The organism is Streptococcus sp. HMSC078H03 (genome assembly GCF_001808655.1).
Lineage (GTDB): Bacteria > Bacillota > Bacilli > Lactobacillales > Streptococcaceae > Streptococcus > Streptococcus salivarius_G.
In genome coordinates this window covers 88053-145723 of sequence record NZ_KV794114.1, presented here as the reverse complement: position 1 = coordinate 145723, position 57671 = coordinate 88053, and the positions used below count along the sequence as shown (strand labels likewise).

Annotated in this window: 52 protein-coding genes and 1 riboswitch (2 of these 53 cut by a window edge); of the genes, 11 read left to right on the top strand and 41 right to left on the bottom strand. The window is 39.7% G+C overall.

The genetic code is table 11. The features are described 5' to 3' along the window. The 4 genes from HMPREF2607_RS08140 to HMPREF2607_RS08125 form a co-directional block, all read right to left on the bottom strand. Nucleotides 1–485, bottom strand: partial view of an ABC transporter permease gene (locus HMPREF2607_RS08140; protein WP_070476646.1) — the start only. It extends 1516 nt beyond the left edge of the window; 485 of the gene's 2001 nt are visible here — the first part of the coding sequence; it begins with the start codon at nucleotides 483–485; the stop codon falls past the left edge of the window. A gap of 1 nt (nucleotide 486) precedes the next feature. Then, a complete protein-coding gene (locus tag HMPREF2607_RS08135) occupies nucleotides 487–1245 on the bottom strand; it encodes an ABC transporter ATP-binding protein (RefSeq protein WP_070476644.1) in 759 nt (252 codons plus the stop codon). A 144-nt stretch (nucleotides 1246–1389) separates the two neighbouring features. Then, nucleotides 1390–2364 (bottom strand): sensor histidine kinase, encoded by a 975-nt coding sequence (locus HMPREF2607_RS08130; protein ID WP_070476643.1) that lies wholly within the window; start codon nucleotides 2362–2364, stop codon nucleotides 1390–1392. Continuing rightward, nucleotides 2354–3034: a response regulator transcription factor gene (locus HMPREF2607_RS08125; protein ID WP_004182305.1), complete on the bottom strand. Its 681-nt coding sequence runs from the start codon at nucleotides 3032–3034 to the stop codon at nucleotides 2354–2356. The genes HMPREF2607_RS08130 and HMPREF2607_RS08125 overlap by 11 nt, the downstream gene beginning before the upstream one ends. A gap of 205 nt (nucleotides 3035–3239) precedes the next feature. Then, a riboswitch (purine riboswitch) is annotated at nucleotides 3240–3335 on the top strand. Between the two features lie 147 nt (nucleotides 3336–3482). On the opposite strand from HMPREF2607_RS08125, the gene HMPREF2607_RS08120 reads away from it, so the two are divergent. Together HMPREF2607_RS08120 and HMPREF2607_RS08115 are read left to right on the top strand one after the other, a co-directional pair. Further along, on the top strand, nucleotides 3483–4064 hold the full coding sequence (locus HMPREF2607_RS08120) for a xanthine phosphoribosyltransferase (protein ID WP_070476641.1): 582 nt from the start codon (nucleotides 3483–3485) through the stop codon (nucleotides 4062–4064). Beyond that, nucleotides 4064–5332, top strand: coding sequence for a nucleobase:cation symporter-2 family protein (locus tag HMPREF2607_RS08115; RefSeq protein WP_014632968.1), 1269 nt, complete (start codon nucleotides 4064–4066; stop codon nucleotides 5330–5332). The genes HMPREF2607_RS08120 and HMPREF2607_RS08115 overlap by 1 nt, the downstream gene beginning before the upstream one ends. 51 nt (nucleotides 5333–5383) lie before the next feature. On the opposite strand, the gene HMPREF2607_RS08110 is transcribed toward HMPREF2607_RS08115, so the two are convergent. After that, the gene (locus HMPREF2607_RS08110) at nucleotides 5384–5800 is read right to left on the bottom strand and encodes a pyridoxamine 5'-phosphate oxidase family protein (RefSeq protein ID WP_070476640.1); all 417 of its coding nucleotides are present in this window, start codon (nucleotides 5798–5800) and stop codon (nucleotides 5384–5386) included. A gap of 171 nt (nucleotides 5801–5971) precedes the next feature. Between HMPREF2607_RS08110 and HMPREF2607_RS08105 the strand changes: the two genes are divergently transcribed. Continuing rightward, a complete protein-coding gene (locus HMPREF2607_RS08105) occupies nucleotides 5972–7321 on the top strand; it encodes an MATE family efflux transporter (protein WP_048790062.1) in 1350 nt (449 codons plus the stop codon). 881 nt (nucleotides 7322–8202) lie between these two features. Here the strand turns inward: HMPREF2607_RS08105 and msrB are convergent. The 3 genes from msrB to manA form a co-directional block, all read right to left on the bottom strand. After that, nucleotides 8203–9153 carry a peptide-methionine (R)-S-oxide reductase MsrB gene (gene msrB / locus HMPREF2607_RS08095; protein ID WP_070476638.1) on the bottom strand — a complete coding sequence of 317 codons (951 nt, stop codon included), beginning with the start codon at nucleotides 9151–9153 and terminating at the stop codon, nucleotides 8203–8205. 132 nt (nucleotides 9154–9285) lie between these two features. Continuing rightward, nucleotides 9286–10614, bottom strand: coding sequence for a branched-chain amino acid transport system II carrier protein (gene brnQ, locus HMPREF2607_RS08090; RefSeq protein ID WP_070476636.1), 1329 nt, complete (start codon nucleotides 10612–10614; stop codon nucleotides 9286–9288). 215 nt (nucleotides 10615–10829) lie between these two features. Next, nucleotides 10830–11771: a mannose-6-phosphate isomerase, class I gene (gene manA, locus HMPREF2607_RS08085; RefSeq protein ID WP_070476634.1), complete on the bottom strand. Its 942-nt coding sequence runs from the start codon at nucleotides 11769–11771 to the stop codon at nucleotides 10830–10832. A 375-nt stretch (nucleotides 11772–12146) separates the two neighbouring features. Between manA and HMPREF2607_RS08080 the strand changes: the two genes are divergently transcribed. From HMPREF2607_RS08080 to HMPREF2607_RS08070, 3 genes are all read left to right on the top strand, one after another. Beyond that, the gene (locus HMPREF2607_RS08080) at nucleotides 12147–12599 is read left to right on the top strand and encodes a DUF3290 family protein (protein WP_021145095.1); all 453 of its coding nucleotides are present in this window, start codon (nucleotides 12147–12149) and stop codon (nucleotides 12597–12599) included. Next, on the top strand, nucleotides 12596–13228 hold the full coding sequence (locus tag HMPREF2607_RS08075; RefSeq protein ID WP_021145094.1) for a DUF421 domain-containing protein: 633 nt from the start codon (nucleotides 12596–12598) through the stop codon (nucleotides 13226–13228). Before HMPREF2607_RS08080 ends, HMPREF2607_RS08075 begins: the two co-directional genes overlap by 4 nt. Before the next feature lie 66 nt (nucleotides 13229–13294). Further along, nucleotides 13295–13492 (top strand): CsbD family protein, encoded by a 198-nt coding sequence (locus tag HMPREF2607_RS08070; protein WP_014634703.1) that lies wholly within the window; start codon nucleotides 13295–13297, stop codon nucleotides 13490–13492. Nucleotides 13493–13563: 71 nt separating this feature from the next. Here the strand turns inward: HMPREF2607_RS08070 and HMPREF2607_RS08065 are convergent, their stop codons facing one another. The 3 genes from HMPREF2607_RS08065 to HMPREF2607_RS08055 all read right to left on the bottom strand — a co-directional run bounded on the left by HMPREF2607_RS08065 (nucleotide 13564) and on the right by HMPREF2607_RS08055 (nucleotide 18134). Then, entirely contained in the window at nucleotides 13564–16110 is a 2547-nt protein-coding gene (locus HMPREF2607_RS08065; protein WP_014634704.1) for a carbohydrate-binding domain-containing protein, read from the bottom strand. Between the two features lie 121 nt (nucleotides 16111–16231). After that, nucleotides 16232–16642 carry an ASCH domain-containing protein gene (locus tag HMPREF2607_RS08060; RefSeq protein ID WP_227862319.1) on the bottom strand — a complete coding sequence of 137 codons (411 nt, stop codon included), beginning with the start codon at nucleotides 16640–16642 and terminating at the stop codon, nucleotides 16232–16234. A gap of 106 nt (nucleotides 16643–16748) precedes the next feature. Next, nucleotides 16749–18134, bottom strand: coding sequence for an amino acid permease (locus HMPREF2607_RS08055; RefSeq protein WP_014634706.1), 1386 nt, complete (start codon nucleotides 18132–18134; stop codon nucleotides 16749–16751). Between the two features lie 325 nt (nucleotides 18135–18459). On the opposite strand from HMPREF2607_RS08055, the gene HMPREF2607_RS08050 reads away from it, so the two are divergent. Together HMPREF2607_RS08050 and HMPREF2607_RS08045 are read left to right on the top strand one after the other, a co-directional pair. Continuing rightward, nucleotides 18460–21603 carry a KxYKxGKxW signal peptide domain-containing protein gene (locus tag HMPREF2607_RS08050; protein WP_070476633.1) on the top strand — a complete coding sequence of 1048 codons (3144 nt, stop codon included), beginning with the start codon at nucleotides 18460–18462 and terminating at the stop codon, nucleotides 21601–21603. Nucleotides 21604–21741: 138 nt separating this feature from the next. Further along, nucleotides 21742–22224, top strand: a complete 483-nt coding sequence (locus HMPREF2607_RS08045; protein ID WP_014634708.1) for a glutathione peroxidase — start codon at nucleotides 21742–21744, stop codon at nucleotides 22222–22224. A gap of 107 nt (nucleotides 22225–22331) precedes the next feature. Here the strand turns inward: HMPREF2607_RS08045 and HMPREF2607_RS08040 are convergent, their stop codons facing one another. The 13 genes from HMPREF2607_RS08040 to HMPREF2607_RS07980 all read right to left on the bottom strand — a co-directional run bounded on the left by HMPREF2607_RS08040 (nucleotide 22332) and on the right by HMPREF2607_RS07980 (nucleotide 32898). Further along, entirely contained in the window at nucleotides 22332–22592 is a 261-nt protein-coding gene (locus HMPREF2607_RS08040) for a SemiSWEET family transporter (RefSeq protein ID WP_002885327.1), read from the bottom strand. Between the two features lie 294 nt (nucleotides 22593–22886). Further along, nucleotides 22887–24032: an FtsX-like permease family protein gene (locus tag HMPREF2607_RS08035; protein WP_070476629.1), complete on the bottom strand. Its 1146-nt coding sequence runs from the start codon at nucleotides 24030–24032 to the stop codon at nucleotides 22887–22889. 3 nt (nucleotides 24033–24035) lie between these two features. Beyond that, nucleotides 24036–24716, bottom strand: a complete 681-nt coding sequence (locus tag HMPREF2607_RS08030) for an ABC transporter ATP-binding protein (protein ID WP_013990369.1) — start codon at nucleotides 24714–24716, stop codon at nucleotides 24036–24038. Then, nucleotides 24713–25288: a TetR/AcrR family transcriptional regulator gene (locus HMPREF2607_RS08025; protein WP_014634710.1), complete on the bottom strand. Its 576-nt coding sequence runs from the start codon at nucleotides 25286–25288 to the stop codon at nucleotides 24713–24715. Before HMPREF2607_RS08025 ends, HMPREF2607_RS08030 begins: the two co-directional genes overlap by 4 nt. 148 nt (nucleotides 25289–25436) lie before the next feature. Continuing rightward, a complete protein-coding gene (locus HMPREF2607_RS08020; protein WP_014634711.1) occupies nucleotides 25437–26360 on the bottom strand; it encodes an aldo/keto reductase in 924 nt (307 codons plus the stop codon). Between the two features lie 264 nt (nucleotides 26361–26624). Beyond that, nucleotides 26625–27428: a DUF3169 family protein gene (locus HMPREF2607_RS08015; RefSeq protein WP_014634712.1), complete on the bottom strand. Its 804-nt coding sequence runs from the start codon at nucleotides 27426–27428 to the stop codon at nucleotides 26625–26627. Continuing rightward, nucleotides 27425–27634, bottom strand: a complete 210-nt coding sequence (locus tag HMPREF2607_RS08010) for a helix-turn-helix transcriptional regulator (RefSeq protein ID WP_021143931.1) — start codon at nucleotides 27632–27634, stop codon at nucleotides 27425–27427. The genes HMPREF2607_RS08015 and HMPREF2607_RS08010 overlap by 4 nt, the downstream gene beginning before the upstream one ends. 13 nt (nucleotides 27635–27647) lie before the next feature. Next, a complete protein-coding gene (locus tag HMPREF2607_RS08005; RefSeq protein ID WP_037601049.1) occupies nucleotides 27648–27950 on the bottom strand; it encodes a hypothetical protein in 303 nt (100 codons plus the stop codon). 491 nt (nucleotides 27951–28441) lie between these two features. Continuing rightward, entirely contained in the window at nucleotides 28442–29044 is a 603-nt protein-coding gene (locus HMPREF2607_RS08000) for a nitroreductase family protein (protein ID WP_070476627.1), read from the bottom strand. A gap of 130 nt (nucleotides 29045–29174) precedes the next feature. Next, nucleotides 29175–29987 carry a VOC family protein gene (locus tag HMPREF2607_RS07995; RefSeq protein WP_070476626.1) on the bottom strand — a complete coding sequence of 271 codons (813 nt, stop codon included), beginning with the start codon at nucleotides 29985–29987 and terminating at the stop codon, nucleotides 29175–29177. A 135-nt stretch (nucleotides 29988–30122) separates the two neighbouring features. Then, nucleotides 30123–30572 carry an Rrf2 family transcriptional regulator gene (locus HMPREF2607_RS07990; RefSeq protein WP_014632939.1) on the bottom strand — a complete coding sequence of 150 codons (450 nt, stop codon included), beginning with the start codon at nucleotides 30570–30572 and terminating at the stop codon, nucleotides 30123–30125. Nucleotides 30573–30755: 183 nt separating this feature from the next. Next, entirely contained in the window at nucleotides 30756–31619 is an 864-nt protein-coding gene (locus tag HMPREF2607_RS07985; RefSeq protein ID WP_059749205.1) for an alpha/beta hydrolase, read from the bottom strand. Beyond that, nucleotides 31606–32898 carry a PTS transporter subunit EIIC gene (locus HMPREF2607_RS07980; protein WP_042762396.1) on the bottom strand — a complete coding sequence of 431 codons (1293 nt, stop codon included), beginning with the start codon at nucleotides 32896–32898 and terminating at the stop codon, nucleotides 31606–31608. Before HMPREF2607_RS07980 ends, HMPREF2607_RS07985 begins: the two co-directional genes overlap by 14 nt. 248 nt (nucleotides 32899–33146) lie before the next feature. Between HMPREF2607_RS07980 and HMPREF2607_RS07975 the strand changes: the two genes are divergently transcribed. Both HMPREF2607_RS07975 and HMPREF2607_RS07970 read left to right on the top strand, forming a co-directional pair. Further along, a complete protein-coding gene (locus HMPREF2607_RS07975; protein WP_059749207.1) occupies nucleotides 33147–34067 on the top strand; it encodes an ABC transporter ATP-binding protein in 921 nt (306 codons plus the stop codon). A gap of 4 nt (nucleotides 34068–34071) precedes the next feature. Then, nucleotides 34072–34827 (top strand): ABC transporter permease, encoded by a 756-nt coding sequence (locus HMPREF2607_RS07970; RefSeq protein WP_060971973.1) that lies wholly within the window; start codon nucleotides 34072–34074, stop codon nucleotides 34825–34827. A gap of 46 nt (nucleotides 34828–34873) precedes the next feature. Here the strand turns inward: HMPREF2607_RS07970 and HMPREF2607_RS07965 are convergent, their stop codons facing one another. The 13 genes from HMPREF2607_RS07965 to HMPREF2607_RS07905 form a co-directional block, all read right to left on the bottom strand. Then, on the bottom strand, nucleotides 34874–35446 hold the full coding sequence (locus tag HMPREF2607_RS07965) for a DUF4352 domain-containing protein (RefSeq protein WP_021143921.1): 573 nt from the start codon (nucleotides 35444–35446) through the stop codon (nucleotides 34874–34876). Between the two features lie 146 nt (nucleotides 35447–35592). After that, nucleotides 35593–36468, bottom strand: a complete 876-nt coding sequence (locus HMPREF2607_RS07960; RefSeq protein WP_070476624.1) for a sensor histidine kinase — start codon at nucleotides 36466–36468, stop codon at nucleotides 35593–35595. Beyond that, nucleotides 36468–37151 carry a response regulator transcription factor gene (locus HMPREF2607_RS07955; RefSeq protein WP_070476622.1) on the bottom strand — a complete coding sequence of 228 codons (684 nt, stop codon included), beginning with the start codon at nucleotides 37149–37151 and terminating at the stop codon, nucleotides 36468–36470. Before HMPREF2607_RS07955 ends, HMPREF2607_RS07960 begins: the two co-directional genes overlap by 1 nt. Nucleotides 37152–37316: 165 nt before the next feature. Then, complete coding sequence (locus tag HMPREF2607_RS07950; RefSeq protein ID WP_070476620.1) at nucleotides 37317–37949, bottom strand: nitroreductase family protein; 633 nt, start codon at nucleotides 37947–37949, stop codon at nucleotides 37317–37319. Between the two features lie 90 nt (nucleotides 37950–38039). Next, nucleotides 38040–38726, bottom strand: coding sequence for a DUF1275 family protein (locus HMPREF2607_RS07945; RefSeq protein WP_070476618.1), 687 nt, complete (start codon nucleotides 38724–38726; stop codon nucleotides 38040–38042). Between the two features lie 104 nt (nucleotides 38727–38830). Beyond that, nucleotides 38831–39673: an aldo/keto reductase gene (locus HMPREF2607_RS07940; RefSeq protein ID WP_070476616.1), complete on the bottom strand. Its 843-nt coding sequence runs from the start codon at nucleotides 39671–39673 to the stop codon at nucleotides 38831–38833. Nucleotides 39674–39766: 93 nt separating this feature from the next. Further along, nucleotides 39767–40987 carry a tetratricopeptide repeat protein gene (locus tag HMPREF2607_RS07935; RefSeq protein WP_230310587.1) on the bottom strand — a complete coding sequence of 407 codons (1221 nt, stop codon included), beginning with the start codon at nucleotides 40985–40987 and terminating at the stop codon, nucleotides 39767–39769. A 437-nt stretch (nucleotides 40988–41424) separates the two neighbouring features. After that, nucleotides 41425–44442 (bottom strand): beta-galactosidase, LacZ type, encoded by a 3018-nt coding sequence (locus HMPREF2607_RS07930; protein WP_060934052.1) that lies wholly within the window; start codon nucleotides 44440–44442, stop codon nucleotides 41425–41427. Between the two features lie 3 nt (nucleotides 44443–44445). Beyond that, nucleotides 44446–46350, bottom strand: a complete 1905-nt coding sequence (locus HMPREF2607_RS07925) for a sugar MFS transporter (RefSeq protein ID WP_014632923.1) — start codon at nucleotides 46348–46350, stop codon at nucleotides 44446–44448. Between the two features lie 110 nt (nucleotides 46351–46460). After that, nucleotides 46461–47507: a galactose-1-epimerase gene (gene galM / locus HMPREF2607_RS07920; protein ID WP_048790040.1), complete on the bottom strand. Its 1047-nt coding sequence runs from the start codon at nucleotides 47505–47507 to the stop codon at nucleotides 46461–46463. A gap of 69 nt (nucleotides 47508–47576) precedes the next feature. Continuing rightward, a complete protein-coding gene (gene galE, locus HMPREF2607_RS07915) occupies nucleotides 47577–48578 on the bottom strand; it encodes a UDP-glucose 4-epimerase GalE (RefSeq protein ID WP_002888050.1) in 1002 nt (333 codons plus the stop codon). Nucleotides 48579–48607: 29 nt separating this feature from the next. Then, entirely contained in the window at nucleotides 48608–50089 is a 1482-nt protein-coding gene (galT, locus tag HMPREF2607_RS07910) for a UDP-glucose--hexose-1-phosphate uridylyltransferase (protein ID WP_070476613.1), read from the bottom strand. 19 nt (nucleotides 50090–50108) lie between these two features. Further along, entirely contained in the window at nucleotides 50109–51275 is a 1167-nt protein-coding gene (locus HMPREF2607_RS07905) for a galactokinase (RefSeq protein WP_060934054.1), read from the bottom strand. 141 nt (nucleotides 51276–51416) lie between these two features. On the opposite strand from HMPREF2607_RS07905, the gene HMPREF2607_RS07900 reads away from it, so the two are divergent. Further along, nucleotides 51417–52412, top strand: coding sequence for a LacI family DNA-binding transcriptional regulator (locus HMPREF2607_RS07900; RefSeq protein WP_004182253.1), 996 nt, complete (start codon nucleotides 51417–51419; stop codon nucleotides 52410–52412). A gap of 58 nt (nucleotides 52413–52470) precedes the next feature. Here the strand turns inward: HMPREF2607_RS07900 and dexB are convergent, their stop codons facing one another. The 4 genes from dexB to HMPREF2607_RS07880 all read right to left on the bottom strand — a co-directional run. Next, the gene (dexB, locus tag HMPREF2607_RS07895) at nucleotides 52471–54081 is read right to left on the bottom strand and encodes a glucan 1,6-alpha-glucosidase DexB (RefSeq protein WP_070476610.1); all 1611 of its coding nucleotides are present in this window, start codon (nucleotides 54079–54081) and stop codon (nucleotides 52471–52473) included. 232 nt (nucleotides 54082–54313) lie between these two features. Next, nucleotides 54314–55618: a sensor histidine kinase gene (locus HMPREF2607_RS07890; protein WP_070476609.1), complete on the bottom strand. Its 1305-nt coding sequence runs from the start codon at nucleotides 55616–55618 to the stop codon at nucleotides 54314–54316. Further along, entirely contained in the window at nucleotides 55615–56268 is a 654-nt protein-coding gene (locus HMPREF2607_RS07885; RefSeq protein ID WP_037602238.1) for a response regulator transcription factor, read from the bottom strand. The genes HMPREF2607_RS07890 and HMPREF2607_RS07885 overlap by 4 nt, the downstream gene beginning before the upstream one ends. A 71-nt stretch (nucleotides 56269–56339) precedes the next feature. After that, a protein-coding gene (locus HMPREF2607_RS07880; protein WP_070476607.1) for an ABC transporter permease crosses the window boundary here: on the bottom strand, nucleotides 56340–57671 show its 3' portion. It continues 45 nt past the right edge of the window; only the last 1332 of its 1377 coding nucleotides appear in the window; its start codon lies off the right edge, out of view; the stop codon is at nucleotides 56340–56342.

The window sequence follows — 57671 nt, the reverse complement described above, 5'->3', positions numbered from 1 at the left end:
AAGATGACAAGAACAATAGGAATTGTCATTACTTGAAAGGTCGAAACCAAACCAGTACTTTCACCGATAAGCCTTTGAAGAAAAGCATAAATGAGTTTATCGAATAGTGCCCCCACACCAATACCTAGAAGCAGAGTCACAAAACCCAAAATCACCGTTTCTTTTAGAATCATACTAAAGAGATGACGTTTCTCTAAGCCTAGCACACTATAGAGACCAAGCTCCTTTGAACGATTTTTCATGACAAAGCTGTTGGCATAAAGAACAATAATTCCAGAAGATAGGGCGACAATTCCAAGTCCCATACCCAAAACCGCCTTGATAGAATCTGCCCCAGTTAAGTCATCCAGATGTGGATTAAGCGTTAAAGATGTAAAAATATAGGTAATGGCAATAGTCAGAATTGTTGCTAAAGCATATGGATAATAAAGCTTACGATTTTTTATGAGATTGGACAAAGCCAGTCTATTGGTCAGAAGAAACATATTAGTTCACCTCACTTGCCATTACTGTCAGTGTATCGGAAATTTCTTGGAACATTTGATGTTCAGACTTATTACCTTTGAAGATTTGATTATATAGAATACCATCCTTAATGAATAGAACACGCTGTGCACGACTGGCAGCCGCTGTCGAGTGAGTTACCATAAGAATGGTCTGACCACTGTCATTGATAGCATCAAAGACATCCAAGAGAGCTGCTGAAGATTTGGAATCCAGGGCACCTGTTGGCTCATCTGCTAAGAGGATTTCTGGTTTAGTGATGATTGCACGCGCAACCGCCACCCTTTGCTTTTGTCCACCTGAAATTTCATAAGGGTACTTCTCTAGTAGGGAATGAATTCCCAATTGACGACTTATAGCTTCTACTTGTGTCATCATTTGCTTAAGTGGGCGTCGAGAAAGGACCAAAGGTAGTAAGATATTATCTTTAACAGATAGGGTATCCAAAAGGTTGAAATCTTGGAAAACAAACCCTAATTTTTCACGACGAAAACTGGAAGCATCCTTATTTTTGATGGTTGCTGTGTCCATACCACTAAGATAGACACGCCCTGCTGTTGGTTTATCAAGCATGGCAAGGATGTTGAGCAAGGTCGATTTTCCTGAGCCAGATTCACCCATGATTGCAACATACTCACCCTTTTCAACCGTGAAATGGATATCTTTAAGGGCTTCAACCTGATTTCCTTTGAAACGTGTTTTATAGATTTTTTTAACATGTTGAACATCTAGTAACGCCATAATAAGCTCCTTTATTTAATAGATTTGGAAGAGATTTTAGGAACCTCTTACTTAACTTCTGATACCATTTTATAGAAAAAGCAAGGTCTCAACCATAACCCTTGCTTTCATTTGTGGTCATATTTCTTACACTTTTGTAAGTTATTAATCAATAGCCAACTTCTGCTTTTGAAAATGAATGGAGACTGTGGTTCCTTGGCCTACTTGGGAGCTAATACTAATATCATGTCCAAGCTGATCAGCAATTTTCTTAGAAAGATAGAGACCTAACCCAGAGGACTGCTGAGTCAGTCGGCCATTATAACCTGAAAAGCCACGCTCAAAAACCCGTAGAATATCACTATTTTTAATACCAATCCCAGAATCTTTAAGATGAAGCCAGTTATCTTTGAAGTAAATTTCAATACCACCGCTTTTTGTGTACTTCAAACTATTTGACAAGACCTGCTCTATGATAACCAAGAGCCATTTTTCATCTGAAACGACCTTAACATCTAAGTCATGTAGATTAATAGTCAATCCTTTTTGAATAAAGAAAAGACTATGTTTTCTAACAACTTCTTTAACCAAGGGTTCTAATGTAACCTGCCTCAACTGCAAATCATCATGGAAATTCTCTAAACGTAAATACTGCAAAACCAAATTGGTGTAAGAATCAATCTTGAATACCTCTTGCTCCAAGAGAGCCCTCGTTTTACTATCCGTAACATCCTGAAGCAATAATTGACTGGCTGCTATTGGCGTCTTGATTTGGTGCACCCAAAGGGTATAGTAGTCCATCAAATCTGTATAGCGCTTGCGCTCCTCCTCAGTCTGAGAGATCTGACTCTCCCTAGCATTTTCCAAAGTTTGGGCCAGGTAAAACTCTAAAGGACTTGATGGTGTGATTTCCTCATAGAGATAAGCTAAGTTATAAGAGTGATAAGAGCTAACCAAATCCCAAATAACCATGATGATAGTCACAAAGGTCATTATGGTTAAGGCATAATAAAGAATATCTGCTGCCTCTTCAAATAAAAAGGCAAACAAGACCAAGATGATTCCATTAAAGACAAATAAAAGATAGAAAGTCAGACGAGACCTAATATGGTATTTGATAAATTGACACTTACCCATCATGACGCAACCCGTAGCCAACACCTTTCTTGGTTTCAATAAAATCCTTCAAACCCACTGCCTCTAACTTCTTACGTAAACGAGCTACATTAACTGACAGGGTATTGTCATCAATAAAGAAGTCACTATTCCAAAGCTCCTTCATCAGGTCTTCCCGACTAACGATATTACCAGCATGATCAAAGAGAACTTGTAAAATCTGAAACTCATTCTTTGTCAAAGAAACGACCTCTCCCTGATAAACCAAATCCATGGCCTTAAGGTTCAGAATCACACCCATATATTCCAAGAGACTCTGATCCTTACCAAACTCATAAGAACGACGCAAAAGCCCTTGAATTTTTGCTAGGAGAACATTTTGGTCAAAAGGTTTAGTCACAAAATCGTCCCCACCCATATTGATTGCCATAACAATATCCATGGCCTGATCTCTGGAAGACAAAAACATAATAGGCACCTTGGAGACCTTACGAATTTCCTGACACCAATGATAACCGTTAAATAGAGGTAAACCAATATCCATAAGAACCAAGTGGGGCTCTACTTTTACAAAAATAGATAATACTTCCATGAAATCTTCAACAAGAACAACTTCGTAACCCCACTGTTCTAGCATTTTTTTGACTTGTTGACGGATAACCTCGTCGTCCTCCACTAATAAAATCTTATGCATAACTCTACCTCTTTCATTTCCCACTATTATAACAGAAATGCTATAAGAAACGACCATTCTCAGCAAATCTTACAATAATGTTAGATTGAATTTTCCAATTTTTAAAATAGTGCGTTTTCATAGGAAAAATCCTTTGAGTCTTCAAAGAAAATATAGTATTATTATAGAGTTGATATTGGTTTATCATCAACCAACGACAGCTTCATCGAATAATGAGAACATTACTTATTTATGTCACGAATCGGCGTGACGTTTCTACAAGGTGCCGTAACACCTAACAATGAGTAAGTCATAAAGTCATAATAAGATTTTACCGTCTTTTTATGATTTTAAAGGCTTGCTTTGCAAGCCTTTTTCTGTTATTCGATGGTTTTGATCTTTGTCAGAGTCTTAATAGAATCTGGGAAAATCAAAATACACTTTAGTTATATTTTTTATAGGAGGTAATATGAAATTACTGGAAGACCGCATTCTCAAAGATGGGAATGTCCTTGGGGAGAACATCCTCAAAGTTGACTCTTTCCTCACTCACCAAGTGGACTTTGACCTCATGCGTGAGATTGGAAAGGTCTTTGCTGAAAAGTTCAAGGATGCAGGCATCACCAAGGTGGTGACTATCGAGGCATCTGGTATTGCTCCAGCCCTCTATGCTGCTGAGGCCTTGGATGTCCCTATGATTTTTGCGAAGAAGGCTAAAAATATCACCATGAATGAAGGGATCCTCACTGCTGAGGTCTACTCCTTCACTAAGCAGGTGACTAGTACTGTCTCTATCGCAAGCAAGTTCCTCACTCCTGAAGATAAGGTCCTCATCGTTGATGACTTCCTAGCTAACGGCCAAGCTGCCAAAGGTTTGATTCAAATCATCGAAGAAGCTGGTGCACACGTCGAAGCGGTTGGTATCGTTATTGAGAAATCTTTCCAAGATGGTCGTACCCTTCTGGAAGAAGCTGGCTATCCAGTCGTTTCACTTGCTCGTTTGGATCGTTTTGAAAATGGTCAGGTCGTATTTAAGGAGGCAGACATCTAATGCAAAACAAAGAGAAACACTCGCAGGCAGCGGTCCTAGGACTGCAACACCTACTTGCCATGTACTCGGGATCAATCCTGGTGCCAATCATGATTGCTGGAGCCTTGGGGTATTCAGCTCATGAATTAACCTACTTGATTTCAACAGACATTTTCATGTGTGGTGTAGCAACCTTCCTCCAACTTCAACTTAATAAATACTTCGGTATCGGTCTTCCAGTTGTTCTTGGGGTTGCCTTCCAGTCAGTGGCACCACTTATTATGATTGGTGAGAAACACGGTAGTGGTGCTATGTTTGGTGCCCTTATCGTTTCTGGGATTTATGTTATCCTCGTTTCTGGCGTCTTTTCAAAAGTGGCCAATCTCTTCCCTTCTATCGTTACAGGATCAGTCATTACAACTATTGGTTTGACCCTCATCCCTGTCGCTATCGGAAATATGGGGAACAATGTTGATAAACCAACTGGTCAAAGCCTCTTCCTTGCTGCTATCACCGTTCTTATCATCCTTGTAGTTAATATTTTCACTAAAGGATTTATCAAATCTATCTCAATCTTGATTGGTTTGATTGTTGGTACTGCTATCGCAGCAAGCATGGGCTTGGTTGACTTCTCACCAGTAGCTGCGGCACCTATTGTCCACGTGCCAACGCCATTCTACTTCGGGGTACCTAAGTTTGAGTTGTCATCAATCATTATGATGTGTATTATCGCTACTGTGTCTATGGTTGAATCAACTGGGGTTTACTTGGCCCTCTCTGATATCACCAAAGAACCACTCGATAGCACTCGCCTTCGTAACGGCTACCGCGCTGAAGGTTTGGCTGTTCTCCTTGGTGGACTCTTTAACACCTTCCCATACACTGGTTTTTCACAAAACGTTGGTCTTGTGAAGTTGTCAGGTATTAAGACGCGCTTGCCAATCTACTATGCGGCTGGTTTCCTTGTTCTTCTTGGACTCCTTCCTAAGTTTGGTGCCTTGGCACAAATCATTCCAAGTCCAGTTCTTGGTGGCGCAATGCTTGTCATGTTCGGTTTTGTTTCTATCCAAGGAATGCAAATCTTGGCACGTGTTGATTTCGCCAATAACGAACACAACTTCTTGATTGCTGCAGTATCAATCGCTGCAGGTGTTGGTCTTAACGGTAGCAACCTCTTCAACAGCCTACCAAATGCTTTCCAAATGTTCTTTTCAAACGGTATCGTGGTCGCAAGCTTGCTTGCCATCGTCCTCAATGCCATTTTGAACCATAACAAAAAAGAAAAATAAAAACGAATAAACTCCCCTTATAGATTTACTGATCCATAAGGGGAGTTTTTATTATAGTCTTAACGTACTGATGGTAGCAAGATCTTTGGTAACAATAGCGATATCAAATCTCACCTCAAATAGAATCAGCGATTCTCCTGCGTAATCTATCGTCTTTTTATAGTCTGGAACCTTTGCAATGAAATGTTCTGCCATATCAACTACCGTTTTCGAACTTCTTTTTGCGAGACCTTTGGCTTTGACATGCTGGTTTCCAGTGTGAGGAATAGTGGTAAAAGCGATAGAAGGATTTTCTTCTATTTCCTTAACTTTGTCATTATCTTTAAAGGACGAAAAATAAAGAATGTTTTCACAAGGATCAAAATAGAAATTTACGATTCTCACATTAGGAACGTTATTCACAGAAGTTGTCAAGGCCATTTCTGTTTGTTCCGCCATTATTCTCAAAAATTCTGTTTTCGTGTTCATTTTCAAAGCCTCATTTCCTTAGATTAATTATATATGAAAGCCTATAAAATGTCAGTCGAGAAATTGAAAGGAAAGTGTTTCTTTGAGTTTAAAACTGATTGAAAGCAAGTCATATCTATAGTACAATGAAAATATAAATGTTTGAAAAATTAATTTAGAAAGGAAAACAGAATGCACGAAACACATTCTCTCCGTGAGCGATTTCTTGTTTTCTTCAAGATTTTTGTGCCCATACTGATTTATCAGTTTGCCAACTTTTCGGCAGCCTTTGTGGACACTACCATGACTGGTCAATACGATACCCTACACTTGGCGGGGGTAGCCATGGCAACGAGTTTATGGAGTCCTTTTTTCACCTTCTTAACAGGTATTGTCTCTGCCTTGGTTCCGATTATCGGTCACCATCTAGGGGCAGGTCGCAAGGACCGAGTGGCACCTGATTTCTACCAATTTCTCTATATGGCTTTAGGGCTATCACTGATTCTCTTTGCCCTTGTTTTTCTGGGGGCCCCCTTAGTTCTGGGCCACTTAGGTTTGGAACCTGTGGTCAGAAAGGTGGCTCTTGGTTACCTACGCTTTTTGAGCCTTGGGATTATTCCCCTTCTGCTCTTTAGCGTGGTGCGCTCCTTTCTTGATGCGCTTGGCCTCACGCGCCTGTCCATGTACCTCATGCTTTTGCTTCTACCACTAAATGGTTTCTTCAATTTCCTCCTCATCTATGGCATCGCTAATCTGCCAGAGTTGGGGGGAGCCGGAGCAGGTCTGGGAACTTCATTGGCTTACTGGGCCCTTCTCCTTATTTCCATCGCAGTTATCAGAAAGCATAAGAAGGTTAAACCCTACCACATCGAAAGGATTCAACCTCTTGATAAAGAGGCTCTGCTTGACGCACTGAAACTAGGGCTTCCAATTGGGGGGACCGTCTTTGCGGAAGTCGCCATCTTCTCAGGCGTTGGTCTAGTTATGGCCAAGTATCCATCCCTAGTCATTGCCAGTCATCAGGCGGCCATGAATTTCTCAAACCTCATGTATGCCTTTCCTCTCAGTGTTTCCAGTGCAATGGCTATCATTATTTCTTACGAATTTGGAGCTAAACGCATGGATGCGGTCAAGAGCTATAGCAAGCTAGGACGTCTAACTGCCTTAGGTTTTGCTGGTTTTACCTTGTTCTTCCTCTATTTCTTGCGCTATGATTTAGCAGAACTCTACGGCCATGAACCTGAGTTTTTGAGAATGACGGCCGTTTTCATGACCTATAGCCTCTTCTTTCAAGTGGCGGATGTCTTTGCGGCTCCACTTCAAGGAATTCTGCGTGGCTATAAGGACACCAAAGTCCCTTTCTATCTCGGTGTCTTGTCATACTGGGGCATGACTTTCCCTGTTGGCTACCTTCTTGAAAAAGTCGCTGGACTGGGTCCATATAGTTACTGGATTGGCCTGATTGCCAGTCTTATCGTCAGTGGACTTTGTTACCAATGGCGCCTAAATAGAATCGTCAAACGCTACGAATCACATCATTAATATACCTTAAGCAGTCTAGTCGGACTGCTTTTTCTCTGACCAGATCTTGATAATAAAGAAAAAGCCTCCTGCATATTGAAAACAGATAAACTGTTGTCAATGTACAGAAAGCTTTTTTTATGAGTGATTAGTTATATTCAGATTTTCCTGACCTATTGTCAAACTGGATCCATTAATGAAAACATAGATGTTTAATATTGAAAAAGGTATCACAGAGACCAGCTGGGTCAATTAGGGCAAAATAAATCATGACTAAACCACATAGAGCTAGGAAATGATAAAGATAAACGACTTTCTCCCCTGTTTTAGGAAGTAAAAGAAAAGACCAGAACCACAAGACACAAATGGCTATTAATATGATTAGTTTATTCATCCATTCCATAATAAGCTCCGTCAAAAAGATTTAGCACAATAAAATAGTCCTTAGGACTATCTGAATCTTATCACAAAATCTAACAAGTGCTGTCATATTCCTTTATGGAAATTGGTACTCTTTTGCTAGCTATATTTAGGTAAGTTAAGACATATAAAATCATAATTGGGAGGTTGGGAAGACTAATTATTACACAAAGTACAATAATGTTTATAGACACCAAAACTAGCAAAATCTATGGAAAAATAAGACTTTAACACTTGTCAGATTTCTCACTACTATAGTGTACTACTTTTTGGTTTGACACTTAAAACAAATTGGATAAAATTGTAAAAAAATGTAATGAAAGGTCACTTTTTTGTCCTGAATGGTAAGGTGACATTTTATGTTAGCTTTAAAAGGCTTTCCTTAATTTCTTTTACATGTAAAAGAGGTAGGTTGCAAAGGGCACCAACCTCTTTAGTTATGACATGATTCGACTAGAAAAACTCTTAATACTAGTGAATAATCAGTCTACTTGGTCAAGTAAGTAGGCGTAACCTTCTTTTTCCATATCGGCTTTAGGCACAAATCGTGTCGCTACGCCATTGATACAATAGCGTAAACCACCCTTGTCACTTGGACCATCTGGAAAGACATGGCCAAGATGAGAATCCCCCACACGACTACGGACCTCAATACGATCCATATTGTGAGAATAATCTTCCTTGTAGTTGGCTACCTCAGGACTAATAGGGCGAGAGAAACTCGGCCAGCCACAGGCTGAATCAAACTTATCCTTGGATGAAAAGAGTGGCTCGCCAGTCACCACGTCAACGTAAATTCCAGGCTCAAATTGATTCCAAAGCGGACTAGTAAAGGCACGCTCCGTTCCATTTTCCTGGGTCACAGCATAGGCTTCTGGACTCAAGCTTTCCTTAAGCTCCTCCTGATTTGGCTTGTGATACGCGTTTGAATCAATAACAGGATTAACTGCTTGATTAATATTTATATGGCAATAGCCATTAGGATTCTTCTTGAGATAATCTTGATGGTAATCCTCTGCAGGAATAAAGTGCTTCAGAGGCAACAATTCAACCGCCAAAGGCTGACCGTATTGCTCAGTCATTTCTTGGAAAACTTGCTCGATAATTGGCAAGTCATTGACATCAGTATAGTAAACACCCGTACGGTACTGGGTTCCAACATCATTGCCTTGCTTGTTTTTACTAAGGGGATTGATGATACGGAAGTAATGTAGCAAAATCTCTCGCAATGACACCTTGTTCGTATCGTAGGTCACTTGAACAGTTTCAGCGTGGCCCGTCTGACCAATAAGTTCATAGCGAGTCGTCTCATTACGCCCATTAGCATAACCCGAAACCGCATCAAGCACACCTGACACACGAGAGAAATACTCCTCAACACCCCAGAAACAGCCACCAGCAAGATAAATAGTATGATTATTAGGATTTGACATTTTTAACACTCCCTTCAATAGATACTTGCATCTCCACGCCTTAAGTGTAACGCTTTTGAGAAGATTGCGCACTTATGGCGACTTGGAGAGACAAAAAAATCCCACCACATATTATGTGATAGGATATTATTTTTATTCCATTTCGAAGCTTTCGCTCTTAATCTTATCAGGTAAGATGAGAGACAAAAGAATACACAAGATGGCTGGTATCAACCATGGCAGTGATACTCCTGATAATGGGAGGAAGTTAATAAGGGCATTGAGTCCCGCAAGTTTAAACTGGCTTCCAATTACACTAAGCAAGGCAATCAGCGTGACTACTGCAACTGTCACTTGCATACCAGGTTTAGACAAGGCCACGAACTTGTTGGCAATCACAATCATGACAATCGTGATAGTAATTGGGTAGAGAATCAAAAGCACTGGTACTGAGAAAGCAATGATATTGTTAAGTCCCAAGTTGGCAATCGCAAACCCAATCAAGGTAAAGATAATGGCGTAAGCCTTGTAAGATACTTTCGGAAATGCCTTGTGGAAGAATTCCCCAGTCGCAACAATAAGCCCTGCGGTTGTTGTGAAGCAAGTCACTGTCACCATGATAGCTAAGAAAATCTGAGCCGCTGGTCCAAAGATGGCTTGTGTGGCTTGTGACAAGACACTTGCACCAATATTGGCATCTTTTGGTAATCCCGCCACTTGGAGTGGGAAATGATTCCCCAAAAAGGCTAATCCCAAATACAGAGCACCAAAGAGGATAGTAACTACGAAACCAACGACCCAAATCGTTGAGATATACTCTTTTTTAGACTTGAAGCCTAATTGGTTGAGTGTGACTACTGCTACTACACTGAAGGCCACAGAAGCCAAGGCATCCAAGGTGTTGTATCCTTCCAAGAAGCCTTTACCAAAAGCAGAAGCCTGATAGGCTTGACTTGCATCCTGAGGATTGTGACCACCATATTTAAATGCTCCTGCCACGATAACGACAACAATCATGATGGCAAAGATAGGCGTCAATATACGTCCAATACTATCTAGAATTTTAGATGGATTCATGGCAATCCAAAGCGCTAGAGCGAAGTAAATCACAGTGAAAGCCAAGAGCCATAGATTTGTATGCCAACTTCCAATCAAAGGAGAGAAGCCAATTGAAAAGGCGGTGGCGGCCGTTCTAGGAATGGCAAAGAAAGGACCAATGGACAGATAAAGTACTGCCAAATAGACTAGGGCAAACTTAGGCGAGATTTTTTGAGAAATCTCATGAATGTACCCCTTAGGATTTAAAGTCCCGATAACCAGTGTTAGGATGGCAATACCAACACCTGATAGGACAAAGCCGGCAATGGCTGGCCAAAAATGACCTCCAGATTCAAAGCCTAACTGAGGGGGAAAGGTCAGATTTCCCGCTCCAAAGAACATACCAAACAACAATAAAGCTGTAAGGCTTCCCTTTTTTAACATAAGTTTCTCCAATCTAAAACAAACAAGATCTTATGCCTCAAATAGACACAACTTGTTTATTATAATTTTAGTCAACTTATTTAGTATGACATGATTAGTTTGGAACTTCAAGCTATTGAAACGTATTTACAAAGGTTTTTAAAATTGCAAATTTTCTGTATCCTTGTACGAAAAAACTAGACAAGATTCTTATCTCGTCTAGTTTGATATTTTAATTATGGGTGACTGACAATCAGTTCAAGGTTTCCCTTAATTTGCCATGCTTCAACATCGCTAGGAAGAATAAAGTGGCTGCCTTTTGCAATGTCATAATCTTGCCCATCTACTTTAAGGCTTCCTTGACCGTCAAGTACACTAAGCAAACTGTAATCAGCAGTCTTTTCAAAATCAGCATTACCTGAGATTTCCCATTTATAAACGGCGAAGAAATCACTTGCTACTAAGAGCGTTGATTTGAGGTCATCTACTTTTGTTGTGACTGGTCGACTGTTGGCTGGCTCACCGATAGTAAGGACATCGATAGATTTTTCAAGATGGAGTTCACGCAGGTTACCTTGATCATCTTTACGGTCAAAATCATAGACACGGTAGGTCGTATCACTAGATTGTTGCGTTTCAAGAACCATGATACCTGCACCAATAGCATGCATGGTACCACTTGGCACATAGAAGAAATCACCTGCTTTAACTGGAACCTTAGTCAAAAGATTTTCCCAATCCTTACTTTCAATTTGCTGACGCAGTTCTTCTTTTGATTTGGCATTGTGGCCATAAATAATTTCAGCACCTGGTTCAGCAGCAATGATATACCAACACTCTGTTTTACCAAGTTCACCTTCATGTTCAAGTCCATAAGCATCATCTGGATGGACCTGCACACTAAGCCAATCATTGGCATCCAAAATCTTAGTCAAAAGTGGGAAGACAGGTTCTTGACGATTGCCAAATAATTCACGATGCTCTGCATAAAGAACATCTATAGTTTGACCGGCATAACGACCATTCTTAATAGTAGAAACACCATTTGGGTGAGCAGAAATAGCCCAGTACTCTCCGACATGGTCGCTTGGAATGTCGTAGCCAAAGACATCACGCAAATGCGTGCCACCCCAAATTTTCTCCTGCATAACAGATTGTAAAAATAATGGTTCAGACATAATAACTCCTTATATAAGAATGAATAGACTCAAAATCTATGTCTTAACATAGATGATTACCCACATCATGATAAATGAATCAGTTCCACTTTAAAGCGGATGTTCCAAAAATCACCTATAGCCAGTAAGCTCCATCATCAGCAAATCACAAACAGATTTTGACGAGTAATTACCTCAATTATAAGCATAATTTGTGAAAATATCAACAAAGTCCTTAAAGAAATCATAAGATTTTGGCTTAATGGCTGCAAGTCATTTCAATAGCAAATTTCCTTTAAGAATCCTACTCATTCCTTCATTTTTCGGATAGATTAATTGAATTTAAAGACTTTTTAATCTATAATGTTAGTGATACTATGAAAGGAAATCTTCTCAATGAAATTCTATTCCTACGACTATGTGCTAAGTCAGATTAGCCAACAAAACTGGGTTATGGTTGCCATTACTGCAGGACTTATTTTAGTGACCGGCGTATTTGCTTTTAAGGCCTTTAAAGAACGCCATGATACTAAGTTTCGTGAACTCTCTATTATTTCTATTTTAACCTTAGTTGCCGTGGTTCTAATTGCTATCAGTAATTTCCAAAGCAATCAATCAAACGATAACCAATTTAGAGCATCTCTTCACTTTATCGAGGTTGTCTCTAAAAATCTCGACGTTGATAAGAGCAAGGTTTATGTTAATACTTCTACCACTACAGATGGTGCTATTCTCAAAGTTGGAAACAAGTACTATCGTGCCATCTCAGGTTCAGAACCTGACAGCTACTTGCTAGAACAAATAAAACTTTACAAGTCTGATGTTGAACTCGTGGAGGTTAAAAAATGACATCTTTTTATCTTGCTGTTGCAATTAAACTAGCTTTGGGGCTTATTTCACTCGTCTTTGTTATCAATTTAACAGGTAAAGGAAACCTAGCACCTAGCTCAGCTACTGACCAAGTACAGAACTTTGTTCTTGGTGCAATCCTCGGTGGTACAATTTATAGTAGTACCGTTTCCATCCTTCAGTACATTGTTATCCTGATTATTTGGACTATTTTGATCTTACTTCTTAAATGGCTCATCACCAATATTCACTTTATCAAACATTTGATTGACGGTAAACCAACCGTCATCATCAAACAGGGTCAACTAGATCCTGAAGCTTGTCGCTCTATAGGACTTTCAGCTTCTGATGTCGCTTTAAAATTACGTTCTCAAGGAATTTTTCAACTCAAAGAGGTTAAACGTGCAGTTATTGAACAGAACGGCCAATTGATTGTGGTCCGTTCTGGCGATGAAAATCCAAAATATCCAATCATTACTGATGGGGTCATTCAAACAGAAATTCTTGATACTATTGGTAAAACGGAAGATTGGTTAAATGAAGAGCTTCAAAAATTAGGATATGAAAACGTTTCGGATATCTTTATAGCTGAATACGATAAAGGAAACATTAATGTCGTTACTTATTAAACAAATCACTTGCATTATCGTTTAATATTGTCTACAATGGTCTCATCATAAAAAGGAGGTTCTACTATGGGAATCGAAGATAAATTGAATCAAGCTAAAGGCGCTCTTAAAGAGGGTGCTGGCAAACTTTCTGGTGATAAAAAAACTCAAGCCGAAGGTGCTGTCGAAAAAGTGGTAGCAAAAGCAAAAGACGGTATCGAAGATGTTAAAGAAGGCGTTGAAGGTGCTGTTGAAGGCCTTAAAAATGCTTTTTCTAAAAAATAATAATAAATAAACAGAAGCTCTTTTCCTTTTTTGAAGAGGGCTTCTGTTTTTCTTTATGTTCTTAACTAGAATTACTTACGAGAATGCTTGCTTCCTTTTAAGGCAAATGAGGTTGTCATCATAACTGCTCCTAATGCGCCTAGTCCCAAACTGCTCACATCACCAGTATTTGGTAGACTTGATTTACTTGTTTGATTGCTTTGTGAACTTTTAGATGACTGATTAGCCTTAGAACTTGTTTGGGTATTTTGTTTCTGAGCAAGATTAGTTTGTACGACTGAGCTTACATTTTCCTTTTGACTCACGCCTACATGACCTTTTGATGCTTCAGAAGTTTGTTTTTGAGTAAGAATATTATCCAATTTCTCAGCAGTCTCTTGAGCTTGTTGTTGGGCACTGCTTGTCGCATTAGTCATTGTTTGTGTCGGTTGCTCTTTTGTAGGCTGGTTAGCAAGAGAGGTATTTGATTTAAGAGACGCTCCTTCAGAGCTTGAAGAATTTGATGTTGGCGTATTTTGATTTGATAAAGCTGTGTTTGTCGCTGTCATTGCTGGAGCATTGGTAGCTGAACTTGTACTACTTGTGCTAGTTGTATTCTCAGAACTTGTCGAAGCAGATTGGCCCCACGGTGTGTTTACGCTTCCGGTATTGGTAGAGCTTCCCCCATAGCTAGTCGGTCCACCGTAGCCTCCGAAGTTATCAGACATTGAGCTATTGCCAAAGCCACCGCCTGGGAAGCCGCCCATGCCACCAGCACCAGGACCATTGTTTGTGCCTTCTTCAGTAGCTGTTGCAGTCACACTAGCACCACTTGATGTCGTAATGGTATAGGTTTCACCCGAAGTTAGACTCTCGGTACTAAAGACCACATTTCCAAATGAAGTTGTTGCTGTTGTGGTCGCTACAACATTTCCAGAACTATCTGTAACTGTGATGGTATCTCCAGCACTACCAGAGATGTTGGCCATGATATAAGACTGGCTTGAACCCGTTGTAAAGGCCTGAGCCATTCCTTGGTTACCTATGGCCCAAACGGTACCGCCAGAAATAATACCTGTTCCATCGTAGTCGATAGCAGCATTATCTGCACTTGTCTGAGCGACGTAGAGAGAACCACTTTTCACTGTCACATTGCCGTTACTGTCGATACCATCACCGTCTGCCAGAATAGTTACCGTTGCACCGTCAATATTGATGCCCACTTCATTTTCCAAGTCAGAAGTCGAATTGGTTAAGCTTGAAGTATCAGCGCTGTCCTTGGTCGTCCACTCAGTGGCGTTAATACCATCATCACCAGCAGTGATATCAACGGTTCCACCTGTCAAATTGATATAACGCCCTTCAAGGCCTTCGTCACCTGCTACAACTGTTACTTTAGAATTGCCTTCGACAGTCAATTCATCTGTAACCGTGATACCTTTATCAGTTGCATTAATGGTTACCGTTGAGTCGGTAATCGTCAAATCACCACTGTTCACATCTGTTTCGTCTTCGACCTGAATACCGTCATCAGTTGCCGTGATGTTGACTGTGGCATTTTTAATAGTTACAGCTGTCGTCGCATTGATACCATCCTTTGCCTCAGAAGTCAAATCAAGTGTTACAGAGTCAACCGTTACACTGTCAGCCTTGATGGCGTGCTTTTCAGTGCTTGAAAGGGTCAAGTTACTTCCAGTACCACTGGTAATGGTCAAGGCTCCCGCTGCTTCAATCGCATTAGCAGACGTCGAAGAAATAGAACTGTCTGAAAGGACATTAACAGTCAATTCTGCTGAAGAATTGGAAGTAATAGACGAATCCGTTAAGGTCACACCATCCAAGTAGATTGTAACTGGATCTGTCACGCTACCTGACACAATAATGGTATAGCTTGAACCATTTCCGGTCAAAGTGTATGATCCTGCTTGATTGATGGTAATTGTCGTTCCATCAACTGTGACAGTACCGCTATCACTTGTTACCACGGTTGTTCCATTGAAAGTAATCGTTGTCGTTGAGCTTTCTGAATCACTATCTTCAGACTCAGTTGTCGTCGTTTCAGTAGCTGAATCTGAGGCGCTGTTGGTTAACACTGAAGCTGTTTCAGATGCAGTGGCTTCAGTGGTGCTTGAGCTTGTATTAGAGCTAGTGTTTTCGTCTGCATTGTTCGTTTCAGATGCTGAGGTTTCACTAGTTGTGCTTTCAGCAGTTTCAGAAGAACTTGCTTCTGGAGTTGCGGAAGTACTTGAATGATCAGATGTTTCACTGCTTGTTGATGTAGCAGTCGTGTCCTCTGTCGTACTTGTTGTACTTATTGTACTTGTTGATGATGAATCGGTGTCTGAAGTTGAAGCCGCAGTTGAAGTACTTGTAGCCGATTCTGTGCTTGTTTCAGTAGTTTCTGATGTATTGTCGGTCTGAGTACTTTCTTCAATTAAATCAGCAGTGGTTTCACCTGTTGAAACCGTTGAGAGTGTTGATTCAGTGTTTGTCTCGTCTGCTGAAACCTTGCTGTCATTTAAGACAACTGAGCTACCAAAGATTAAGCTTGCTACCAGGACTGAACCTGCTGTTTTCCATTTTGATGATTTCTTAATGGCATAACGTTCTTGTGTTTGTTTGCTATGTTTGTATGTCATATGTTCTACCTCTTACTTACTTTTGAGATGCCTCTATTAAACACAAGAAACCTAAGACAAGACTTAAAGAAAGGTTAATCTTTCCTTAAAGTAAAAAAAGTCCCCAAGATATTGGGAACTTTCAATCTCTAGGATAGACTACTCTAAATTCTTCTAAAACAACTAGACTGTCCTGACTAAAATGTAATCCAACCTCTTCCAACCAATTGCTAAAGAGATTCTCATGAATCTCTTGCCAATAGGTTAGCCCACGGTCTCCTTCACCTTCCTTGTAGGCATGGTCTTTAGAAACCTCTTTAAATGGGATGACCTCAACTTTCGTCGTTTCAATAATACAAATAGCATTCTCCTTACTATCAAGAATGACGCTCAGTTCATTTTCCTTGGGCAATGGTTCATTCCCCACTGCATACAAGTCAAAAGCTGAACTGGTTGCTGTCTTTTGCCCCATCAATACGAGTTCTGCCAAATAATCTGCTTCCACGCCAAAGGCCCAGGCATCAATCTTATCTCCGATTGTCTGATTTAAAATCTTATAGGCTTGCTACATCTGGTCTGATTTCATCAATCTACTCCTGCTTTTACTCTCCTTCCATTATATCAAAAAACGCTAGATTATCAGACCTAACGTTTTCATCTTAATACTTAGAATGTTTGTAACCGTAAAAGGCATAGATCGCTGACCCAATTAGCACTGCCAAACCAAAGGTTAACCATGTCTGCCAACTGTACTGACTCATAAAGGAGAGGCAGACGATAATTGAAATAATGGGCAAGACAGGAACAAATGGAACCTTAAACTCATCCTTCTGTGGCAAACCCTTGTCCTTACGAAGAATAATGAGGGCAATAGCCAAGAGGACCAAGTAAGCCAAGGTCGCAATGTTAACCAAGGATGCCATATTGGCCAAAGAGAAGATACCTGCTGAGATAGCTGACAAAACGCCTGTCAAAAGCGTCGCATGATGTGGAACCTTATTAGTCTTTGAAACCTTTTGGAAGGTTTGAGGAAGGAAACCATCACGCGCCAGGCTATAAACCATACGGCTAAGGGCATAGGCCATTGAGATACATACCGTAATCAAGGTCATAATAGCAACCACTGATACGTAGTTGGCTGCCCAAGAAATACCGATATAGCGAAGGGCATAAGCCACAGCATCATCAACATTCAACTTGGTATAGTGAACCACTCCTGTCAAGACCAGCGAAACCACGGCATAAAGTGAAGCTACGATAATCAAGGCAAGAACGATACCTCGAGGAACGTTCTTTTGCGGCTCTTTAATCTCGTCTACTGTCATAGAGATAGACTCGAAACCAAGGAAACCAAAGAACATGAGGGAAGCACCCGCCATAATTCCTGTCTTTCCTCCATAAATATGCCCAAAGCCAAATGGTGCAAAATCTGCCCAGTTGCTAGGATTTAAATGGAAGAGACCCTCTAAGACAAAGACCGCTAAGGCTGAAAATTTGAGTACTACCAAGAGGGAGTTCAAACGTAAAGCCTGTTTAGAATTCATGAGAAGAAGAGCTGTCACCAAGACCAAGACCAAGACTGGCAAGAGGTCAATGTAAGTGCCTTGACTGGGATTGAAAGGTCCACTGATGGCTTGAGGCAACTTAAGACCAAAGCTAGCCAGTAGCCCCTTGAGGTAGGCACCCCAACCAGAGGCCACACTGGATACAGCATTCATAAAGACAATCATGGTCAACCAGCCACCCATCCAGGCAGGATACTCCCCCCAGACAGCATAGAGATAACCATAGACACCACCGGCTGATGGGTAACGTGAGGCAAACTCAGCAAAGAAAATAGCTGACATACCAACACACACGGCTGAAATCAAGACCGAAATAATCAGGGCAGGACCAGCTAGAGTCGATGCCGCGGTACCAGTAATCGTAAAGATTCCTGTCCCAACCATGGCACCGATTCCCAGAAGGACTACATCCCTAAGGGTCAGATGTCGTTTCATCTCAGTCTGAGCGAGACCGACATCCTTTTTACGAAAAATACTCATTTTTATACTCCATTTTGTGCGAAATACCGAACTATTATACCATATTTCTAGGCCTAAAAGGGCCCCTTTCTGTATTTTTATACTTTTATTGTTGAATGCTATGTCAAAAATGGGGACTCCCAGTGGTTGCTTTTTAATTTTACATACATCTCTATCAAAAGAAACTTGCTAAAGTGGTTCTTTAGCATTCATTTTTGTTTCTAAAATCCTTATCTCGAAAGAATTTTCAATTTTTAGAAAAAATATGAAAATATTATGAATGCGTTTGATTCTTCTAATGAAAGATGTTAGAATGGGGTCATTAAAAAGGAAAAGGGGAACTTTTATGGAAAATAAAGTTCATTTTAAACTTCATAAAGTGAAAAAACAATGGGTTACCATTGCCGTATCTGGTTTGGCACTTGGTGCCTCATTGATTGGGGTTGGTGTCTCTGCCGACGAACAAGCTGCGAATCAAGTCACCTCAGCAAGCACACCTGAGAGCGTCAGCCAAAATCCTGATTTTGTCGTCACAGAAACAACTGTAGCTACGACAAAAGCTGATCAAGTCGCAACCAATAATGCAGCTGATACAACTGCTACTGTTACAACGGAAAAGCAGCCAGTCCTTAAAGAAGATCAAGCAAGTAGCACTTACAATTTGGCTAGTGGCGAAACGAGAACTGCAACTTCAGAAACAGCTAGCACAGTCACTGAAGTAAACAGTCAAGCGCCAGAATCTGTTGAAACTACTGTCGTTTCTGACGGTCAATTCAAGAGTGATGCTGAAGGCAACTGGTACTACCTTAAAGACGGGAAAAATCTGACAGGTGCCCAAAACGTTGACCATTTCGACCTTTATTTCCACGAGGATGGAAAGCAAGCCAAAGGTGAGATTATCACTGAAAATGGACAATCTTTCTACTATGACAAAGCCAATGGACGTAAGGTAACCAATACCTCTATCAACATCGATGGTCAAGCCTACAATGCTGATGCCCAAGGTCGTTTGACAGCAGTTTTCCCTGAAACGAACAAACGCAACCAGTTTATCGAAGATAATAACCACAACTGGTATTACCTCGGCAAAGATGGCAAACCCGTCACTGGTGCTCAGACCATTGATACATTTAACCTCTACTTCCACGAAGACGGTCGACAAGCTAAAAACGAAATCGTTACTATTAATGGTGATAGCTACTATTTCGATAAAGACAATGGACGTCGTGTGACAGGTCGCCAATATCTTGATTATGCAAACCATAAATACTTTGGTTACTACTACTTCGATAAAGATGGCAAGATGGTAAAAGATGACTTTGTTACCGAGAATGGTAATCTTTACTACTTTGATGCTACTGGTAATCAACCTGATTCTGTCTTTGTCTCAGATAAATCGGGTAACTGGTACTACTTCGACAATTACAAGGCAACTAAAGGCTTCTCAGCCCCATTTGGTTTCCAAACCGAATTCCTAGACCGTAGCCAATCCGACTATAAGACAAGCGTTCAAAACCTAAACGGACAACAGTATTACTTTGATCCTAAGACTGGTATTATGGTAACCAATCGTTATGTTTCTGATGATAAAGGGAATTGGTATTACTTTGGTAAAGATGGTAAAGCGCTTCACGGTTTTCAAACGGTGGACGGCAACCTTCACTACTTCAATAATAGTGGACAACAAGTCAAAGGGGACTTCCTTTACTACGATAACGATATCTACTATCTAGATAAAGATAATGGAAATCCAGTAACTAACCAATTCGTTAATAGAGATAACTCTTGGTACTACTTCGGATCTGATGGTAAAGCCGTGTCTGGTTTCCAAACCATTAACGGTCAGAACCTTTATTTCCACGAATATGGTGTCCAAGCCAAGGGACAACTGGTTACCATTGACGGCAAAACCTACTACTTCGATCCAAATACAGGTGACAAGTGGGTTAATCGCTCACTTACCTTAAACGGTACGGTCTATAACTTTGATAGCAATGGTGTGGCGACTCTTAAAACTGCTCAAACCTCAAATCGAAACCAATTTGTTCAAGGTAGCGATCAAGAATGGTACTACTATGATGCTAATGGTAAAAAGGTCACTGGTTTCCAAACCATTAACAAGGACCTCTACTACTTTAACGATAAGGGCCAACAAGTCCGAGGTGCTTTCTTTACCCTAGGTGATAACCAGTATTTCGCTAACAGCGAAACTGGTGCTGTTCTTCGCAACGCCTTTTATCATGATACATCCACTGACCATTACGGTGTCTTCTCTGAAACTATCTACTACGCAGGAAGTGATGGTGCCTTCAAGACAGGTTGGTTTGAAGTTGATGGCAACCGTTACTATGGTAGCGACTATTCTGATAATGATGCCTTTAAAGGAAGTCTCTACACAGGAGTCGTCAACTCTCAGCTCTTTAGCCCAGATGGAAAACTCTTGACAAACGGTCTCTATCCTGAATTCAAGCGTACTGGTGAAAATGATTATGAACTTAAAGGCGTCTATATCACAGATGCTGATGGTAAAATCAAAGAAGGTCCTTATCAATATGATGGTAAGATTATTGGATCTAAATATAGTAACGTCCGCCAATCACAATGGTCAACTTTTGATGAATGGGATATTCTTCATGGACACCTCTACCATTTCGACTCAACACCTATGACCTTCACAGCACCAAATGGTCAAAAAGTGACCACAAACGTTGCCATTGCAACAACTAACAAGGCCCTTACCTATCGTGGTGTAACCTTTAATTTTGATGCCAAGGGTATTGACGAGACAAAAGAAAAAGCCATCCACTTTGACCAATTGCAGACAGATCCTAGCGGCACAAGTTATCTCTATGAAAATGGCCAAAAGGTCACTGGCTTGAAGACCTTTGATGGCGTTAGTTACTATTTCTATGACGATGGCCACCAAGCTAAAGGTACTGAGGTCGCAATCAACAATAATATTTACCAATTTGACCAACTGACTGGTATCATGACACGCAACGCCTTTTCAAAATCATACAACTACGAAGGTTCTCCACGTTTTCCATACTACCCAACACGCTACTATGGCAATGACGGAGCTGCTCTGACAGGTTGGCAAACCATCAACGGCAAGAACTACTACTTCCGAGCTAGCGGAAACCTTGAAACAGGACGTTTTGTCATCGGGGACAGAGCCTATAACGCTGATGACAATGGCGTAGTTACTGACCGCAAGGGTGAACCTGCCTACCGCAATCGTATCGTCTACGATAAGGGCGACAACTATTATTACAATGATAAAGGTGAGAAAGTGACCGGCTTCCAAGAAGTTGACGGCAAGGTCCTCTACTTCGACGCTGAAGGCAAACAAGTCCTAGGACGCTTTGTCACAGTTGATAATTACACCTACTATTTCGACCCTAAAACAGGTGAAAGATACACTAACCGCTCTGTCCTCATCGACGGTAAACTCTATACCTTCGATAAAGATGGACATGTGGTGTCTTAAGATGAGATGAAACCTGAAACCGAGACGAAAGTCTTGGTTTTTTTGGTGGGGAAATGCTAAAAGCTCTACTGTAAGAGTACATTTCTTATGTCTCTATTTTTGCTATAATAGTCTCAAACAAATAAAAGGAGATTTTCTATGACATCCTTATACGATTTTACAGTTTCAGATCAAGCTGACCAACCCGTGTCTCTCAAAGACTATAAGGGCAAGGTCGTCTTAATCGTCAATACAGCAACAGGATGTGGTTTGACGCCACAATATCAGGGCTTGCAGGAACTTTATGACAAATACAAAGACCAAGGATTCGAGATTCTTGATTTTCCTTGTAATCAGTTTATGGGTCAGGCACCAGGTAGTGCTGAGGAAATCAATACTTTCTGCACCCTCAATTACCAGACAACCTTCCCTCGATTTGCCAAAATCAAGGTCAATGGTAAGGAAGCTGAGCCACTTTTTGATTGGCTAAAAAAAGAAAAATCTGGGCCACTTGGGGCAAGAATTGAGTGGAATTTTGCTAAGTTTTTGATTAACCGTGAAGGTAAAGTCGTCGAACGCTTTTCTTCCAAAACTGATCCACTGAAATTGGAAGAAGCTATCAATACTCTTCTTAATAACTAAAAACAAAAAACGAGAGTAAAACTAGAACGACAAACACTGACTGTCGCTAGTTCTGCTCTCGTTTTCTGCGTTAAGAAAAATAGTATATAAAGAAATTTTGCTTTATTTTAGAACAAAGCTGTCAATGCTGTAATTAAACCAAAGATAATACCTGGTGCATTGGCCGCAGCAAGGGGAAGGTCACGTTCTTTTTTAAAGAGACCATAGTAAACCCAAAGGCTACAGTTGACTGCAGCTACCAATGGTTGGATAAAGTTTCCTTTATGTCCAGACAAATTGTCCATGATTTGTGGTACGTATGATACATACATCATAACTGACATGAAGGTTGCCACCCAACCAAGGGTTTTCATTTGTTTATCTGACATTCGAGACTCCTCTTTCATAAAATTCTATTTGCCTTGTACACCTAGAAATATTTCAAGACATGTTTTAATGCACAAAATTAAAACAGTGTCTATCTTACGCTTTAACAATAGAGAATGCAAGAATTTCGGGACAATGTTAAGAAGATGTAAACTATCACAAGATTGTGATAGTGCATTTAGTCTCTTATGTAGCGTTTTCATCAGAGAAAAAGACCTCTTTAAGAGGTCTAAAGTCAATGAATCTACTATTTTTTCTCATCAAAAAGCACTGATATTAAGGATTACTGTCATAAATCATTCAGCTAAGAGCACTTCTTTGATGGTTTGTTTTTGGAGTTTTCTGTTGGATAGATAAAAGAGGCTTTCATAAACTACAGCAAAACCGAGCAAGGTCCAGAAGCACACATTCCCATCAAAGTTATGCTCAATCTTTTCAGGAACCGTGTCTTTGATCACACCGATCAAGATTTCCATGATGCCATATTGATAAGCTGTCCCAAGAACAAATCCTAGATAAGCCCAAAAACGATAGGGAGCGAGAATACGATTTTGACATTCACGATTGGTGTAGCCAAAAGCCTTCATCAAGGCTAAGGTTTCGCGACTTTCTGAGACGACAATCCCCAATGACAAAAAGAGAATCGAGAAAGAAAGAATTAGGCCAATCATAATCATCATGGTTTGGATGATGTCATCTGTGTAATCTCTTAAGCCAAAGGACAATTGAACCATGGCCGCAAAACACATAGAGCCAAAGACTACAAAAAACAAGATAGATTTTCTCCCCCAAATCAGTGACGAGGATAGCTCTTTTAGGAAGGATTTGTCTTTCTTGGGAGCCCTCTTTCTCCTTTGGACCTTGATTGGTGTTGGAGACTTTTTCAATAAGCGAAGTGCCGGTGTTTGTAGTTGTCTTCTGGCATAACCAATCGCGAGAAGCATAAAGAAGGTCGTTGGCAGGATCACCAAAGCAAGCAAGAGCTGCCAGTGAAAATGAATGGTGATTTCTGGCAAAATCCCCTTCTCATTACGGAAGTCATAAAAATGTCCCATCATGAGAAATGAAGCAAAATAGCCAAGAAGCGCTCCAGCTCCAAAACTGAGTCCAAAGGCCCAAAATCGTTTAGCCAACTGGCCATTGCTATAGCCCAAAGCCTTTAAAATTCCTAATTGTTCCTTGTGGTCGTCGACAAATTGTTTGATATAAAAACACATGAGAAGGACCGACGTCAAGGACAAGACGACTCCACTGACCATGGCCACCATCCAGGAAAGCGAAACCTGGGCATCATAGTAGGTCTGAATGATGGGATTGGTTTTCGAAATCTCCAACTGCTCGATGTCCAAGTAAAAATTCAAGAAGAGATTGGCTACAAAGACCGCACAAGCCCCAATGATACTAACGACAACTAATTTTCGAATATCTTTTACTGAAAACATGGCTTACCATCCAATCTCATAGGCAGTCTGAGGCTGATCATTGGTCACAACTTCGGTAATCTTGCCACTATTGACACGAATGATGGTTCTAGCCATATCCGCAATATTTTGGTTGTGCGTCACCATGATCAAGGTAAAGCCTAGCTTTTCCTTCAATTTCCAGATATAGTCCAGAATCTTGCGCCCTGTTTCTTCATCGAGGGCTCCCGTTGGCTCATCTAAAAAGAGAATCTCTGGCTTTTTAGCCAAGGCCCGAGCAATGGAGACTCTCTGCTGTTCCCCACCAGACAATTCACTCGGATACTTGTCCAGCTTATCGCCAAGTCCCAAATCCTCGATAATCTGCAAAAAATCATGATTGTTTGCCAGGTCAGCTCCCATCTTTACATTTTGTCTAACCGTTAGATTAGGCAATAGATAATACTGCTGGAAAATGAAGGCAATCTTTTTACGTCTAAAAGCTGTCAATTGAGCATCCGTGAGTTGTGATAAATCTTGTCCTTGAATGAGGATATGCCCCTCGTCAACCTTTTCTAAGCCTGATAACACATTTAAGAGAGTTGACTTTCCTGATCCAGAAGGGCCGAGGATAACCACATCATCCTGGTCTTGAATCTGCAAATCAATCCCCTTTAAAACCTTGGTTTGGCCGTAGCTTTTGTGCACATTTTCTAGTTGAATCATTTCTTTCCTACCATTTCTTTGATGAGAGATTGACAAACCTCTGTCAGTAATCCAATCACTTCTTCCATGCTGAACTGATAAATACCAGAAGCAACCATAGAGGCCATCCCGTGTGAGTAGATAAATAGATGCTGGTACAAGCGACCAGCCTCCTCTACAGTCAAAGGGTAGTCTGCGACAATCGAATCCAGAACTAATTGGTAGCTATGATCCTTCATGGGAAGAAAATCTTGAAAGCGACGAATCGGATCTTTGCTAGGATTTTGGAAAAGCAATTGAAAGAGTTGGGGCTCTTTTGAGGCGAAAAGGATATAAGCAACCCCGACAGATCGAAAAGGCTTCTCATCTTCTAAAGCCTTGCGAATATAATCCACCACGACCATCTCCGCAGCACCAATAACCTCTGCTTGTAACTCAGACATATTAGCAAATTGCCCAAAAATCACTCTCGGTGTAGCTCCCAGTTTCTCCGCTAATGCCCTAGCCGTTAAACTAGCCATGCCCTGTTCGCGTACCAATTGTAAAGCTGTCCCAATGATAGCCTCTTTACTAAATTTAACCTTGGGTGGCATAAGACTCCTTTCACGCAACATACGTTGCGCAACACTTGTTGCATAAAAGATATCATAAAAAGGAAAGGCTTGTCAAGAAAAAACTGAAGACCACAAAACAAAAAAACAGACTACCGATAAGAGTGGAATCTGGTTTGATAACAAGATTCTAAGGCAAATCATTTCCTGCAGCTAGGTAGATTTGGTACCATTCCTTACGCGTTAGGGTAACTTCTGCTGCTTTTCCTGCTTCAAGGACATGTTGGGGCTTGGTCGTTCCGATGACGGCCTGCATCTTACCTGGATAGCGGAGAACCCAAGCAAGGGCAATAGCTGTCGGAGTGACTTGGTATTTTTTTGCCAAGTCATTGAGGACGTGATTGAGGGCCGCAAACTCTTCTTTACCGACAAAATTTCCCTTGAAATAGCCATGCTGGAGGACAGACCAGGCCTGAATCACCGTATCAGTTAAACGACAATACTCAAAGACACTGCCATCTCGCACGGCTGCTTTTGGGCCTTCCATATTGACATGAAAACCAGCTTCAAAGCTCGGTGTAAAGGCGGCACTCAACTGCAGCTGGTTGACCTTGAGAGGTTGTTTGACAGCCGTTTTGAGCAATTCCATCATCATAGGATTTTGATTGGACACCCCAAAATGACGGACCTTGCCAGCTTGCTCCAAGTGATTAAAGGCTTCTGCCACTTCTTCAGGCTCCATGAGGGCATCCGGTCGGTGAAGGAGAAGACTATCTAAACGCTCAATCTGCAGACGCTCGAGGATGCCATCAACGGAATCCAAAATATAATCTTTGGAAAAATCAAAATAGGTAAAACCATCTTTGCGAATCCCACACTTGGACTGGATCCACATCTGGTCCCGAAGATCCGGACGACGTTTGAGGACCTTACCAAGGAGCTGCTCACACTGGCCATTGCCATAAATATCCGCCAAATCAAAGGTGTTGATTCCAATCGACAGGGCTCCCTCCACCAAGCCCTCCACCTCATCTTCACTCAATTCGCTAATACGCATCATCCCAAGGACAATCGTTGACAATCGCTCATTTTCAGCAAAATCAATATACTTCATCTCTGCCTCCTTTTCTGTATCTCTATTGTAGTGAAAAGGGTTTCAAAAATCAATTGAGAAATAAAAGGCCCTCAGCATCAACTGAGGGCTTGGATGATTTACGATAGCTAGGTCACCTTTGATAGTCTCTCAGAATCCCTAAGATTCAAGACTGATAACACTCCCATTGATTGTATATAAAGAAATGGAAGATAAGATTTTCAATAAAAAGAGCTCTTTATCACTTCCAAAAGCTTTTACAGATTTCTAACATGGATGATACATTTATTCTTTATAATAACGTTTGGTAATCTTGTATTGTGAAATAAGGATATAAATATAGATGATGGATACAACACTCAAAGCCAAGAGGATATCCGTCTGGAAGGCAATCCCAATGATTAAAATTCCAATTAGCATGATAGGTAAGATATAATTACTTAACTTAACCACCACTTCGAAATTTTCCTCGTAGCTTATCTGTTTTTCTGCCTCATCCATCATACTCATCATAAATTCACGCACTTCCTTGGTATTGACATTGCGGGGAATTGGTTTTCCATAAAGCAGATGGAAGGTCTTGCGAAAGAAGATATCTGATAAGAAAAATAGGACAATCAAGACAAGAAAAAGATAGAGCATGGTAAAAGTTCCAAAGATAAAAGCTAAGTGCCCTGTGGAAGGTCTATCCATATACACCCATTGACTATAAAAGATGATGACTAAAAAGTATGGCAAGATCATGACTCCTTTAAAAATGGTCGCTAACCCAAACAGTTTTTTATTCTGGATGTCATAGTGATAGGCTTCCTCTTCGTCTTCTATCTGGAGCATTTTTTGATGGACTTTTCTCGCGCTTATTAGTAAGGCTATCGTGACCATAAACACGATAAGAAACAAAAGTATTGAGCCCAAAAGGAGTACTTCTATACTAAAGAAGGATTGGATTTCAAGGGGTTTTTCGGATCCGAACATGCCTGTCAAAAAACCAATGACTCCTCCAATCAAGCCGGAAACTGTGATGATTCCGACATTTCTCCAAAAACGATTACGTGGAGATCTTTTTTGTGGTTGCTTTTTCATAATCATTCCTCTTCCTCTACAAGACTAAAAACATTTTCCACAGGCTCTTTAAAAACCTGGGCGATGGTGATGGCAATAATAACCGAAGGGGTATATTCCCCCCGTTCCAAGAGACTGATGGACTGACGCGAGACCCCTGCTAGCTTGGCTAGCTCAGATTGGTTGAGCCCATCACGCGCCCTCAACTCTTTCAGACGATTTTTTAAGATCATGGCATCCGCCTCCTTATAGTTGAACACCCTGAATATCTTCGATACGGACTAATTTAGTTTCTCTTTGTTGTTTATTAATTTCACGACTCAATTTGACCCAATCTTCATCGATATCCATAATTTCATACTCGGTTCTAAATCCATTTACCGTAACCGTTTGTCCTTTTAATTCTTCTAAAAGTCTAGACATTTCTTGACTTCCTTTCAATTGTTTTTCCAATCGTCTGATGCGTCTGTTCAATCTTTTTATCTTCTTCTCTGAGCCCGTATAAATCAGAAACAGAAGTGGAATAAAAGATAGCCAAATATATTTCATCGTAATTTCTCTCCTTCCTTCGTCTAAAACTATTGTAACGCTTCTTTTTATTTTTGACAAGCATCTTTGTCAAAAATAAAAAGAACATTGTCAAAATTATTGAAAATAAAATATAAGTAGCTCACCTTTTCAAACCTTTTAATGTATCTCTCCTTCGATAAACGACTTGGAAAAATTGATGTGAAAGATACCGCTAAGAAAGTACCCAAAACCAAATAATTTTAGATACTCAGAGGTTTGGAGAACTGTCTTAACCTGAGCCTAAAAATAAAAAATCGAGGGCTCAAACTTTACTCATGAAACTTCGGAGAAGATCGCTGACATTTGCTATCACCTAAGGAAAGTTTCAAAATTCAAGCTATACATTTTCTTAGGCATTACTAGTTTTGAAATAGAAAAAACTAGCAAGATTCTTCAATCCTGCTAGTCATTTGTCTTATCAATATGATTTTGTTCAGTCAGTACAAAACCGACTGACTAAGTTAAGGTGATTATTTGTCGCCAAAAACTTTGAAACGGCCTTCTGTTTGGATGTCCTTATCTCCTGCTGGTGCGACGATTTGTCCAAATGGTGCTTGGGCACGGAGCTTCCAGTTAGCTGGGATATCATATTTTTCAGCCAATTGGGCATCAACAAGTGGGTTATAGTGTTGCACGTTCATGCCGATATTCTTCTCAGCCAAAGCCAACCATGTTGCATAAAGAGCGATTCCGTGACCTTGTTCTGACCAAATTGGGAAGTTATCTGCATAAAGTGGGAATTGCTCTTGAAGGCCTTTCACCACATCTTGATCTTCATAGAAGAGGATTGTTCCCTTAGCTTGGGCAAAACCTTTCAAACGTTCTTTTGTTCCCTCGAAGGCTTCTGCAGGTGTCACTTTTTCAAGTTCAGAGTAAGCAATCTCATTCCAGAAGGCATCTGATTCTTCATCCAGCAAGATTACCACACGTGATGTTTGTGAGTTAAAAGCAGTTGGTGTGTTAAAAACCGCTTCTTGGATAGTATCAATTAATTCTTGATTTGAAAGTTCCACATCTTTTCCCAATGCATAGATAGAACGGCGTTTTGTTTGTAAATCTGTAAAGTTTGTCATCGTTATTTCCTCTTTATTTGTGATATATGTTAATTGTTAAAATTATTAAGTTTATTTGTAATAGCTTTGATTACAACAACATTATAGCCGTTTAAAATGTAATGTCAATAGTTACGACTCAAAAAAATCACTAATTATTGATATTTTTTCTTACCCGTGTCAAAATACCATCATTATCTTCAAACGTTAAGGCATTAGAAGATAACCATTTGATCTCAGCTCCACGATTTTTAGCACGCTCTGCAAGACCAAGCATATCTTCTTCACGTTTGGCCAAGTCTTTTCCACCCCATTCATTGACCGCCAAATGATGATGGTAATCACCTGAAGCAATCCAACTGGCACTTGGAATAGTGAATTTATCTGCTAGCTCCAAAACTTCCTGATAGAAAGCTGAAGCTAGCTGACTATCCTTGACCGATAAGTGAATATGCCCCATGCGAGTATCCTTAGCTATCACAAAAGGTTCAACCTTGCGCCCCATCTCGTAAATTTCTTGAGCTGAGAGTTCTTCTGTTACCCCAACGATGCGACCATCCTCACGAATATCCCATTCAGCGACAGGCTTGTCTCGATAGAGCTCAATACCATTGCCCTCAAGGTCTTCCAAATAAAGAGCTTCACTATAACCGTGGTCAGCTGCACCAACAAAAGGATAGTCCAGCTCAGCAATATGTTTGAAAACATCAGCTAGACCCTCACGAGAAGGTAACAAAATCGCCATATGGTAAAGGCCATAACTGGACTTGACCGCCTCCTCACGATTGGTTTCAATCAAGTGGACCAAGGGCTTGTTTCCAGCTCCCAAGATAACCTCTTTTTCCGTTTGGGAGAGGATTTCAAGACCTATAATCTGTGTATAAAAGGCCGTCTGACGAGCCAGGTCCTTCACATTAAGTACTGCCTCAGCTAAATAAATCTTGCTATTATAATCGTATGTCATATGATTTTCTCCTGTGTTGTAATCTTTTATATGACAATATTATACTTAGTTTGATTGTAATGTCAATCATTACAACTCAGTAATAAAAAAGAAACCGAATAACTTTCGATTTCCTCTATCTTACTGACTAAACAATCAAGCTCCAGCTTCTTTCCAGTTGGCCTTTGCATCTTTTAAAATACCAGCCAGTGTTTTCTTTTCAAGCTCTTTTTCCATTGCCATTTGAACGTCTTCTAGGCTTTGATCCAAGATTCCATGAATATTTCGTCCTACTGGACAGGCTGGGTTAGGATTGTCATGGAAACTAAAGAGTTGACCACTTGGGCCGATGCTATCCACAGCACGATAAACCTGAAGAAGGTTAATTTCTTCTGGGTCCTTGAGCAAGCTAGCTCCACCTGTTCCCCTTTGAACTGAAATTAAGTCTGCTTTCTTTAGTTGCGACAAGGTTTTGCGGATAATAACAGGGTTAACTCCCACACTACCAGCCATAAAGTCACTGGTTAACTTAGTTTCATTTCCCTTATTTTGTGCTATAAGAGTCAAAATATGAACGGCAATGGTAAAGCGACTTGGAATTTGCATATTTGGGACCTCTCATTCTTCTTTGCTATTTTACTTGATTATAACAAAAAGAAAGTTGTAAAACAAGGAGTTACAACAACTTGAGAAGTCAATCTTAGCGCTAAAAAAATAGAGCCATTATAGACTCTATCTGATTGTATTGGATGATAAACAACTAGAACTGATAAGCTATATTATTCTCACTTACTGAGGCTCTAGTTGGGTCTTTTGTTTCTTACGGACACCCTGCCCCTCAATATGCTGTTTGACCAAATCCACAACTTCATCATTGGTTGGCAAGTCCGAGTGCTGAGCATCTTCACCTGTAACCGTAATTTCAGTATAGCTCTTTGCTTGGTTCTGATAGATATATTTCCCAGCGGACACACTAGCATCAGGCACCAACTCGTCCGAATCATAGGTGATAGTTCCTGCTACCGAATAGACATGTAGGGTGGACGGAATATTCTTCTTACCAGCTATGAAATCCGCAAGCATGACTGATTTATTTTTGATATTGGTTTCAGTGAAATTATAGGGCGTCCCGATAGTCATGAGTGAGTTAATCCTAACATCATAGTCACTCAGATAATTTTCAATAAAGGCTGTATAAATCAGTCCACCATTGGAATGGGCCAGACCTTTAAAATTATTGAAATTGTATTTATTCTGCAAGGCTTCAAAGGCCTGATTCATCATCTTAGCTTGTTTCTTGATATTACTATATCCATCTTTGTTATTTTCAAAACCGATAACAATGACTGGCTCGTTGTCCTTAGCCTTGATTTTGCCCTCAAAGGTGATACGACCATTGTTCCAAACCTTGACCTTGAGGAGGCTATGCTTGACTCCAGGACGGTCTTGATTGAGCTTACGTACCAAGCCATCAAAACGATTTTCTGTAGCGGAGCTCCCTGGAATCATGATAATAGGAGACAATTTTGAATTGTAGAAAGTCTCGATTTCCTTGACATTTTTCCTGGTCCAACTATAGGACGGCACAGCCAAACCAATGAGAAAGACCGCAACAAGGATAAAGGCCAATTTCGTTTTTTTACTGAACTTCATTGCTTTCTCCTTCCTCTTTCAAACCGTGTTGCACCTTATTAGACAGATGAACAAAGGGAATAAAGATTGCAACATCAACCGCAAAACAGAGCAGACTAACAGTAAGTGCCCGCAGGCTACCACCAGTTCCAATAAAGGCGTAAAGAAGGCTCGGCGTACCATCTGGTACAGGGTAAACCGCCGCAGGCATGAGGCGAATAGCCAGAGCCACCGCTGCTATTCCCATATTGACCATAGGTGCTAGAAGAAAAGGAATCAGATAAACCAGATTTAGTAAGACTGGTATCCCTACCATCAAGGGGGCCCCATTATTAAAGAGGCTAGGGAAAACACTAAGAAGACTAACTTTCTTGTCCTTAAAGCTTGTTGATTTTAAAAGTAGAGCCACCAAGAGAGCCAGACCTGATCCAATACCAGCCACCAAGCCGTAACTATGATAAAGATTTGTTAGCGTATAAAGGTGGGGAAGCCCAGTCGTCGTATGGTGGGAGACGGCATAGGTCAGATTCTCCAAAGCAAAACTATCCTCAGTAATAGCATTGTGAGCAAAAGCCTGACTATTTCCAACCCAAGCAGAGAAAGTGTTCAAAAGTCCCATCATAAAGGTTGAGAATAGATGGTTATGGGTTACGGTGATTCTCGATACATACTGACCTATGGTCTGAAAAACATTACGCTGTTCTCCAACAAACAAAAGAATATTAAGACCAACAGCCAAGATTAGGGATAAAAAGATGGGACGAACTGTCTTAGGTTGATAAATATAGTCCTTATCCACAATCTGATCATCACTAGCTCTTGAAAAGCGAAAAATCTGGCCAACCAGATAACCCACGAAGATAGCCAGCATAATATTAATCGAAGCTGGTAAATTGATACGTGTCAAATCGCCATCGTTTATGGGAGACATTAACAACTCTTGCGATCCTATTGTCAAACTGACCAAAAGGGAGGTCACACCAGCTGTACCAGTACTTCTGCCGTAGTGACCAGCCGTGTATTTTCCTGCAAAATAGGTTGACAAGGGACCTGCTAAACCACCAAGAAAACTGGAAAGATTGTTGAGCACCTGACCAGTTATCTTAAAAGCTGGCAGCCAATCAGAAACTGAAAACAACTGGTTAATATAACCAAGCTCTGAAAAGACGGATAACGAAACCACCCGAATAATTCCTGAAAATAGGAAAAAGGGAAAGAGCGAAACCAAGGTTTTCTGCGTAATTTGGACGAAGCCTCGCTCACGAAACCAGAGAAACCTCTGGACCAAATAGTTTGTCATAAAAGACTCCTAGTAAAAGGCAAAATAAACTTTACATTCAACGTTTTTCTTCATTATAACACAAAGAGAGAGGCCTTACCTTAATCGTGGGTTAAAGCACACACTATCAGAATTTAGTCACCACCATTTTCATGATTTCTTGAAAAATTTAAGAAATATTTGAGAATTTCTTGATGTTTATTTAATGACTTTATACTACAATAAAGATGAAAAGAAAGCGGTATCAAATAAGCGAAAGGAGGCTTATCATGAAAAAGGTACTTGAGGTCAGACATCTGACTAAACGTTACGGCCAACACCTAGCACTCGACAATGTAAACCTGACCTTAGAAAAGGGTGAGGTCTATGGCCTTATCGGAAGAAACGGGGCAGGTAAGACAACACTGATTAAAGTCATCACTAAACTCATCCGCCCTAGCCAAGGCAGTGTTTCCCTCTTCCACTCCGCTTCCAAATCAGAGTGGACTCACGCACTGAAACGTGTTGGTTCTGTGATTGAAACACCAGTTGCCCTGAATCATCTCAATGCACGTCAAAACCTACGTTACTACTGCAAGATTCATCACGTTCCAAATCCTGACAAGGTCATTGATGAAATCCTTGATACAGTTGGACTTGGACACACTGGCAAGAAAAAATTTCGTAGTTTCTCACTGGGTATGAAGCAACGTCTAGGTATCGCTATTGCACTGATTGCAAAACCAGACCTACTTATTTTAGATGAACCGATTAATGGTCTCGACCCAGTTGCTATCAAAGAATTCCGCCAAATGATTAAAAAATTGAGCGAAGAGCAAGGTATGACAGTTCTCATCTCTAGCCATATCTTGTCTGAACTCTATCAAGTTTCAACCCGCTTTGGCATTATTGATCACGGTCACATCATCCGTGAAATCACTAAGGACGAATTCGAACATCTCAGCGAAGACTATATCGTTCTTAAAACTAACCAATTAGCCCTGGCTAGTCGCATTCTCCAAGACCAACTCCATCAACACTTCAAAGTGGTTAACAGCGACAATGAAATTCATATTTTTGACAAATCCCATGTTATAAAGGCAATTGTCAAAGAGATGGTTAAACAAGAAGTTGACATCGATGAAATTTACTACAAACGTCAAGACTTAGAAAACTACTTCACACAACTAGTAGATTCAGAAAGGAGGTAGAGCCATGTTACACACTATTCACGCCGATTTCTATCGACTCTTCCGTTCTAAAGGATTTTGGATTTCTGAAATTATCCTAGCCCTAAACATTATTTCTGGTGTCCTATTGGGAGGCACAGGGCATGTAGGCGTAGAAACTGGGGCAAAACAAGCCGTTAAAAGCGCCTCTTCGTGGACTGGTGTCGGATCACTGATTAATTACTCTAGTAGTATCTCCATGACAGTCCTCTTCACTTTAATTGTGGTCTCTATCATTTTGGGTGTTGATTTAGCACAAAAATTGTACAAGAATAATCTCACCTCTGGCATTTCACGGAGCGGGTTCTTCTTCGCCAAGGCAACCGTCATTGTAGCTATCACTTTAGGACAACTCCTCCTGTCTTACGGCCTTGCCTTTGTTCTAGGTACTCTTTGCCACGGTCTTGGAACTGTACCTGATCACTTTGTTAGAAACTTTGCCTTAACTTTCCTTCTCCAATTCTTGTGTAATCTAGCTTGGGTAAGTCTGACCACAGTTGCCCTCTACCTCACACATTCTATCGTGACAACCTTTGTGACTTACACCCTTGGTTTAGTAGCTTTAACCGTACCAGCAGCAATCTTCCCTAAAGTAGAAATTTTGAAATACTTGTCAATCAACTTTAATTACGGCATGACTGCAGATAAAACTATCATTCAAAATACTGCAATCGTGGCAGTAGGATTTATCCTAGCATTCACAACACTCAGCTTGATTACTTTTGAAAAACAAGATTTGTGAAAACAAAAATAACATCGTGCGAAAGCGATGTTATTTTATTTTTTTACTATTCGTTAATTGTTACAATTGCTTTATTCGAGTTTCCAAATCCAGCATTAATTTTTAGCTTCAAATTAGTATCAGAGATTGTATCTGGATTCAAATCAAAAACAACATTTCCGGTCACTTCATTCTCTGGATTAACACTGGTAAAGAAAAGATTTGCATCATCATTTGCATAGATTCCTGCTGTTGAATCTGGTTCATACTCTGTTTTATCTTTTACTAGTTTAAAATCCGAATCAGATACAGTAATGGCCTTAGTACCATTATTTTTTACTGTCACGTTTAGAATAAGATATGAACCTTTTGCATTCATACCAAATTCACCACCTACATTTTGAACAACTTCTTTAGAGTGAATCGTGTATTCTACATCTGCAATCTTGAAAGTTTCTGACATTTTATAAGTTGGAATGTCTTTACTTTTCTTATTTTTAAATCCAAAAATGACATTGCTATATTGATAACCATTATCAGTTTTTGCAGAAGCACTCGTCTGGTTCATTAGAGAAAGAACAATGGCACCTACTAATAATCCAGAAAGAAGAATAAATTCTAAAAATTTTACTTTTTTCATAAATAATTACCTCCGTACATTAATTATATCAGATAAATTAAATATTTTACCTAAAAATTAAATTATCTTTATATTGTAATTCTCTAATTTTTTATTTTTTTCTCAAAGTTACAAAAAAAGATTATAAAAACATCAACTTCATGTTTTTATAATCTCACTGTTAAATAAAACCATTCATTCTCATAGTCCAGATGCAGCTCACCCTCTAAGACTTGGACTAAGTGTTCGGTGATATAAAGCCCAAGTCCAGAGGAATCCTCGGTGTCTGACAGGTTTTCAGAGTAAAAGCGGGTCGTTAGTTGGTCCAGATGCTGTATCGGCTGTTGAACCATATTACTAACTGACAAATAAATGCCATCATCCACTTTCTCTAGTGTCAGTTGAGCTTGAGTCTTACCGTGTTTTAGAACGTTACTGATAATATTCTGAAATAGGCGGTCAAAAATATCAGCATCCATTTCACATCGGATGTCAGGGGCTACTTGAATATCTAGTGTAATCCCTGTCTCCTGAAACATGTCATAGTAAGGCAGGATAGACTTAACCACAAGTTGAGAAAAGTTCACATCTTGAAATTGTGGTTGGATGGCACCCTCTGTTAATCGTCGATATTCCAACAAGGCTTCCAAACGCTTTGAAACAGTCAGTAGATTTTTAGAAATCTTCTCCATAGCCATATCATCTTCACTGCTACTTCGAAGACTTTGCTGAGCGTAGCCGCTCGCTACTGTCAATGGCGTTCGTATATCATGGGCAATATTACTGATAGCCATGTCCATGGTTTTCTTTTCTTGGAGAGCGACAAGATTAGTCTTTTCAATTTGGGTAAAGAGAGACTCAACCTGATTCGTTAGGGTAACTAAAGATTTTGGTTGGTTTTTCAGAGTAATCCGTCTATGGCTTTCTTCAACTAGCTTTTCTTCAATCTGCTTTGAGAGAGATTTTACAGCCAAATAGTAACGGACTAGATAGGTAGTCACTCCCAGAAGAAGTCCTATCAATACAATAAGTAGTCCTTCCATCAGTCATCTCCTTTAAGTCGCACACCTAAGCCCCAAATCGTTTCGATATACTCCGTACTCGCATCCACTTGGGCTAGTTTCTTTCGTAGATTACTCAACTGTGCATTCAATGTATTATCACCTGATAGATAAGGGGCTTCCCAAACCGTCTCATAGAGGTCTTCTTTAGTAAAAATTTTCTTTGGATTTTGTAGGAGTGTATGGAAGATTTGAAACTCTTTCTTACCCAAACGAATGACTTTTCTCTTGCAAGAGACTTCAAAACTGTCTGGGTTTATCGTGATGTTTTTGACTTGATAGATGTTATCAGTCCTACTACTCCCATGATTGTGTTCACGTAGTTGAACGGAGACACGCGCATATACTTCTTCAAGATCAAAGGGCTTAACGATATAATCATTTGCGCCATCAAGTAAGTACTGGCTAATCAAGTGCTTATCACCCAAGGCAGTCAACATAATGACAGGTACAGAGCTTCTTTGCCTAATAAACTTAAGCACCTCTTCGCCACCCTTACCTGGTAACATGATATCTAGGAGAACCAAATCAATCTCTTGATTTTGAAACAAAAGCTCTCCTTCAGTCCCAGAGTAGGCTTGAATAATATCATGTTCTTCAGAAAACAAGTTGAAAAGAATACTCTGGATATCCTCATTGTCTTCAATTTGTAAAATACGTGCCATGTCTTAATCCTCCAATAATGCTACCAATTGTATATGCTCACTTTTTGTTTTATCTTAACAAAAAGCCAAATTAATGACAAGGTACATGACGACTTCTTGATAGCAAAAAAGACAATACAAAAAAACCGTAAGCCTCTACTTTCGAGACTTACGGTCAATTATTTATTAAGCAAAGGTGGTAACATCAGATGCGTCCAAACGAACAGACTCAAAGCCTTCTTCATTGGCTTTCCCAAGGGCAATAATCAAAATAGGCACGTGTCTTTCTTCATCAAGACCAAACGCTTTTGCGAGACCTTCTTTTTTATAGCCACCGATAGCATTAGTATCGTATCCATAAGAGCGAGCAACGAGCATTAACTGCATAGCGGCAAGGCTAGCATCGATGTGAACAATTTCATTCATGACGTCTCTAGGAGCATTTTCATACATTGGCACAATGCTTGACAGTTGTTTTTCTTTGACTTCTTCAGGCATTTTTCCTTGAGCAACAGCCTTACCGTAGATATCTTCAGCTCTTTCTTGGCTATTCAAATCGGCAAAAATAAGGACCATGGCTGACGATGTTTCATTTTGCAAACCATTGTAGCTGACGAAAGGTGTCAATTTTTCCTTGCCCTCTTCGCTATCAACGACGACAAAACGCCAAGGTTGCATGTTGACTGATGATGGTGCTGTGACAGTTTTATCTAGGATTTCCAACAGTTCTTCTCGCGGAATCTTAACAGATGAATCAAAGTTACGAATGGAACGACGGTTATAAACGATATCTGAAAAATCATTGCTTACTACAGGCATCTTATGTCTCCTTTTTTTGATTAAATGAAAATAATATAATCAAAATTATAACACAAGACAATTGTTATCAAAAATATTTGCTACAGACGACTAAAGATTAGTCTCCTTGAGTCCTAAGCGTTTCACTTCAGAGGAATAGTAAACCATGATGGTAATGAGACTGAGTGTGATTATCCAGATTGACCAAATGTGTATAAAGTGCATCAGAATAGCTGAGAAAACAGCACCACCTAGAAAACTCCCTACAATAAAACCATAATTAAGAGCCTGACGACGGTATTCTCTCTGATCACCACTACCCTCAATGACATAGTATATTGCCGTTAACATCCTTCGATAATTTCCTGAGGTCATAAAAATCACGAAAGGATGATTCTCAATCTGACTGCCAGTAAAAGTCTTCATCATGATACCTGCAGAAAAAGCGATAATTGGGAGCTCAATCAAGGGATTTGAAGGTAGGAAAGGCAGGATGGCTGTCATTACGCAAAGTGGAAGCAGACCATAAACTCGCCAATAAGCATTCTTACGTTGGTCTTTAAACCACATGCCAAAAAGAAAGCCTAAAGAAAAGAAAAAGATTGAAAAGCAACGCAACCAGTTATAGTACATACTACTGTTTCGCCAGTCAGCGACCAACAAAAGGATATTCCCAGTCTGTGTAGCAACTAAACTATGGTAGTACATATGACAAAAGACATCCAAAGCCCCTCCTGAGAAACTCAACAAATTAGCCATCAGACGCGTATTTTGAGGAAGAAGGTTTCTCGATTCCATAGCATAACTTCCCTTCTAAAAGTGATTGATAGGATAGCCTTATTATAGCAAATTCGGGCATATACAGTATAAAAAAACAACCCTTACGAGTTGCTTCTATCCTATTAAAAATTAACTGTGTCAGGATTATCCTGAGTTTTGATGCCTTGAATCTTATCCAAGACTGCCATATCTTCCTCCGACAAATCAAAGTCAAAGATATCCAAGTTGGCTTCAATATTTTTTGGTGTCACTGACTTAGGTAGTGGCAAGAAACCTTTTTGAAGGCTCCAACGTAGGGCAACTTGAGCAACAGATTTTCCATTACGTTCAGCCACTGCTTCTACGTCTTCATTTCCAAAAATGCTACCAGTACCTAGTGGACTGTAGGCTTCAAGAAGAATGTCACGCTCTTGGCAATAAGCAACCAAATCTTCTTGAGCACAACCTGGAGCCAAGAGAATTTGGTTAACATGTGGCACAATTTCAGCCGTTTCAAGGAGAGCTTCGAGGTGATGTTGCATAAAGTTAGACACCCCAATAGCACGAACCTTACCATCTTTATAGGCTTCTTCCATTGCCTTCCAAGCGCCTGCGTTGCCAGCCTTCCAAGCATCATTCTCACGAAGAGCCTTTGGATTTGGCCAGTGGATGAGCAAAAGATCCAAATAATCCACACCTAGTCTTTCAAGAGACTCGTCGATAGAGGCCTTAGCCAAATCGTAATCGTGCTTGTCATTCCAGAGTTTAGTCGTTAGGAAAATATCCTCACGCGCCACATCACTATCTGCAATCGCCTTGCCTACAGAAACCTCGTTACCGTAGATTTGCGCCGTATCAATATGTGTGTAACCCGCCTTAAGTGCGAAACTAACGCTGTTATAAGCTTCTTCCCCTTCTGGAATCTGCCAAGTCCCAAAACCAATTTTAGGAACCGTAACGCCATTTGAAAGTGTATATGTTTCCATCCTGTTCTCCTTTTCAAGTTGTAACAGAATTATCTTAAAGGATATAAGATAAAATTGCAAAGATTTGCTACAGCTTGTTTGATGAATAGTTCCTTACTTCTTTTTCCGCTTCATTTTAAAGACAACACCATTTTCTTTAAGGATTTCCATGCTCACCTTTCCAACTCCTCTAATCGCTGCTACTTCCTCTTCCGTTTTCTTTTTAAAATCTTTAAATTCTATTAAGCCATGTTGACGAAGTATACGCTCCACACTTATTGAAAGACCTTGGAGGGCTTTGCTTGGTTCTATACTTTTTTCCAATTCTCTAATTAGTTTGTGCAATTCTGGATTTTTCTTTTTCGCAACATGTCTTTGTGGACGTTTTGCACAATATTTTTCGATTAACCAAGTAAAATAATATTCTGACTGGGACAGATCAACGACTTGATTAAAAACCATCAAAAGACTTTGCATACTATTGGCTTCAAATAAGATAGGGTTGACTTTAAGCGTTTCGGCAACTAGACGCTCTTCATCACCTTGTTCAATCATTTTTAAATAATTTTCGAACTCTGGATTTTTTGCATAGAGAAGATCAAAATAGAAATCCGCATCCTCAATATGTCCCGTCATTAGAGAGACCGTCATCATTGGTACTATCATCAAATCTTCTTCATGATATTCCATTTGCTCACATTCGAAAAAGTTTTTAGCCTTATCAAAATCCTCCAGATTACAATAGGTAGCCATCAATTCGTAACGGACTCCCATGTGATCTTGAACATCTATCTCTAGAATCTCTTCAAATTCCTTAATAGCAAACCGCTTCATACTGTTGCTTAAATAAAATTTAGCAAGATTATACTTCAAAGACAAATAAGGATGCTCGTCAAGATTAGCCCAGCCCATTTTTGGACCTTGATCCCACTTGGACCTTTGCTCTTTTTCTAAAGCAATTAGGCCTTTTAGATGTTCAAGAGGACTTTGAAAAGTCAAGAGCATCTGCTTAGCATCAAGATTTTCAGGATCTAGTTTTAAAGCTTCTGTCAAAAATTCCTGACTTCTCGAAGGATCTTCCTCGTGATAATGATAAGCCTCTTCAATGAGTTTCCAAGCTCTCTCCTGCTTTGAATCAGGGGAAGTGATCTCATCAAAAAGCCCTTGGTTGTATTGTCTTGCAAAATCTTCAAGAGCCATGTCCACACTGATATACTCTGTAATATGTTCTTCTAAGAATGCTTCTGCTTTTTCTGTGAAGTCTTCAAAAGATGATGTCATCAATCTTCTCCAATCTATGTTTATTTCTCTAACTACTATTGTATACGTTTTCATAGAAGATTACTATATTCTAAGTGAAATCAACAACCTCTTAAATTTTTATTGACAAAAATAGTCGCCAATCACAATACAGATAAGAATCCATAGAGTCTTATTTTGGGACATCTAAACCCAAAGTTGTATACTTATATTAGATAGAGTGCCATTGGACGATTAACGTCAAGGCATAATCTTCAAGTTTCATTTAAAGCTACAAAAAATCATTAACGTCTTGGGAGTGGTTTAGTCTCTTTTCTATATCAATAACTTTAACTCACTTTTTCATAATTTTACTTGACCACTCCCATTTTTAAGGGAATTGAAAACTGAGTTATATTTTAAAAGGAAACAGAGATCTGTTTCCTTTTTTCTTACTTCAAACCATGACAAAAGGAAACCCTTTCGAGTTTCCTTTATCAAATATATCGTTGGAGGCAAAGTCCAATAATACTTTAGTTGAGTGGTTCAATCACGAAGCTCAATTGATAGCTATCTGCTGAGCTAACCAAGAATTCGTCATGAACTGGAGCACCCCATGAGTCGTCACCACCGACACCCATTTGAGCAGCAAGAACTTTAATCCATGTAGCATCAGATTGTTGCAACTCATATTGATGACGAGCATTTTCAATTTGTTCAGTACTGTTACGCAAAGCACTGAATTCGAATGCCTTATTAAGTGCGGTGAATTTAAGTCCATTATGGTTATCATCAGATACTGTAAATTCACGAGTACCATAGTGATTACCAGATTCTTGTGGCATTAGATATGGAGCAAATGTCTTTTCAACAGATGTTTCATATCGACCAAGATAGGCACCAGGAAGTTTATCAAGGTAGCTTTCTTCTGCACCGTATCCATAATAGCTTAGGTTTGTAAATTGTGAACCGATAGCAAATTCTAGACCAAATTCAGGGAAGTTTGGCAAACCTGCTTTACCATCATAGTTTGCAGTAACAAAGATTCGACCCTTGTAATCAACTTGATAAGTCACCTTAACTTCGACATCAGACAAGCCAGGCAATTCATGAACATAAGTCACTTTAACAGAGTCATCTTCAATTTGAATTTGAGTATCTGTAACCTTACTATAGTTTCCAGCAACTTTCCAGCCTGCCATTTCGAATGGATATCCAGCACCACGGTCGTTGTCAGTGTAAGCACGAGTAAAGTTAAGTTTAGGACCTTTCTCAATGAATTCAACACCATTATACTTAGCAGATACTAGCGTATTTTGTGCACGTGAAAGCAAGATAGAGAAGTTTTGTCCTTGAATTCCGATGTTGAAGTCGCCTTCAACAACATTCAAAGGTGCTTTAACTGGTGTTTCAGTGCTAATCTTTTCAGCAACATATTGACCACGAACAATTTCATGTCCTTTTGGAGCCCATTCAGTTGCTTCATTCTGAACACAAGCAACTTCATAAATTCGTTCAGCATTTGAAGCTCCAACAGCGAATTCTACTGGGAATGTTGCTTCTTCACCTGGTTTAACATCAAAGTGATATTCACTTTCGCTAACTTTTCTACCATCTTCGTAAACTCTAGCTAGGAAAGTATAAGCAGAAAGATCTTCAAAGACATTATCATTCTTGATAGTTACTGATTTTTCATCAACAGCAATCTTAATATTAGAGTAAAGATGTTTAACTGTTTGAAGTTTTGGAGTTAGGGTACGATCTGCGAAGACAATACCATTTCCACAAAATTCGTAGTCAGAAGGTCTATCATGCCAGTCACCACCATATGATAGGAATTCGCTACCATTTGGAAGTAGTTTGTAAATAGCTTGGTCAATGAAGTCCCAAATAAATCCACCTTGGTATTCTGGATATTTCTCTAAGTCAGTGTAGAGTTTCAATCCACCACCAGAATTACCCATTGTGTGCATGTATTCACATGAAATATAAGGTTTTTGAGGATTGTTAGTGAGGTATTCTTCAATATCAGCTGGTTTCGCATACATACGACTTTCGATGTCTGTAATGTAATCAAATTCACGACACCATGTAACACCTTCATAGTGAACTGGACGAGTATTGTCAACACTACGGAAGTAATCAGCCATGTCAGCAATATCTTTACCAGCATATGATTCATTACCACAAGACCAAATGATAACACTAGCATGGTTCTTATCACGTTGGAACATGTTATTGGCACGATCCAAACAAGCAGGCAACCATTCTGGTTCACTAGCTGGGATATTCCATGAAGGTTCGCTTAGACCAAGTTTTTGCCATGTACCGTGTGTTTCAAGGTTGGCTTCATCGATAACATAAAGTCCATATTCATCACACAATTCATACCAACGTGTTTGGTTAGGATAGTGAGAAGTACGAACAGCATTGATGTTATGTTGTTTCATCACTTTGATATCCCAAAGCATATCTTCTTCAGTGATACAACGTCCTGTTCTAGCGTTAAATTCGTGTCTGTTAACCCCTTTAAAGACAATTCTCTTACCATTCAAAAGCATGAGTGTATCTTTAATTTCAAAGTGTCTAAATCCAACTTTAACTGGAACGACTTCAACAACTTGGTCATCATCCAAAACATGAAGGGTCAAATTGTAAAGTTTAGGACTTTCAGCACTCCAAGGTTTGATTTTCAGATTTTCAAGACTTACAGATAGTTCACCGTCACCATTAACAGATGCATCACCTTCTGTAACGATGCCTTCATAATCTGAAAGAACATATTTAATTTTCTTATCTTCGTAATCACCAACAGTCTTCAAATCAATATCCAATTGACCTGCTTTTGTTTGGTAATCATAATCTCCCTTAACAAAGAGATCTTGAACGTGAACTTTTGGAATAGCATACAAGTAAACATCTCTGAAAATACCGTAAAGTCTCCAGAAGTCTTGGTCTTCCAACCAGCTTGCTGTAGAGTAACGATAAACAGCTACCGCCAACTTGTTATCACCTTCAACAAGGTAATCACTGATTTCAAATTCACTAGGTGTAAATGAATCTTCACTGTATCCTACGAAGTTACCATTGACCCATACAAAGATGGAAGTGGCAACCCCTTGGAATGAGATAAATACTTTTTTATTTTTTAATGCATCATTCAAGGTAAAATGTTTAACGTATGATGCAACAGCATTTGATTCTTGAGGAACTTGAGGTGGACGAAGGAATTCTTTACCATCCCAAGGATATTGGGTATTCACATATTGTGGAGAACCAAAACCTTGAAGCTCTAAATGACCTGGTACATTGATGAAATTCAAATCCGTTTCATCAAATTCTGTTTTATAAAAGTCTTTTAAAACCTGATTTGTATTCTGAGCATAGTGAATTTTCCATTTTCCATTAAGAGATTGTCTTAACTTCATCTCCCCTTCAGAAAATTCTGTAAGAGATTCAAAAAACTTATGATCTGAGTGAGCGTCAACAGTATTAACGCTAACAATCTTTGGATCGTTTAAGTAAGTTTGAATTTTTTCAGTCGTGTTCATAGATTATTCTCCTTTTTTGAAGGTAATAACTTCAGACAAAGCTTCTACCTTTTCTCCAACTTCTTGTTCAAGATGGAAAGCACTGAATTTTTCTGAATTAGTTACAGTGACAAGTACTGTGTCATCAAGACCATTTTTCTCAATAATTGGTGACCAGAACTCAAGAAGTTTTTGTCCAACTTCAACACGATCACCTTGTTCTACGTAACTAATGAACCCTTCACCTTTAAGTTTAACTGTTCCGATACCAACGTGGATAAGAACAATGACACCATCTTCACTTTCAATACCAACTGCATGGCGAGTAGGAAGAACTTGACGAATGGTACCACTAATTGGTGCAAAGACAGCTCCATCAGTAGGTTTAATGGCGAAACCTTTACCCATGCTACCTGAAGCAAAGTGTTCATCATTAACACTTGAGAGGTCAACCAAATGACCAGTTGTAGGGTTTACAAGAGATACGACGTTAGCTTTAACTTCATTTTCAGAAGTTGCTACGCTAAAGCGATGTTCCAATTCTTCGACGATTTCAGCGTGACGTGCTTCAGTCAAAGTGATTTTACGAGCAATAATGAAGGCTCCGATAAGCATTGCTGCTGCTGGGAAACCAAACATGCTAAGCTTAAAGATAGACTGTTGATGTGTTGTAATTGTTGATGCTGAGGCACCTGTTGTCATACCAGCAGCTACGGCAATTGTAGAAACAAGCCAGTTTGACATCGCACCACCAAGTTTATCAACAAGTGGACGAACTGACAAAGTAAGTGATTCATCACGGTGTCCCAATTTCCATTGACCATATTCTACTGAGTCAGAGATAATCATGAGGATAACAAGGAACACAAGAGGTTGTGGAATAAAGAAGAGTTCAGCAGCAGTCAAGATCATTGGAAGTGATGTTCCTGCAATACTAAAGATTCCGATACCACCGAGCATTACTGCAATACATCCATAGAACAAACGTTTACGGTTGAATTTACCAGCTAGGCTAGGGAAGAGTGAAACTGAAACCAAACCAACAACTGTATTCAATCCGTAAAGGATTGAGTATTTCCCTGGATCACCAAGGATAAATGTGAAGTAAAAAAGTTGAAGAGCATTAAGTGTATTAATACCAAGACCATAGAACCAATATCCGAGAGACAACCACATCAATTGGTCGTTTTTACCAAGAACTTTAAAGACTTGTTTAAGGCTAGTTTTTTCTTTGTTATCACGAAGTTTTGACTCAACTTCACGTGTACCAATACCAACAGCAATTGATGTAATCACACCAATGAGAGCAACGATAAATGCAAACCAGAACCATCCAGATTTATCTCCAGAGCCACTACTGTTCGTCATAGAGAAGAACAAAACGATTGGCATGATGGCAACACCTACAATATTGGCACCAATCGTAGAACCAATACGGGCAAAAGTTGCCATTTTTTCACGTTCATGACTGTCAAGAGACAAGGCAGGAATCATTGACCAGAAACCGATATCTTTAATTGAGTAGAAGACATCCATTACAAGGTAGATAATTCCGAAAAGTACAAGGTACAAGAAAGGATTTGTTTTATTCAAACCACCTAAATCGGTGAAGAGAAGCAACAAGGCGATAGAACTGATGATACCACCACCAACTACCCATGGTTTGAATTTACCATACTTAGTATGAGTGTTATCAATCATGTTACCGATCAATGGATCGATAAATACTTCCAAGATACGCAAAATAGCGATGATGTTAGTAATTAATAGTACGTAGTGACTATTTTGCTTTGGATCACCTGTGTTAAACAAGTGAGTTGTCACAAACATGATAAAGTATGTTGACAACGTTGCATAGAAGACGTCGTTACCAAAAGCACCAGCTGAATAGGATAGACGAGACTTCATTTGACCTTTAGATTTTCCCATTACGAAAACCTCCTGTTAGTTGTTTTTTGAATACGCTTACATTATATAAGTATTAGTTTAAATCGTCAATAGTTTTAGTGATTTTTTACTAAACTTTTACTAAAACATGATTATTTTGATGAATTAAAATATTGGAAACCGATTTCATAGCTTACACTATGACCCTCCTCCAAGATGATATCTCCAAAATCTGTATGATTAACGGCATCTGGGAGTGTTTGAGCTTCCATAGCTATAGCTTCTCGTCCTTTTGCCATTTTGCCTTTATCTCTCGCAAAGTAAATATTATCCTCTATAATATCCATAGTATAAATAACTAAACCATTTCTGTTAGAGAAGATTTCAATACCATCTCCGCTTTCTTTGTCATGCAAAATAGCTACTTCTTTCACATGATCACAAGTTTCCCCTCCAACTACAAAGGCATCATCAAAACCGTTATTTGCTTCAATTCGAGGTAGTAAGTCAGTTGTCTTTCTAAAGTCATAATTTGTTCCATCTACATTAATTTTTTGTCCTGTTGGAATTAACTCAGAATCCAACTCTAAACGATAGTCTGAATAGATTTGTAACTCATGACTTGATAAATCCTGTTTGTCACTAAGATTAAAGTAAACATGGTTTGTCGGATTAAAGACTGTTGACTCTGTAACATCGAAGGCTTCAAAGAGTATTGTTAAGCGGTTATTATTGTTAAGTCTATAACTAATAGAGACTGTAACATCACCAGGAAAGCCATCTACACTTGAATAAAGTCTTCTAACAAACTTTGTCTCAACATATTCATCATTCAGGTTTGTGACATAGTTCCAATTTTGAACCTGCATTCCCTTTGGACCGCCATGTAAACAGTTTTCTCCCTCATTCTTAGGAAGGCTATAAAGAACCATATTATGAGTATACGAAGCTTTCCCAATTCTTCCAGCAACCCTACCAATGGACTGGCAGGTACATAAATTATTCTTATAGTAATCCTCGTAATCACTGAAACCAAGTACTATATTTTTATGAGCACCAGTTTCCGTTGGAACCAAAAACTCCTGAAGTGTAGCACCTGTTGTGAGTGTGGAAATGACAACACCATTATTATTTTCCATTGAAATTTTACTGACATCGCCTGAATCAACTTTTCCAATAATTTCGCAGCTTATTTTCATATTATTTCCTCAAAAAACAAAGAGTACAATAATTATATATACTCTTTGACCCTTTGTTTATTATTTTAATTATCCTCGATCATCGTACCCTTTTGGATGGCTAGAATGCCATGCCCAAGCACTTGCGATGATTTTTTCGATGTTATCAAATTGTGGTTTCCATCCAAGAACTGTACGTGCTTTTTCAGATGAAGCAATCAATGTATCAGGATCACCAGGACGACGATCAGCTTTTTCAGCTGGAATTTCTTTACCAGTTACCTTACGAGCGGCTTCAAGAATTTGAAGGTTTGAGAAACCTGTTGATGAACCTAAGTTAAAGGCTGTAGATTCATTACCTTTACGAAGATATTCAACAGCAAGGAGGTGAGCATCAGCCAAGTCAAATGGGTGAACATAGTCACGAACATTTGTACCATCAGGAGTGTTGTAGTCATCACCAAAAATCATGATTTTTTCACGAACACCTTGAGCTACTTGAAGGATAATTGGAAGAAGGTGAGTTTCTGGACCATGGTCTTCACCGATAGATCCATCAGGTTTTGCACCAGCAACGTTGAAGTAACGAAGTGGCACATATTTAATACCATAAGCTTTATCAGACCACTTCATGATAGTTTCCATCATCAACTTACTTTCACCATATGGGTTGATAGGATTTTGTGGTGTTGTTTCAAGAATTGGAATTTCTTCTGGGATACCGTAAGTTGCTGCTGTTGATGAGAAGACAATGTATTTAACACCGCATTCGTTCATAACTTCAAGCAATTTAACCATTCCAGCTGTATTGTTATCAAAATATTTGAGTGGTTTTTCCATTGATTCACCAACCAATGAATAGGCCGCAAAGTGAATAACGGCATCAACATCAGGGTTTTCTTTGAAGACCTTTCTCATAAAATCTTGATCAGAGAGATCGCCTTGATAGAAAATAGCATCTGGATGTACGGCAGCACGATGACCTGTTACCAAACTATCTACTACTACTACTTTTTCTTGACCTTTTTCAACTAAGCGATCAACCATGTGAGAACCTATATAACCAGCTCCACCTAATACTAAAATTGCCATTTCTTATCTCCTTTCTTCAGAAAAAACAATTAATCAGCTAAATTTACAAAATCTACAAATGCTTTAAACTGATCTAAGCCTTCACTATTAGTCTTATAAACACCTGCATCTTCTAGTACACGAGCAAAGATATCTGCAACAGATTGGCGAACAACTTCTGTCACTTCCTCAGCCGTAACATTCGGATTTTGAGCTTTGAGTTCATCTGCCCATTCTTGGTGAATTGGAGCTACTTGATTGCCTTGACCCAATAGATAGTCTTCAACATCTTTAAGTTCTGTTTTCAAACGAGGTGGAAGAATGGCCAATCCCATAACTTCAATCAAACCAATGTTTTCTTTCTTAATATGTTGAACATCTTTATGTGGGTGGTAGATACCGTCTGGATGTTCTTCAGAAGTTTGATTGTCACGAAGAACCAAATCCAATTCAAATTTGCCGTCTTTTCTACGAGCAATTGGGGTAATGGTGTGGTGAGGTTGTCCATCAGACTCAGCCAAGACACCAGCTTTTTCGTCTGAATAACCACGCCAGCAATTTAAAATTTTGGTTGCAAGAGCAATAAGTCTTTCCTTATCTTCACTTCTTAAACGAAGAACTGACATAGGCCAATTAACGATACCAGTCTCAACATCAGAGTAACCATCAAAGCTAACTTTTTCTTTAATGCCTGCTACTTCCATTGGGAAGGTATGGCGACCACCTTGATAGTGTTCATGTGTAAGAATTGAACCACCTACAATTGGAAGATCGGCATTTGAACCTGCAAAGTAACCAGGAAATGCTTCAACAATTGATAGGAGACGACCAAAAGTCAATGGACTGATGTGCATTGGTTCGTGCTTACCATAAAAGAAGATAGAATGTTCATTAAAGTAAGCATATGGTGAATATTGGAAGCCCCAGTCATTTCCTTCCATTTGGAAACGAATAACACGGTGATTACTACGTGCTGGGTGATTGATGCGACCAAGATAACCTTCATTTTCCATACAAAGTTGGCATTTTGGATAATCAGAAGCTACCGCATTTTTAGCAGCAGCGATGGCTTTTGGATCTTTTTCAGGTTTTGAAAGGTTAATCGTAATTTCCAAGTCACCGTATTTAGTAGGTGCTTTATAAGCAATGTTTTGTGCAATAGCTTTAACTTTTACATAATCATTTCGTTTACTTTGTGCATAAAAGTCAGCAATTGCTTGCTCTGGGTCAGATTTATAAGTATCCCAGAAGTTACGATTGACAAGGCTAGGGCTCGGTGTAATCAAGTCCATGAGTTGAGCACCGATGATATCTTGTTCTTCATTAAGTTCACCTACTGAACCAGCTTTAACACCTGCTTGAAGCAACTGGTCTTTAAGGTCAATCAATTCAGAGCTATCTGTTTCAACATCAGCAACTCCTTCTCCAACCAAAGCAAAAACTTTGTTTGTCAAATAGATACGGTCCAATTCCTCATAATCACTATTTTCAATAACCAGAGTTACAAAAGTGTTTACTAAATTTTCAGCCATAATCTCTACTTCTTTCTCATTAATCAAGTACTCGTGAACCGCCAGCTACTTCAGCAATATAGAAGCTTGGTGCATAACCAACGACTTCTTCATAACGTTGACCAACTGCTTTTTTGAAATCTTCAACTTTATCTTTGTTTACTAACGCAATGGCACATCCACCAAATCCCGCTCCTGTCATACGAGCTCCAAGAACACCTTCTTGTTCCCATGCTGTGTGTGCCAAAGTATCAAGTTCAAGACCTGTCACTTCGTAATCATGTTCCAATGACACGTGAGAAGCATTCATAAGGCGTCCAAAGCCTTCCAAATCCCCTGATTCAAGAGCTTTACGGGCTTGAAGTGTACGTTGATTTTCAAGAACTGCATGGCGTGCACGTTTGATACGATTTTCATCTTTAATCAAGTAGCTGTATGCATCAAATGTCCAGAGGTCCAATTCACCAAGTGTTTGGATATCAAGTTTTTCTTGGAGTTCAGATACTGCTGTTTCACATTCAGCACGACGTTCATTGTATTTAGAATCAGCCAATTCACGACGTTTGTTAGTGTTCATGATAACAACAACATTGTCTTTAAGGTCAAGTGGTACCAAGTCATACTCTAAAGTATTTGTATCCAAGTAAATCGCACGTTGATCAGCTCCCATACCAATAGCGAATTGGTCCATGATACCAGAGTTAACGCCGATAAAGTCATTTTCAGTTTGCTTACCGATTTTAACCAAGTCAAGGCGTTCCAATTTAAGGTCATAAAGTTTTTCAGCAATAACACCAATCAACAATTCCAAAGATGATGATGATGACAAGCCTGATCCATTTGGAATGTTACCATAGATGTAAATATCCATACCTGAATCAATCGTATGACCAGCCTCTTGCAAGAAATGAAGAACACCTTTTGGATAGTTTGTCCAGTTGTGTTCTTTTTCAAAACGAAGATTTTCAAGTGGTACTTCGATGATGCCTTTATCCTCAAAGTTACCTGAGAAGAAACGCAAAACTTTGTCATCACGTTTGCGGGCCGCTCCGTAAGTACCTAGGGTAATGGCTGCTGGAAATACATGACCACCGTTGTAGTCCGTATGCTCACCAATCAAATTAATACGACCTGGAGAAAAGAAAGTATGTTCTGCTTCTACACCAAAAACTTCTTTAAACTTTTCTCTTAACTGTGATGTCTTCATAGGATGTACCTCGCTTATTCTTTTTTACACTAACAGTGTAACCCCTTTCACAAGGAAAATCAATATTTTTACTGTTTTTTTAGTAAAAAAATAGGTAAAATTTTAGAATTTATGATATACTTTGGATGAAAGGAGAACAATATGGCTACATTAAAAGATATCGCAAAATTGGCTGATGTATCAATCGCAACTGTTTCACGTGTTCTCAACCAAGATGAAAACCTCTCCGTTACTGAAGAAACCAGGCACCGTATTTTAACTGCGGCAGATGAAATCGGATATACCAAACATAAGAAAATCGGAAACTTGAAAAAAGAAAAACATCAAGTGGCAATTATCCAATGGGTAAGTGAGGAAGATGAGTTAGACGATCTCTACTACTACAACATTCGGCTTGGAATTGAAACAAGAGCCCATGAGCTAGACTACGAGATGCTTCGTTATTTCAATGACATTCCTTTTAGTCTCGCTGAAGAAGTCATAGGTATACTTTGTATCGGAAAGTTTAGTCGTGAACAGATTACTGAATTGGAATCATTGGGTAGATCACTGGTCTTTGTAGATAGTGATACCCTACTTCAGGGACATCCTTGTGTGACAACTGACTTTGAAAATGCTGTTCAAACGGCACTAAGTTATCTCACTGAGCAAGGGTGTAAGAGCATCGGTCTTTTAACAGGGCAAGAAAAAACAACGGATTCAACTGAAATCGTTCCGGAGCCTCGTTTACGTTCTTATCGTAACTACTGTATTGAAAAGAGCATCTATGACCCTCTTTTGATTCTTTCAGGTAATTTTACAGTTCGATCTGGCTATGACCTTTTAGCCTCTAAAATAGCAAGTGGTACACCCCTACCAGATGCCTACTTTGCAGCTAGTGACAGTCTGGCTATCGGTGCTCTTAGAGCCCTTCAGGAAAATGGCATTAATGTCCCAGAAGATATCCAGATTATCTCCTTTAATGACACCAGTCTAGCCAAACAAGTTTATCCGCCACTTTCTAGTGTTACTGTTTATACCGAAGAAATGGGACGAACTGCCATGGATGTCCTCAATAAACAAGTCTTGGCTCCAAGAGAAATCCCGACACTTACTATGTTGGGCACTAAACTGACTCTGAGAGAAAGTACGAAATAACAATCATTTAATAGACAAAAGGTGGTCGCCAACAGTTAGTTGGCAACCACTTTTCTTTTTATTTCATCTTCACACAAATAGCATCCCAGGCTTGGAGTTTGCCTTGGTCTGTAATTGGCTCTAATTCGGTATTTGCAATGACAACTTCTGCTCTTTCGAAATCATAACAGAAGTCTTGTTCTTGGTCCGATAGGTTGACTACAACCAGATAACTGCTATCTTTAGTTTTCCGAATGTAAGCAAAGACTTTGTCAGTTGTCTCCAAGAGTTCAAAGTCAGCATCTACCAACCAATCTTGAGTCTTACGAAGCTCTACGAGCTTCTGATATGTATAGAAAATTGATTCTGGATTGGCAAGGGCTGATTCAACATTTATGTCCTTATAGTTTGGATTAACAGGTAACCAAGTCTTATCCGATATGCTAAATCCAGCATTTTTAGACGTATCCCATTGCATTGGTGTTCGAGCATTGTCACGACCCACTTGACGGATTTGGTCCATGATAACTTCTATCGCTGCCCCTTTTTCGAGAGCTTCTTTGGCATAGTTGAGAGATTCAATGTCATTCAATTCTTCCAAAGTTCTAAAAGGATAATTGGTCATGCCGATTTCTTCACCTTGATAAATGTAAGGTGTTCCTCTCATCAGATGAAGGAGGATAGCCAAGGCCTTGGCTGACTTCTCACGATAGACACCAGTATCTCCCCACATTGAGAGAATACGAGGCAGATCATGGTTATTCCAAAAAAGTGAGTTCCAACCTTGTCCCAACTCTAACTCGGTTTGCCATTTATTAAAAATAGCCTTAAGTGCTGAAACATCCAACTCCTTCTCATACTCCCATTTAGGGCTATCTGGCTTATGCTGAAGTCCAATATGTTCAAACTGGAAAACCATGGAAAGTTCTTGATTATCTGGATTTGAATACTGTTTAGCAATTTCCGGTGTTGCTCCCCAGGTTTCACCAACGGTTAGAAGGTCGTGCTTTCCAAAGCTTGCCTGGTTCATCTCCTTGATATAATCGTGAAGTTTTGGACCGTTTGTATCAATCAGTTGATCTGGGATCTTACCAATCATATCAATCACATCCATGCGGAAACCACCGATTCCCTTATCAATCCAGAAATTCATCATGTCATAAACTTTCTGGCGCAACCGTGGATTTTCCCAGTTGAGGTCTGGCTGTTTCTTACTAAAGAAATGCAGATAATATTGGCCTGAGGTCTCATCATATTCCCAAGCGGAGCCACTAAAGATAGACACTAACTCATTAGGTTTGTCTCGCCAGATGTAGAAATCTCGTTCAAGACTTTCTGGATTATCACGCGCTTCGATGAACCATGCATGCTCATCAGACGTATGGTTAACCACCAAGTCCATAACAATTTGAATATCACGCTTCTTGGCTTCCGCCAAAAGCTCATCCATGTCACTCATGTCTCCAAAAATATCTGCAATAGCCTCATAGTTAGCAATATCATAGCCATTGTCATCCATTGGACTGTCATAGACAGGCGAAAGCCATAGGGCTGTAATTCCGAGTTTTTGAAGATAATCTAGCTTACTAGTAATTCCCTTGAGGTCACCGATGCCATCACCGTTTTTGTCCATAAAAGATTTAGGGTAAATTTGATAAATTGTAGCCTTGTGCCACCAGTATTTTTGCATGATTCTACTCCTCGTTTTTATTATCATCGTGAGTCTGATAGTTCTATTTTACGTTTTTCTAGAAGTTATGCAAGCGATTTCTTTTGTTGTTTAAAACATTTCAATGACCTATATTCCAGACTCCTTAAACTTTTGGTAATATTGAAAAATAATAGAGTTGAAATGTAAGGTTAGCCTTTGCTTATTTTAACAATACAAAGAAAACGATGGTTAATATCTTAACCATCGCTTTTTACTTTTTGGGCAAGACCATAACAAAGCGCCTCCCCGTAGAACTTTTTTCAAATCTATAGCTAAGTTCCTCATGCTCTAAAAGGTATTTGACTACAAAAAGGCCTAATCCTCCTTCTTTCTTAGACTGAGCTTTAGTTGAAATATTTTCTTTAGATACACTCGTATTTTCAATGACAAAATCAGTTCCTTCATTTTCTAAACCTATTCGAATCACTCCACCCTTATCAGAATGCTTGACTGCATTACTGATGATATTTGAGAGAACCAATTTCAAAATAGGTAAATTCATGAAAATACTAGTTACCGGAAGATAATTGTCAATTGATAGGGAGCGATTCTCAACCAACACTTGATTTTGAGTGAGTATGCGATTTACCACATCATCTAACTGAATCCACTCCTTATCACCACCTAATTCTTGAACAGAAGATAAAGACAGGATTTCTAGGACAATCTGGTTCATCTCATCGACGATGTCAAGAGAAACTGATAGGTAGCGGTCCCGATCCTTGTAGCGACCAATTTTATCTCGCATATTTTCTAGGATAATCTTCAAGCTGGCCAGAGGCGTCTTGAGCTCATGCGAGGCCCCCCGTAGGAATTCCACCTTCATCTGCTCCAACTTCAGATTTTCCTGTTTCTGCTGCTCTAGATTGTCGATCACCTCTAGGAGATGATGATAGAGGTCGTTGATCTGTTGCTTAAGGACACCAATCTCATCCTGCGAGTGAATAGGAAGACTGGCTGTCCGATCCAGCCGCTTCATCCGCTTGGTCATCTGCTTGATCTCAAGGATTGGAGCAGAAATCATGCGGGCATAGAGATAGGAGGCAATCAGCGATAGAACAAAGGAAGCAAGGAGACTATAGGGAAGAAAGCCCAGACTGATGTCCCGCGCTTCCTTTTGCGAATCGACGGTCGCTAAGAATTGCAAGGTTAAGTCTTTCCCTTCCTTGGTCTGAATCTTTCGCTCTTCAATGACCAGGGAATTATTCTGGCTGTCAGGGTTCACGAGCAGGTCATCCTTGACCTCTAGGGCATTTTGTTTTTGCTTTCCTTTGATAGACACCTTGATATCATTGGTCTTGGAATAAAGGTCGATGACCGACTCAATGGTCCCTTCTTCCTGGCCCTGGAAACTCTTAGCCAGAGCTTGCGATTTCTTCAAAATCGTCTGGCGCTGGGACTCGATATAGGTCGATGGAAAAATAAAGTAAACCGAAGCATGTAGAAGAATGACTAAGCTACTAAAAAGGGCAAAGGTAATCAGAAAGATTTTTGCAAAGATACTCCGTTTGGTCATGGTCTCTCCAATTTATAGCCGACATTGCGTACCGTAACGATACAGTCCAGCTCTAGTTTTTTTCGTAGTTCCTTGATATAGACATCGATCACCCGATCAAAAGGAATCTCCTCCGTCTCCTTCCAGACGGCATCGAGGATCTGAGAGCGAGTCCGGGCCTTGCCTTCATGCTGGAGCAGGTATTCCAAGATTTCCAACTCCTTGGCATTCATGGAGATGGCTTGCCCAGCTAGGCTGGCTGTGTAGCTCTCAAAATCCACCTGTGCCTCTCCATAGGTGAAGACCCGTGAAGGCTGAAGCTTTTTAAAAATAGCTTCGATACGGACCTTCAAGAGGGACAAGGAGAAGGGTTTTTCCAGATAGCCATCTGCCAACTCTCCAAAGGCTGTCAACTTATAGTCCTCGTCATGGAAGGCCGTTAGCATGAGGACAGGGACTGAGCTGGTCTTCCGGATGGTCTTGAGTACTTCCAAGCCATTGAGGATAGGGAGCTGGATATCCAGCAAGACCAGATCTGGCGCCTCTCTGTGAAAGAGGTCCAGGGCCTCCTGCCCATCGCCTGCTTCAAAGACCTCATAGCCACATTCCATGAGATAGTCGCTCATCCCTTCGCGAATCAGGACTTCATCTTCTACGATTAGTATCTTCATACATTATCCTTTTAATCTATATATGGTCTCTTTCTTCCATTATACCGTTTTTTATAGGTGCAGCAAACTTATCATTCAACATCAACTAAGAGGTCCTTGGGTTTCTTGTGAAGAAGCCAGCGAGAAGAAATCAAGGATACCAAGCTTAAAATAAATCCACCGACTAGAATGACTACCAAAAGTTGCTTAGGTTGGACTGTCATGTGAATCTGAGTTAGAGTCTTACTGAAGCTTTCTGCCTCAGCCCCTCCACCAAGATTTGCAGCTAGAGATTCTTTGGTCATTTGCTTATTGATACCTTCTGTTACATTGGAAAGGACTGTATTACCAACTTTTTCGGCAAAGAAACTAGCTAAACCATATGACAAAAGAAAGGCTGGTAAGGCAATCATCAGCAATTCTATTAAAAATTGACCCGCAACCTGTGTCTTTTTAAGTCCCAAGGCCAAAAAGATACCAACTTCTCTACGACGAGCATTTAACCATAAAATTAACAGAAGGGTTAGCAATAAACTTGTAAAAATGAGACTTCCAATAAACATACGGTTTGCCACACGATACATCCCAAGAATAGATTTCTGTAAAGCAGGGTAATTTGACGAGCTCTTAACAAGATCGTAGAGGGACCAGTTAATATTCAACTTTTTAATCTTTGCTATCAAGGAATCAAGATTTTGATCGCCTTTAGCAAAGAAAGTGGCATCCTCATAAGTGGCAGTTTCTACAGTATTACCATAGAGTTTTGCTACTGTGTCTAGATCAGTGATGAGGGTGTTTTCATACAACTCCTGAGCATAGGTAACGGCTGCTTTATTTTGACCAGAAAATAAACCTTTGATAGTCACTTCTACTGTTTCATCAGCCCTTTTTTCGTTATCAGCGTCATAGAGATTAGATTTAAGCTTTACTTTATCTCCTACATTAAGACCATTCTTTTTAGCTAAATCTTCGTGCATCAAGATTTGATTATGATCCTTATCGGATAGATGTTCTCCTTCAACTAGTTTATAAGCACCTGAAACAAATTTGTCTTCTTTTGATGAGTCATTGACTCCTGTCAACATCAAGGTAGACTTAAAATTTTTAGCACGTTCTGGAGACTGATTTTGTAGCGTTTGCTCTGTTTCGATAATCTCATAATCTAGTAAATCACCAATACCATTTATCCGTTTTATAGTCGAAACAATCCCTTTAGTCTCACTAATCTTTTTAATATCTTCTCCCTTAAGATTTCCAGCCCCACGAGGAGTTCCAGGATTCGTGTTACGATTAATCTGCATTGAAAAACTATTGGTAATTGACCCTAGACTCTTGGACGCAGCTTCTTGGGTTGCACTTCGCATAGCAAGTCCTAACAAACTAAGAGTACTCATCAAAAGAATAATAATTAACAGTAATAGTGA

Excerpts from the sequence above, each read along its gene's own strand:
- HMPREF2607_RS08030 (WP_013990369.1), bottom strand. The coding sequence starts at position 24,716 with ATGATTCAACTAGAAAATGTGCACAAAAGCTACGGCCAAACCAAGGTT.
- HMPREF2607_RS08010 (WP_021143931.1), bottom strand. The coding sequence starts at position 27,634 with ATGATCTTAAAAAATCGTCTGAAAGAGTTGAGGGCGCGTGATGGGCTC.
- HMPREF2607_RS08025 (WP_014634710.1), bottom strand. The coding sequence starts at position 25,288 with ATGCCACCCAAGGTTAAATTTAGTAAAGAGGCTATCATTGGGACAGCT.
- HMPREF2607_RS07965 (WP_021143921.1), bottom strand. The coding sequence starts at position 35,446 with ATGAAAAAAGTAAAATTTTTAGAATTTATTCTTCTTTCTGGATTATTA.
- HMPREF2607_RS07935 (WP_230310587.1), bottom strand. The coding sequence starts at position 40,987 with ATGAAAACGTATACAATAGTAGTTAGAGAAATAAACATAGATTGGAGA.
- HMPREF2607_RS08125 (WP_004182305.1), bottom strand. The coding sequence starts at position 3,034 with ATGCATAAGATTTTATTAGTGGAGGACGACGAGGTTATCCGTCAACAA.
- HMPREF2607_RS08110 (WP_070476640.1), bottom strand. The coding sequence starts at position 5,800 with ATGAACACGAAAACAGAATTTTTGAGAATAATGGCGGAACAAACAGAA.
- HMPREF2607_RS07985 (WP_059749205.1), bottom strand. The coding sequence starts at position 31,619 with ATGAAGTTCAGTAAAAAAACGAAATTGGCCTTTATCCTTGTTGCGGTC.
- HMPREF2607_RS08080 (WP_021145095.1), top strand. The coding sequence starts at position 12,147 with ATGAAATTCTATTCCTACGACTATGTGCTAAGTCAGATTAGCCAACAA.
- HMPREF2607_RS08075 (WP_021145094.1), top strand. The coding sequence starts at position 12,596 with ATGACATCTTTTTATCTTGCTGTTGCAATTAAACTAGCTTTGGGGCTT.
- dexB (WP_070476610.1), bottom strand. The coding sequence starts at position 54,081 with ATGCAAAAATACTGGTGGCACAAGGCTACAATTTATCAAATTTACCCT.
- msrB (WP_070476638.1), bottom strand. The coding sequence starts at position 9,153 with ATGTCAAATCCTAATAATCATACTATTTATCTTGCTGGTGGCTGTTTC.
- HMPREF2607_RS07900 (WP_004182253.1), top strand. The coding sequence starts at position 51,417 with ATGGCTACATTAAAAGATATCGCAAAATTGGCTGATGTATCAATCGCA.
- HMPREF2607_RS08130 (WP_070476643.1), bottom strand. The coding sequence starts at position 2,364 with ATGATGGGTAAGTGTCAATTTATCAAATACCATATTAGGTCTCGTCTG.
- manA (WP_070476634.1), bottom strand. The coding sequence starts at position 11,771 with ATGTCTGAACCATTATTTTTACAATCTGTTATGCAGGAGAAAATTTGG.
- HMPREF2607_RS08055 (WP_014634706.1), bottom strand. The coding sequence starts at position 18,134 with ATGAGTATTTTTCGTAAAAAGGATGTCGGTCTCGCTCAGACTGAGATG.
- HMPREF2607_RS07930 (WP_060934052.1), bottom strand. The coding sequence starts at position 44,442 with ATGAACACGACTGAAAAAATTCAAACTTACTTAAACGATCCAAAGATT.
- HMPREF2607_RS08135 (WP_070476644.1), bottom strand. The coding sequence starts at position 1,245 with ATGGCGTTACTAGATGTTCAACATGTTAAAAAAATCTATAAAACACGT.
- HMPREF2607_RS08035 (WP_070476629.1), bottom strand. The coding sequence starts at position 24,032 with ATGTTTTCAGTAAAAGATATTCGAAAATTAGTTGTCGTTAGTATCATT.
- HMPREF2607_RS07890 (WP_070476609.1), bottom strand. The coding sequence starts at position 55,618 with ATGACCAAACGGAGTATCTTTGCAAAAATCTTTCTGATTACCTTTGCC.
- HMPREF2607_RS08120 (WP_070476641.1), top strand. The coding sequence starts at position 3,483 with ATGAAATTACTGGAAGACCGCATTCTCAAAGATGGGAATGTCCTTGGG.
- HMPREF2607_RS07885 (WP_037602238.1), bottom strand. The coding sequence starts at position 56,268 with ATGAAGATACTAATCGTAGAAGATGAAGTCCTGATTCGCGAAGGGATG.
- HMPREF2607_RS07945 (WP_070476618.1), bottom strand. The coding sequence starts at position 38,726 with ATGGAATCGAGAAACCTTCTTCCTCAAAATACGCGTCTGATGGCTAAT.
- HMPREF2607_RS08045 (WP_014634708.1), top strand. The coding sequence starts at position 21,742 with ATGACATCCTTATACGATTTTACAGTTTCAGATCAAGCTGACCAACCC.
- HMPREF2607_RS07950 (WP_070476620.1), bottom strand. The coding sequence starts at position 37,949 with ATGCCTGTAGTAAGCAATGATTTTTCAGATATCGTTTATAACCGTCGT.
- HMPREF2607_RS07970 (WP_060971973.1), top strand. The coding sequence starts at position 34,072 with ATGTTACACACTATTCACGCCGATTTCTATCGACTCTTCCGTTCTAAA.
- HMPREF2607_RS08015 (WP_014634712.1), bottom strand. The coding sequence starts at position 27,428 with ATGATTATGAAAAAGCAACCACAAAAAAGATCTCCACGTAATCGTTTT.
- HMPREF2607_RS08070 (WP_014634703.1), top strand. The coding sequence starts at position 13,295 with ATGGGAATCGAAGATAAATTGAATCAAGCTAAAGGCGCTCTTAAAGAG.
- HMPREF2607_RS07990 (WP_014632939.1), bottom strand. The coding sequence starts at position 30,572 with ATGCAAATTCCAAGTCGCTTTACCATTGCCGTTCATATTTTGACTCTT.
- galE (WP_002888050.1), bottom strand. The coding sequence starts at position 48,578 with ATGGCAATTTTAGTATTAGGTGGAGCTGGTTATATAGGTTCTCACATG.
- HMPREF2607_RS07975 (WP_059749207.1), top strand. The coding sequence starts at position 33,147 with ATGAAAAAGGTACTTGAGGTCAGACATCTGACTAAACGTTACGGCCAA.
- HMPREF2607_RS08020 (WP_014634711.1), bottom strand. The coding sequence starts at position 26,360 with ATGAAGTATATTGATTTTGCTGAAAATGAGCGATTGTCAACGATTGTC.
- HMPREF2607_RS08040 (WP_002885327.1), bottom strand. The coding sequence starts at position 22,592 with ATGTCAGATAAACAAATGAAAACCCTTGGTTGGGTGGCAACCTTCATG.
- HMPREF2607_RS07955 (WP_070476622.1), bottom strand. The coding sequence starts at position 37,151 with ATGGCACGTATTTTACAAATTGAAGACAATGAGGATATCCAGAGTATT.
- HMPREF2607_RS08000 (WP_070476627.1), bottom strand. The coding sequence starts at position 29,044 with ATGACAAACTTTACAGATTTACAAACAAAACGCCGTTCTATCTATGCA.
- HMPREF2607_RS08105 (WP_048790062.1), top strand. The coding sequence starts at position 5,972 with ATGCACGAAACACATTCTCTCCGTGAGCGATTTCTTGTTTTCTTCAAG.
- brnQ (WP_070476636.1), bottom strand. The coding sequence starts at position 10,614 with ATGTTAAAAAAGGGAAGCCTTACAGCTTTATTGTTGTTTGGTATGTTC.
- HMPREF2607_RS08115 (WP_014632968.1), top strand. The coding sequence starts at position 4,064 with ATGCAAAACAAAGAGAAACACTCGCAGGCAGCGGTCCTAGGACTGCAA.
- HMPREF2607_RS07925 (WP_014632923.1), bottom strand. The coding sequence starts at position 46,350 with ATGGGAAAATCTAAAGGTCAAATGAAGTCTCGTCTATCCTATTCAGCT.
- HMPREF2607_RS07940 (WP_070476616.1), bottom strand. The coding sequence starts at position 39,673 with ATGGAAACATATACACTTTCAAATGGCGTTACGGTTCCTAAAATTGGT.
- HMPREF2607_RS07960 (WP_070476624.1), bottom strand. The coding sequence starts at position 36,468 with ATGGAAGGACTACTTATTGTATTGATAGGACTTCTTCTGGGAGTGACT.
- galM (WP_048790040.1), bottom strand. The coding sequence starts at position 47,507 with ATGAAAATAAGCTGCGAAATTATTGGAAAAGTTGATTCAGGCGATGTC.
- HMPREF2607_RS08065 (WP_014634704.1), bottom strand. The coding sequence starts at position 16,110 with ATGACATACAAACATAGCAAACAAACACAAGAACGTTATGCCATTAAG.
- HMPREF2607_RS07980 (WP_042762396.1), bottom strand. The coding sequence starts at position 32,898 with ATGACAAACTATTTGGTCCAGAGGTTTCTCTGGTTTCGTGAGCGAGGC.
- HMPREF2607_RS08005 (WP_037601049.1), bottom strand. The coding sequence starts at position 27,950 with ATGAAATATATTTGGCTATCTTTTATTCCACTTCTGTTTCTGATTTAT.
- HMPREF2607_RS07905 (WP_060934054.1), bottom strand. The coding sequence starts at position 51,275 with ATGAAGACATCACAGTTAAGAGAAAAGTTTAAAGAAGTTTTTGGTGTA.
- HMPREF2607_RS08050 (WP_070476633.1), top strand. The coding sequence starts at position 18,460 with ATGGAAAATAAAGTTCATTTTAAACTTCATAAAGTGAAAAAACAATGG.
- galT (WP_070476613.1), bottom strand. The coding sequence starts at position 50,089 with ATGGCTGAAAATTTAGTAAACACTTTTGTAACTCTGGTTATTGAAAAT.
- HMPREF2607_RS07995 (WP_070476626.1), bottom strand. The coding sequence starts at position 29,987 with ATGACATACGATTATAATAGCAAGATTTATTTAGCTGAGGCAGTACTT.